Source organism: Mesorhizobium sp. WSM4904, assembly GCF_029674545.1.
Lineage (GTDB): Bacteria > Pseudomonadota > Alphaproteobacteria > Rhizobiales > Rhizobiaceae > Mesorhizobium.
In genome coordinates, this window is sequence record NZ_CP121354.1 from 5,913,441 (window position 1) to 5,968,461 (window position 55,021).

Genomic DNA, 55,021 nt, shown 5'->3' on the forward strand with positions numbered 1-55,021 from the left:
CTTGTCGTAGAGATTGGCGGCCGAGCGGTAGTCCTCCTTGGAGGAATAGACGCCGCCGAGCGCGAGATAGCCTCGCATGTCGGCCGCATGCGCATCGACATAACCCTTGAGGTGCGCAATCGCCTCGTCGTTGCGGTCGATGTCGGCGAGGTTCAGGCCAAGCTGCAGCTCCGAAAGCTCCTTCAGCGGCGAGGAGGCCGGAATGCGGCGGTAGAGCGCTATCGCGCCTTCGCCGTCCTTCAGCTGCTCGGCGACGGCAGCGAGCTGAACGAGGGCGGCATCGCTGTCCGGCTTCAGCGCCAGCGCGTATTGCAGATAGAGCCGCACGAAAGGCTCGCCGCCGCCGCGATTGAGCGCGGTGGCGAGGTCGAGCAGGATTTCGGAGGCGCCGTCGGCCGGGGTAGCGACCAAGGGCTCGATCTTGTCGCCCTTGTTGATCCTGTCGCGCAGCGTGGTGATTTCGAGCTTGCCCGGCGCGAAGGCCTCGGCCTGGTTGAGCACCGCAAGCGCCTTCGTCTTGTCGCCCTTGCGGGAGAGGAACGAGGCATAGGCCTGGGCGTTGCGCATCCACGTCTCGGGCGCGGAGCCACCGGCGGCGGTGTCGGCCAGGGTGGCGGCGTAGATTTCATCGGCCTTGTCGGAAAGGCCGGCGGCGTCGGCGATCAGCGCGCGATGATAGGACTTGAACAGGCCGAACCAGTCCGGTCCCTTGAGCTTGTCGATGGATTCCATCGCTTCCGACGCACTGCCCGCGCCTTCCTTGGCCCAGCCGTCCATGACGCCGGAGAGCAGCCGGTCGAGATCGGATTCGAGCGACAGCTTCAGCCAGTACTGGGCCTTGGCGTAGTCCTTCTTGTGGAAGGAATCGACGGCAAGCGCCAGCCGCGAGAAACGCTCGACATCGGGCACTTCCTTGAGCTTGTCGGCATAGACCAGCGATTCCTCGAAACGCCCTTGCGCGACCAGCGCCAGCATCAGGCTCTGCTGCAGCTCCGTGTCGTTGGGGGCAAAGGCCAGCGCCTGCTTGTAATAGGCGATGGCGTTGTTGAGATCGTTGTCGCTTTCGGCGATGTGGGCGGCAAGATAGGCGCCCGAGAAGGACGTGATCTGGATCGGTTGGGCGTTTTCCTTGGCATGGGCAGGCAGCACCGAAAGCGCCACACCCGTCAAAAATGCCAGCCTTGTCAGCCAGCGCGCACGTCTTTGCTGCATCTTATCCCTTTCAGCCAGACGGGTTCCCGCCCTTGGCGGACCGCCCACAGACTCGATCTTTTCCAGACAAAGCATGGCCTTTTTGGGGTCGGGCTTCAATCCGGCGCGAATCACAATGCGATCATCCAACTTAAAAAACGATGCCCGGCGACCGAAAAGTCCGGAGCGGGCGCCTGCGGCCCGGCGGTATCGGCCGTCTACAGGCGGGTATCGTGAAATCCGCCGGCGGCGACCGCACCGCAGAGGCCAGACCATTCGCAGCCGGAGCATGCCCGGCGCGTCTGGCCGGAGGAAAACGCCGTCCGCATCCGCGCCAGGCTGGCGGGGTCCAGAGCGAGCCGGTCGCCGGCCTGGACCGGCCGGCCGAGGAGAGCGCCGACATCGCGCGCGGCGAGCCCATCCCGTTCGGCGGCGCCTTCGCGCAGGCAGTGCGGCTCGGGCTCGTCCAGCATCGGGGCACAGATGTCGTCCGGCCCGGAGACGATCAAGACCGCCTCGCCCTCGCCCAGCCGCCCCACCACCTTGTCATAGTTGGCGGTGAAGGCGGGCGAATAACCCTTGCCGACATAGGTCAGCAGGCAGAGCAGATGATGGGCGCGCAGCCTGACGGTCATCGCATCTTAGGCGCGCGGATCGCGCTGTTCGGCCCGATAGGTCGAGAAGAGCTTCAGCGTCGCGGCGCCCAGCGCCGACTTCAGCAGGCCGCCGACGATGAACGGCAGGAAGCCGAAGGTGATCGCCTTCTCGGCGCCGATCATGACAGCAAGCCAGGCCGTGCCGAGAACCAGACACAGAAGATTGCCGATGAGCATGGCGGCGAAGGCAAGCATCACCCGATTGCCGTTCCAGCCGCGCTCGGCCAGCCAGCCGACGACCGCGCCGACGATCGGGAACGAGAAGAGATAGCCGCCGGTCGGACCGACTAAATACTGCACGCCGGCGGCGCCGCCCGCCAGAACCGGAAAGCCCGCGGCGCCCTCGACGAGCCACGCCGCGATGGTGAGCGCGCCGAACCGCCAGCCGTAGAGCGCGCCGACGAGCGTCACGGCGAAGGTCTGCATGGTGACCGGAACCGGCACCATCGGCACCTCGATATAGGACGACAGCGCCAGGAACAGCGAGCCGAGAACGACGGCGCCGGCCTTCCAGGCGACGGAGCGACTATCCAGTCTGAGCGGGCTGAAGGAGGGCTTGCGGGTCGAAACGGCGATGTTTGTCACGGTGATGTCCCTGGCTGGTGAAATTATAGATAATTTATGCGTTCGATCTATTATCGAATCCATATTTTTGCAGAGATGGCAAGCGCTCCCTTTCGGAGACATGGATCGACGCGCGACGATGCTGAGCCATTGAAGGGCCGTCAGGGTGCCCAAAACCGACATTTGGCTGCGATGGAGCGCAGAAGCGTAGCTGTGTCTGCGTTCCCTAGCCGACTATGGCGAAGGCGTCGCGGGTCTTGCCGGACGCGGTCTTGACCGGTTTCTGGCCGATCCATTGCACGTGCCGGCCAAGCGTGACGGCGGCCGATTCCGTGTTGCCCTGCCTGAGCGCGCTCAAAATCGCGCGATGATCCTGGTCGGTGCGGGTCTCCCATTCGGAGCGCCAGGCCGCAAACAGGAAGCGGGCGCTCGCGGCATGCAGATCGTCTATGGTGGAAAGCAGCCGCGGCATGTTGCAGGGCGCCAGGATCAGCCGGTGGAAGGTGCGATTGGCCTCTTCCCAGGAGCGGACATCGCGGGATTTGTCGCCCGCCTTGGTCGCCTCCTCGGCCTGGTCGAGGATCGCCGGCGTCAGATGCGGCGCGGCGTGGCGCAGCGCCAGCACTTCCAGCGCCGCGCGCATCTCGGCCACCTCCCGGACCTCACCGAGGTCGAACGCGGCGACGCGCACGCCACGGCGCGGCTCGCTGATCGCCAGACCCTGCGCCTCCAGGCGGCGGAAGGCCTCGCGCACCGGCACGTGGCTGGTGCCGAATTCCTCGGCGACATGGTCCTGGCGCAGCCGCGATCCGGGCTCGATAGCGCCCGAAATGATGCGGTCCGCCAGTTCCTTGCTGATGCGGACGGCGATCGTGTCGTCAGTGCTGGCCATATTTTATAGATAATTTGCGCGACGGCCGTTTGTCGAGACGATCGGAGCGGGATTCACAGATCACCTCACCCGGCGGATGCCAGGCAAGCTCCGGGAAGACCGACGCTCTCAGTTGACGCGGCTGATGCAGAAATCGATGACGTCGATCAGCGCCGACTTCTGCGGCGTCGCTTCCAGCGGCGCCAGCGCGTCGCGGGCAATCTCGCCGAAGTGACGCGCGCGGCCGATCGTATCGGCGATGGCGCCGTGGCGGGTCATCAGGCCGATCGCCTTTTCGAGCCCAGCATCGTCGGTGACATTGTCCTCGATGGCACGCTTCCAGAAGGTGCGCTCGGCCTTGGTGCCGCGCCGATAGGCGAGGATCACCGGCAGCGTTACCTTGCCCTCGCGGAAATCGTCGCCGACATTCTTGCCGAGCTCCTTGCTGGAGCCGCCATAGTCCAGCGCATCGTCTATGAGCTGGAAGGCAAGGCCGAGATTCATACCGTAGGAGCGCAGCGCGGCGCGGTCGTTGCGGGAGGCCTGGGCAATCACCGGACCGACTTCGGCGGCGGCCGAGAACAGGGCGGCGGTCTTGGCCTTGATGACGGCGAAATGCTCGTCCTCGGTGGTCTCCAAGTTCTTGGCGGCGGCAAGCTGCATCACCTCGCCCTCGGCAATGATGGAGGCGGCGCTCGACAGAATGTCGAGGGCTTCCAGCGAGCCGACCTCGACCATCATGCGAAAAGCCTGGCCGAGCAGGAAATCGCCGACCAGCACGCTTGCCTGGTTGCCCCAGATCATGCGCGCCGTCTTCTTGCCGCGGCGAAGCGCGCTCTCGTCGACCACGTCATCGTGGAGCAGCGTCGCGGTGTGCATGAATTCGACCGCGGTGGCGAGCTTGACGTGGCCTTCGCCCGCATAGCCGAACATCTGGGCGGCAGCGAGCGTCAGCATCGGCCTGAGCCGCTTGCCACCGGACGAGATCAGGTGGTTGGCGATCTCCGGGATCATCTCGACGTCGGAGCCGGCCTTGGACAGGATCAGCTCGTTGACGCGTCCCATGTCGGCTGCCGTCAGATCGATGAGATCCTTGATGGAAGCGGGTTCCCGCTTGCCTTCGATATTCAGAACGACGCCCACCACGATCTCTCCCGTATATTGACGCGCACGACAACACCCTGGTCCCGGTGCGACTCTAGGTCGGTACAACCGGGCACGGCAAGAGGCGAATTGGCGCGGCCGGCCTGGCGCGGGCCTGCCTGGACGTTTACATGAACGCCGCAACCTGCGATTTTCATTCCATGATAGAACTCGTCCGCACCAACGACGCCGTCGTCATCTCCTTCGTCGAATCGCTGATGCGCGACGCCGGCATCGCCTGCTTCGTCGCCGACCAGAACATGAGCGTGCTCGACGGATCGATCGGCATCCTGCCCAGGCGCGTCATGGTCGATGCCGACAAGGCCGATGCGGCGCGCCGCATCCTGAAGGACGCCGGCATCGAAAACGAGATCCGCCGGAAATAATGACAGCATCAACCGCCCTCAGCGCCGACACGCCGGCCCACACGGTCGACGCCTTCCATCGCGGGCGCTTCTGGCTGGTGCAGCCGAGACAAGGCCACCGCGCCGGCATGGACGCCATGATGCTGGCCGCTGCTGTTCCATCTGCCTTTTCCGGCGGGCTCGCCGATTTCGGCGCCGGCGCGGGTGCCGCCGCGCTGGCCGTGCTGTCGCGCTGTCCGCAATCGCGCGCGGTTCTGGTCGAGCGCTCCGCAGAGATGGCGGCGTTTGCCGCTGCCACGCTTGCGCATCCGGGCAATGCGCATCTCGTCGGCCGCGCCTCGGCGCTGACGGCCGACGTCACGCTTGCCGGCCGCGCTCGGGCCGAAGCCGGGCTTGCCGACAATTCCTTCGACTTCGTCGTCATGAACCCGCCCTTCAACGCGGCGCAAGATCGCGCCACGCCGGATGCGCTGCGGAAGCAAGCGCATGTCACGGAGGACGGGCTGTTCGAGAGCTGGATCAGAAGCGCCGCCGCCGTCGTCAAGCCGCGCGGCGGGCTGGCGGTGATCGCCAGGCCGGAGCAGCTCGTCGCCATCCTCGATGCGATCGAAGGCCGCTTCGGCGACGCCGAGATAATTTGCGTCCACCCTCGCCCGGACGCGACGGCGATCCGCATCGTCGTCAGGGCGGCGCTCGGGGCGCGCGGCAAGCTGTCGATCCGGCCGCCCCTCATCTTGCACGGACCCTCCGGGAGCGAGCCGACGGAGCGAACCGAGATGATCAATAATGGGCTGGCGTCGCTTTTCGGCGATTGAACAGAGGCCGGCAATGCGGCATTGCCGTTGGCCGGCGAATTCCTACATGCCGGGAGCAAGGATGAGGTCTCACCCCTGCTTTTGCACCTCTTCTGGAGACGAGCTTTCGTGAAACGCTTCCTCAACCGCCTGCTGCCGAAATCCTGGCGCTCGACAGTCGTCACCATCCCGGTCATCCGGCTGCACGGCACCATCCTGCCCGGCGGCGGCCAGTTCCGGCCGAGCCTGTCGCTCGCCTCGACGGCCGGCATGATCGAGAAGGCGTTCAGCTTCGACGCGCCGGCGATCGCGATTTCGATCAACTCGCCGGGCGGCTCGCCGGTGCAGTCGCGGCTGATCTTCAAGCGCATCCGCGACCTGGCGGCGGAAAAGAACAAGAAGGTGCTGGTCTTCGTCGAGGACGTGGCGGCTTCCGGCGGTTACATGATCGCGATCGCCGGCGACGAGATCTTCGCCGACCCATCCTCGATCGTCGGTTCGATCGGCGTCGTTTCCGCCTCGTTCGGGTTCCCGGAACTGCTGAAGAAGATCGGCATCGAGCGGCGCGTCCACACCGCCGGCCAGAACAAGGCCGTGCTCGACCCGTTCAAGCCGGAGAAGAAGGAAGACGTCGAGCGGCTGAAGGCGCTGCAGCTCGAAGTGCACGAGACCTTCATCGATCTGGTCAAGGAGCGGCGCGGCACCAAGCTCAAGGACGATCCGGATCTGTTTACCGGCCTGTTCTGGACCGCCAAGAAGGGTCTCGAGCTCGGTCTGGTCGATGCGCTGGGCGACATGCGCAGCGTGCTCAAGACCCGTTTCGGCGAAAAGACGCAGCTCAAGCTGATCACCACGCCGCGCGGGTTTTTCGGCCGTTTCGGCCTGTTCGGCTCGCGTTTTTCGGCGCCGGATATCGCCGCGGCCGCCGCGAACGGCGTCATCGATGCGGCGGAAGAGCGCGCGCTGTGGGCGCGCTTCGGGCTTTGAAAAAGCCATGAAAGTGGCTAGCATGATCACTTGATCGACCTGTACGGTCGGCCTTGCCGCGCGAACGCGGGAGGAGTTTTGAGATGCCGCAGATCATTTTCTTCGCTGTCGTCGGCGCCGCCGCCTATTTCGGCTATCGCGCTTTCGTGCGTGAGGCCGAGCGTGTGACGGCAAAAATCCGGCGCACCGAGAAACAGGCGGCCAACGGCACGATGGGCACGCTGGTCAAGGATCCGAAGACCGGCGAGTACCGTCTGGCCAAGGACTGAAGCCATCTCGCCAGCAGCCGACATTCTGGAGCCCGAGGCCAAGTCCCGGACATGGCTTGCGCCTGCCAAGATCAATCTGGCGCTGCATGTCATCGGACGGCGCGCCGATGGCTACCACCTGCTCGACAGTCTCGCCGTGTTCACCCGCTTCGGCGACCGGCTGCAGATCGAGCCGGCGGAGCATGACGCGTTCTCGGTATCCGGTCCCTTCGCCGCCGGCATGCCGCTCGGTGGCGACAATCTGGTCGTGCGAGCGCGCGAGGCCTTACGCCAAGAGGCCGGTCCGGAGCGGACGTCGCCCGTCGCCATCCGACTGGAAAAGAACCTGCCGATCGCCTCCGGCGTCGGCGGCGGCTCGAGCGACGCCGCGGCCGCGCTCAACGGTCTTGCGCGTCTCTGGAAGCTCGATATCGACGAAGCCGGACTGGCGCGGATCGGGCTGGCGCTCGGCGCCGATCTGCCGATGTGTCTCAAGGCGAAGCCGCTGATTGCGCGCGGCATCGGCGATGAATTGTGGCCGCTGGCGAAATTTCCGGCATTGGCGCTGGTCCTGGTCAATCCCCGCGCCGCCGTCTCGACGCCCGACGTGTTCAAAGCGCTTTCCAGGCGCGACAATGAGGCATTGCCGCCCCTGCCGAGCCGTCTGGATTTCCACACCATCCGCAACTGGCTCGAAACGACCCGCAACGATCTCGAACCCGCCGCCCAAACCATCCAGCCGGCCGTCGGCGAAGCGCTCAAGGCACTCAAAAAAGCAGGCGCCGCCTTCGCCCGTATGTCCGGCTCCGGCGCCACCTGCTTCGGCCTGTTCGAAACCGGCAATGTCGCCAAGCGCGCGGCGATCGACATCCGTGGCCGCCATCCCGGCTGGTTCGTCGCTGCGACGCGAAGCATGGAGGCCGTTTGATGGCCAACGAAGCCCGTCCCTTCATTCCGGTGCGCATCGCGGTGCTGACCGTTTCCGACACGCGCAGCCTCGCCGACGACAAATCTGGCCAGACGCTTGCCGACCGGATCGCGGAGGCCGGCCATGTCCTTGCCGCCCGCGACATCGTCACCGACGATCGGGAAAAGATCCGCGAGAAGGTGCTCGGTTGGTCGAGGGACGAAGCGGTGGACGTCGTCATCACCACCGGCGGCACCGGCTTCACCGGGCGCGACGTGACGCCGGAAGCGCTGGAGCCGATCTTCGAAAAACGCATGGACGGCTTTTCGGAAGTTTTCCACCGCATTTCCTACGACAAGATCGGCACCTCGACGATCCAGAGCCGGGTGACCGGCGGCGTCGTCAACGCCACCTTCGTCTTCGTCCTGCCGGGCTCGCCCGGCGCCTGCAAGGACGCCTGGGACGGCATCATCAAGGCGCAGCTCGACTACCGCCACATGCCCTGCAACTTCGTCGAGATCATGCCGCGCCTCGACGAGCATCTCAGGCGGGGCGGCAAGCCCACCTCGTAACCACAGGCAAAGCGCTCGATCGGCATCCGGTTTGCAGGCGGAATGGCACTCTCGCCTTCGAGGCGCCATTCCGAAGCCGATGCCGGCGAAGTACCTTGTGCGAGGAAACAAGGGACTGCGCCATGACCGTTCACAGCGGCGGATGTCATTGCGGCAACATCCGCCTGAGCTTCTCCAGCGCTCTCTATCCCGGCGGGATGGAAATCCGCGCCTGCCAGTGCTCGTTCTGCATCCGGCATGGATCGCGGGCGGCTGCCGATCCGAACGGAACGCTGGTCGTCTCGGTCGAAGACGGCGCGCGGCTGCAGATCTATCGCTTCGGACTGCGCACCGCCGACTATCTGCTGTGCCGCGAATGCGGCGTCTATGTCGTGGCGATCGCCGGCGATGGCGCTGACGCCAGGGCCATCGTCATCATCAATGCGCTGGATGATCGAGAGCAGTTCTCCCGCGAGCCGATCCCGGTCCGCTACGACGCCGAAAGCCGCGAGCAGCGACTGGCCAGGCGTCGCACCGCCTGGATGCCGGTTGAAGTGCGTGGGATCTGATCCCGTTTGTTTTGACGCAATTCCGGACGGAAACCGCTAGAGCAATTCCAGGAAAAGTGAGCGGTTTTCCGCCTGGAATTGCGTAAAAACAAAGAGTTAGAGCGGTTCGGCGTTTCCGTGAAACGGTGAACCGCTCTAGGCACTTTTCCTGGAATTGCTCAGCGAATTACCGGCTCGCCGTGGAAGCGGCGGCGCGAAGGCCGCGAGACACCGAAGCCGATTTCCATCATCAGGCGCGGCGTGATCGCCGGCACCGTGCCCATGTGGAAGCCGAACGGATCCTCGACGAAGCCGAGGCCCGCCTCGCCCGTCAGCGTGACCGGGCTTTGCTGGCCGTAGACATCCAGCACCTCTTCCGCCGGATGGCCTACCAGGAGCGTCAGTTGGTGCTTGAGCGCGCGGCGCTTGTGGCTGCCGCGGACATAGACATGCGGCCCGGTACCGGCGTCGACCGGCGCCAGATAGAAGAAGAACTTCAGCATGCGCCAGTCGTCGAGGTCGAAATGGTATTTGCCGAGCGAGGCGAGGTTCTTGTCGGCGTCGGAAGCCTTGCCGGTCGGGAAGCTCCACCAGACGCGCGTGGTGATCAGTTTCGCCTGGCCGCCGAGATAATGCCGGGCAACGTCGAGCAGCAGCGGATCCCGTTGAATGGCAAGCGCGGCCGGGCAGTCGAGGATGCGCTCGAAAAAATGGCCGCTGAGCAGCGAGCGACCGAAACGCTTCTCGGCCTCGGCATGGTCGCCCGGCATGAATTCGAGACGGCGGTCGAAATTGCCGAAACAGGGCGTGCGTTGCGCGAAAGCGGCGATCTCCTCATGGATCGCCGGCGGCAGCATGAAGCCCGAAAACAGCCCATCGGTGCGCAGCGCCTCGACGACCGCGTCGCGTTCGATGCCGGTGAACATCGTTGCACCCGCATCGTCGAGCGGACGGGCCGCCCTGGCGCCAAGCCAATGCATGCGACGCCCCGGCATGGTGCGCGCCAGCACGAACATCGGCAGCCAGGCCGGGTTTTCGCGAAGATCCTTCAAATAGGTCGGGATGCGCACGGCGATGCGCCTGAGCAGGCTGCCGTCGCGGGCGATGGCCTCCAGGCTGGCCGCACCGGAATTGTCTGGGGGAGCAAGATTCATCGGGGTCCTCATATGCATTGACGTTCGACGAAGCGACGCCCGCCTATCGCTTCGGCATTACCCAATCCCGATTGTCCCGCATGCCGGGATGCTAACCTCGCCCTTAATTTTGTGCAATGCACAATAAAGCAACGACTGAAATTTGCTGCCCGGCTTTCCTCGTGCGGGCGCCTGCATCACTTCGGCGGCGCGACCCAGATTTCGGCGCTGAGCCTTCTGGTAGCCAGGCCACGCGCCAGGGCTTCGGCGCTGCGCGCGCTTTTCGCCAGAGCCGCGGCCTGGCGCTTGCTGATGACGAGACCTTCGGCCAGCGCACGACTGCCCGAAAACACACGAGCCAGGAACGGTGTGCGATTGCCGCGGGCACGTGAGAAGCGCGCGGGCATGCTCTGCCTTGCCGTGTGGGCCGCGACCTCCTCGATCCAGCCTTCTGCCAGTCGCGCGCCGGGCTCGAGCAGCAGCAGCCAATCCCCCTTGGCATGGCCGATACCGGCGGCAACGCCGCCGGCCACATAATGGCAGCCGGCATGCTCTGCTACGCGATGCGTCTGGTCGGTCGAGCCGGTGTCGCAGACGACCACATCGCGCACGACGCCCTCGACCGCGCCGCCGATCAGCGAGGCGAGCGTGCGGGCAAGACCCTCTTCGTCGTTCTTGGTCTCGATGAGAACGCTGAGCATTCTTAGCCGAATAGCCGAAAGCCGGGCGCTGCGCCAGTTGCGCGTCCCAGCGGAAAAAGTTCTTGCTTTGTTCTCATCGGCAAAATAGGAATAGTTTCATGACTAGAGCGATTCGACATCCTGCCGACAGTCCTTGGGAGAGGGCGAAAATGGAACAGATCGTCCGCGCCGACATTGCCGCCTTCGGAGCAGGCAGGGCCGAGATGGCCAATGCCATGATCGAGCAGAGCGGCATGCGCATCCGCCCCGACCGCAACCGCGGGCGCTCCGCCGGCATCAATCCGTCCGGCCGGTTTGAGCCGGTCAGCCGGCATGTGTTCGACGACGGCTGGAACTCGCTGGAAGAGCTGCCACCGTTCAAGACGGAGGTGCAGGTCGAGAAGCCGCGCACCATCATCACCCACAACGAATCGCCGGACATTTCCTTCGACCGTTCGATCAATCCCTACCGCGGCTGCGAGCATGGCTGCGTCTACTGCTTCGCCAGGCCGACGCATGCCTTCATGGGCCTGTCGCCGGGACTCGATTTCGAATCGAAGCTGTTCGCCAAGCCGGATGCAGCACGCATGCTGGACAGGGAATTGTCGAAGCCCGGCTACCAGCCGCGCACCATTGCCATCGGCACCAACACCGATCCCTACCAGCCGATCGAGAAGCAGTACCGGATCATGCGCGAGATCCTGGAGGTGCTGGAGGCGCGCGGCCATCCGGTCGGCATCGTCACCAAGTCGGCGCTGGTGACGCGCGACATCGATATCCTGTCGCGCATGGCCGAACGCGGCCTCGCCAAGGTGGCGCTGTCGGTTACCACGCTCGACCGCATGCTGGCGCGGACCATGGAGCCGCGTGCGTCGACGCCGACGAAGCGGCTGGAGGCGATAAGGCAGCTTTCGGATGCCGGCGTCCCCGCTTCGGTGATGGTGGCGCCGATCATTCCGGGCCTCAACGATCCGGAACTGGAGCGCATCCTCGATTCGGCGCGCGCCGCCGGCGCCAGGGAAGCGGGCTATGTCGTTCTGCGCCTGCCGCTCGAAGTGGCGCCGATCTTCAAGGACTGGCTCTTGCGCCATTATCCGGACCGCTACCGGCACGTGATGTCGCTGATCCGCTCGATGCGCGACGGCAAGGATTACGATTCGGAATGGGGCAAGCGCATGAAGGGCGCCGGTCCGTATGCGTGGCAGATCGGCCGGCGCTTCGAGATCGCCGCCAAGCGGCTCGGTCTCAATGCCGAGCGGCGGCAGCTTCGGACCGATCAATTCGTCGCAGGCTCCGGCGCCGGCGAGCAGCTGATGCTGCTGTGATGACGGCGCCGGCCATGAAAGGCCTGCGATCCGCTAAGTATTTGTTTTTACGCAATTCCAGGATGAAGAACCACTGCGCACTTTCCCGGAATTGCTCAAGAATCCCGTCCGGCCCAGTCCCCCGGCCGTGAGACGGTGCCCTCCCGGTCCGAAGCCCCATCCGACCCGGAGGGACTTGCGGAGAATCGGAGCGGATGCGAACCTCGCCGCACCATGGCTCGCGCGCGTTCCGATTCTCCGCTTCTGTTTGAAATGGTCGAGAAGCCCGACTTCTCCATCGAGACGAAGGCGATGGCCGAGGGACTTTGGCCAGTCGCGGGCATGGACGAGGCCGGCCGCGGGCCACTAGCCGGTCCGGTTGTGGCAGCAGCCGTCGTGCTCGACCCCGCCAACATTCCCGAAGGCCTCGATGATTCCAAGCGCCTCACCCACCTGCAGCGCGAGGCGCTGTTCCTGAAAATCCTGGGCTCAGCGCTCAGCGTCTCGATGGCCTCGATCAGCGCCGAAGGCATCGACAACAGCAATATTTTGAAAGCCAGCCTGGAAGCGATGCGCCGTGCCGCCGCCGGCCTGTCGCTGCGGCCCAGGCTGGCTTTGGCCGACGGCCGCGACGTGCCGCCAGGACTCGCCTGCGAGGGCCGCGCTTTGATCAAGGGCGACCAGCGCTCACAATCGATCGCCGCCGCCTCGATCGTCGCCAAGGTGATGCGCGACCGCATGATGTGCGGCTGCGGCGGCCATCACGAGCATTACGGCTTCGAGGTGCATATGGGCTATGCGACGGTCCGGCATCGGACCGCGATCGAAGCGCATGGCCCGGTGGCAAGACTGCACCGCGCATCCTTCGCGCCGTTCCGGCTGGGTGGCGTCGAGGTGGTCGAAGAGGAAGAGAGCTTCGCCGGATTGGAGTGATAGCTATCTCCCCCAATGTAGTTACGGCATGCACACATCTTCAGTGACTGGCGTGACTGATCAAGCCAGGGCTTGATTGCCAGGTGGTTCCCCCAATCCGTCGCTGCTTCGCAGCGCCACCTTTCCCCCCTCCGGAGGGAAAGGAAGGGAGCGTCGCTGGACGAGCGTTGACGGCAAAAAGCCTGGCGCCTTTCCTCTACCCCGTCGATCGGGGGAGAGGTGGCTCGGCGAAGCCGAGACGGAGTGGGGGTCGACCAGCGCTACATTAGACAATGCATGCGCCAAGCTGCCATGCGCGTCGGCGCGGCGGACCAGAATGCAACGCCGGCGATCCTTCGCGCCCCCCTCTGCCCTGCCGGGCATCTCCCCCACAATGGGGGAGATTGGCAGCTTCCGCGCCGCAACAAAAAAGCCGCCGGGTTGCCCAGCGGCTTTTTTGTTGGCGACGGTAGAGCCGCTCAGTTCAGCTTGGCCTTCACGTCCTGCAGCGCGGATTTGAACAGATCGGCGCCGGCCTTGGCGTCGACCTTGGCGGCAAGCAGCGCGCGGGCGGCTTCGACGGCGATGTCGACGGCGCTGGCGCGCACCTCGCCGATCGCTTCGCGCTCGGCCTGGCTGATCTTCTGCTCGGCAAGAGCCGTGCGGCGGGCGACATAGTCCTCGGTCTTCTTATGCGCCTCGGAGGCAAGGAGTTCGGCCTCGCGCTTGGCGGCGGCGACGATGTCGGCGGCCTCCTTCTCGGCTTCCTTGCGCTTCTGCTGATACTGGCCGAGCAGTTGCTGGGCCTCTTCGCGCAGCCGGCGGGCTTCCTCGAGCTCGCTGCTGATCTTGGCCGCGCGGGCGTCGAGCGACTTGGCGAGCATGCCCGGCACCTTCAGATAGATGACGGCGCCGAGGAAGATGATCAGGGCAATGGTTGCCCAGAGCGTCGCGAGTGATGTGGCGTCCATGATGCCCTCCTCACCGGCTCGCGGATTTGACCGCGGCCGAGATCTCGGCCTTGTCGGTCTTGCCGCCGACGAGCGCCTCGACGATGGCCGACGTGGTGTCCTCGGCGATCGTGCCGACTTCCTTCATCGCCTTGGCCTTGATCGAGGCGATGCTCGCCTCGGCCTCGCCGAGCTTCTTTTCGAGTTCCGCCTCGAGCTTCTTGCGCGTGCTTTCGGCTTCGCTCTTGGCGGCGTCGCTCGCCTGCTGGCCGATCGTGTTGGCGCGAGCCTTGGCTTCCGCCAGTTCCTGCTCGTAGGCCGCAACGGCAGCATCGGCCTCGCCCTTCAGCCTCGCGGCGTGGTCGAGATCCTGGGTGATGCGATCGTTGCGGACATCGATGATACCGCCGACGCGCGGCATCACAACCCGCTTCAGGAACAGATAGAAGAGCCCGAAGGTGATGACCAGCCACAGAATCTGCGACGGGAAGGTCTCGGCATTGAACGGCGGGAACGTCTCATGCGCTTCGGCCGGTACGGCCGTGCCCGAATGCGTATCGCCTTCGGCCGCAGCCGGCACGGACTCTTGCGCAAAGGCAGATGTCACGAACATCTCATTCCCCTGTCCATACGGCGGGACCGCACCATGCGGCCCCTTTCGTCAGCGCGTGCTTCTTACTTGAAGACCAAGAGCAGCGCGATGAGGAGCGAGAAGATGCCCAGAGCTTCGGTCACGGCGAAGCCGAAGATCAGCCGGCCGAACTGGCCGTCAGCAGCCGACGGGTTGCGGAGCGCACCCGAGAGATAGCTGCCGAAGATGTTGCCGAGGCCGATGCCCGCGCCGCCCATGCCGATGCAGGCGATACCAGCGCCGATAGCAGCTGCTGCAGTTGCGTCCATTTCAAAACTCCTGTGGTTTTCGTAATCGTTGCAGTTGGTACGTTGGGTAAGCTGGCGCCGAAACGCCGAAGAAAATCGATCAGTGGCTCGGGTGCAGAGCGTCGTTCAGATACATGCAGGTCAGCACCGCGAAGACGTAGGCCTGCAGGAAGGCGACCAGCAGTTCCAGCGCCGTCAGCGCGACCGCCATGGCGAGCGGCAGAACGGAGCCGGCGACGCCGACGGCGCCCAGCGCGCTGAGGCTGACGACGAAGCCCGAAAACACCTTCAGCGTGATGTGGCCGGCCAGCATGTTGGCGAAAAGACGAACCGAGAGGCTGACGGGACGCGAGACGAAGGAAATGATTTCGATCGCCACCACCAGCGGCAAAAGATAGCCGGGCACGCCATGCGGCACGAACAGCTTGAGGAAGCCCAGCCCATGCTTGGCGAAGCCGTAGACGATGACGGTGCCGATCACCAGCGCGGCCAGCGTGAAGGTGACGATGATGTGGCTGGTGACGGTGAAGAAATAGGGGAACAGGCCGATGAGGTTGGCGACCAGCACGAACATGAACAGCGAGAACACCAGCGGGAAGAACTGCATCCCCTGCTTGCCCGCCGCGTCGCGCAACATGTTGCCGACGAATTCGTAGGCCATTTCCGACACCGACTGCAGGCGGCCCGGGATGAGGGCGCGGCTGGCGGTGCTCATGTAGAGGAAGGCGGACGCGACGATGACCGTCACGACCATGAACAGAGCGGAATTGGTGAAGGAGACGTCGTAACCGCCGATATGAATCGGAATGATCGGATGGATCTGGAACTGGTGGATCGGATCGACCTTGTCAGCAGCCACTTTTTATCCCCGTCAAAGCCGCAACCGGCTTCTTGAGTTCGCTTTAGCGCCTTGCGGCGCCTCATTTCATTCCTTCGGCTCGCGCGGCTTGCCGCCCTGACCGAATTCCGACGCAAGCCCCGCCGAACGCAGGACATTGAGTATACCGGCGCCGAAGCCCAGCAACAGGCCGACGATCAGACCCCATGGCGCGATACCCGCCAGGCGGTCGACAATCCAGCCCAAGCCGACACCAACCACCACCCCGGCGATGAACTCGCTGGACAGTTTCAATGCCTGACCGTAACCGGTCGCAGCCTTCGCTTCGTCTTTCCCCTCGAGCCGGTCCGTGCGTCTTGATGCAAGCGATGCTTCAAGCTCGCGCCGGCGGCGCTCAAGTTCGTGGTCGCGGATGGTGGCTTCTGGCTGCCTGCCGCGGCCGGTTTCTCCGGTTCCGTCTGGCCTGTTTTTGTCGGCCATCGCAACCCCCCTGCCCGGGCAGACTATCACCGTCCGTCCGCTTCTAAAGTCGCCGGCAACATAGTTAGAGGGTCCGCGCCCGTCAAGCCACGGGTCGAACTTCAAAGTGATGTATTTTCCTGTTTTAAATCAATGGCTTATTCGGGTGCGACATCGTGCCCGTCACGCCCGCGCGGGGACTCGGCGCGAATCCGCGCGGCAAGCCGCACCGATCGGTGCGAGCGGCAGGCCCGCGCAGAACGCTACCGGAGGCTCGCTCGAACGGCTCAGCTCCAGCCGCCGCCATAAGTGCGATAGAAGATGTGCAGGCCGATCCTGGTCATGCGATGCATGGCACGCGACCAGCCCGGATGGACATAGTTGGCGTAGTAATGCGTGGAGGAACCGACCTCGGGGATGAAGATCTTGCCTGCGGTCACCGCCATGGCGACATCCTGCGCGGTCTTGTAGGCGACCGGGTCGTTGATGCGCTTCTTCCTGCCGTCGCAGGCGAAGGAGAACTGACAGCGGTTGAACCAGTTGTCGTTCTGGTAGACGACGCCGCAGATCGTCTTCGGATAGGCCGGGTTGCGGACACGGTTGAGGATCACCTGCGCCACCGCGGCCTGGCCGCGCACCGGCTCGCTGCGCGCCTCGAAATAGATGCCCTTGGCGAGACATTCCTGTTCCGGCATGGAGAAGACGGCCGCCGGCAAAGGGTTCTGCATCCAGGCATGGTCGCCCTTGCCCATCGGCGGGATGAAGCGGCCGTCGTTCGGATCGTCCTGCAGCAGCGCTTCGAAGGGCGACGCCTTGGCGTAGTCCGGTGCCGACTGCGCATAGGCGGTGGCGAGGATATCCGGCTTGTCGTTGTTGACGAGAGCGACGAGAGCCGCCGGCAAATCCGGATCGGGCTTCTTGTCCTCGCGGATGTGGAAGGCCTGGGCGATCTGGACTTCCTTGCCCTTGATGCCGGGTTTGGCGAAGGTGAACTTCAGGTTGCTGTCCATGCTCGGACGGAGCAGCGAGGAGCTGCGCTCGAAGATCGAGCCGGCGCTGAAATTCTTCGGCGGCGCCACCGGTGACACCTGAACGAGGCGGCCCTTCTTGTCGGCGCGCACGACGCGATCCTCATCGGGGGTGGTGCCGGCGACATTGCCCTTGCCGCGGAACGCAACCGCGCCGACGCCCGGCAATGCCACGCCCGAACCGGAGATCGAGCCCGTGGCGGCCGAATCGACAAACGGCATCTCGGCGGCGTGCACCGAGCCGGCGACGGATTTCTCGACATAGGCGTTCCAGCGGGCGTGAGGCGACTCCAGCCCGGAGACGAGGCTCGCCATGTCCTGATAGGCGACGACCGATGGAAAGCCGACCCAGAAGCCGAGCCCCAGAACCAAAGGAGTAAGGAAGGAAGGTTTATTCGCAACGGCGGCGGCGACGAGCCGCATAAAAACGCGTCGATGCACGGAACTCTCCAGAAACGCTACTGACCCCGGAGAGCCAAAATGAAGCATTAACCTTGATGGGGGGTTAACGACATCGATCGTGTTTTTTTCATGTTGAAGGCAAGCCGGCTTCCCACTGCCGCGGAAAGCCGGCGAAAAATCAGGCTTGGTGAATCAGGCTGGGCGCAGGAAGATCGGCCACGCGATCGCCGCGCAGATCGCGGCCGCCAGCCAGACGCCCGGCCATGCGGAGAAAAGCAAGAGCCAGGGAATGGCGATCGGCACCAGGCAGAAGCCGACGAAGACAAGTGTGTTGGCGAGGCTGAGCGCGGTGCCGACATGACCGGGGCCGGCGAGTGTCGCAAGCTCGGTATAGGCAACGCCATGCCAGGCCGAGACGGAAATGCCGGCCACGACCACCATGACGGGCAGGAGCACCATCAGCGCGGGCTGCCCGGCCGCCGCGATCACCAGCAGCCAAAGAGCGAGGAAGGCCAGCGCGCTGAGCACGCTGCAGAACCTCAGGAACGGCCGGCGGTTGCCGTGGCGGTCAGTGAAGCGGCCGCTCCAGACGCGCATCACCATGGCGCCCGTCTGCACGGCGGCAAGACTGGCGCTGGTCACCCACGTGCCCATGCCGGCGAAGTCGTGTAGGAAGACGGAGGCGAAAGTAAGCACCGCCACCTGCGGGAAGCAGAGCAGGCCGATGGCCGTCGAGATACGCCAGACCTCGATGTTGCGCAGCGGCGCCGGACCGCTCGTCGCGGCGGCCGGGTGAGCGTCGCCTTGCGCCGGCGGCTCGTGCAGCCAGCGCCAGGCAAAGAAAGCCGAAAGGGCGGATAGGGCCGCAAGCAGGCCGAAGACCGCGGCATAGCCCAAGGTCACGGCAAGCGACGGCAGGACAAGCGCGCCGAGCCCGCCGCCGAGCGGCACCGCCGTCTGCCTGATGCTCATGGCAAAGCCACGCTCGCCTTGGCCGAACCAGCCCATGATGGCGCGGCCGCTGGAGCCGTTGACGCTGCCGCCGAGCAGGCCGGCAACGAGCAGGCTTTCCGAAAGCAGCGTGACGCCGGGAACGGCTGCTTTCGTCGGCACGACGAGCATGGCCATGATGAACAGCCATGCCGCCGTCGCGCCAAGCCCGGTCAGGAGCACGCGGCGGTCGCCCCAGCGGTCGGTGAGCACGCCCCAGGGCAACTCGCTGAGCGCCACGCCGAGGCCGAGCAGACCGAGCGCCAGGCCTAGCGAGGCATTGTCGAGATGGTAGCCCTGACGCATGACGACCGCGGTCGCTGGAACGCCGGAGAAAGTGGCGGAGAAGCCGGCATTGGCGGCGACTCCGATGCCCAGCACCTTCCAGCGATGGTTGGGTCCAAAGGCGCGGCCGGCGGCGGCTTTCGCAGGCGGCTGGCAATCGTTGCGGGTGACGATGGCTGACATGACTCACTTCCCGTGACGGCCGGGCGACCGACCTTGACGGGATGGATGTAGCGCCATAGTTTCGTTCATAAAATCAGGAAGTTTTTGATCTATAATCCTGAAAATGAGGACGATCTTATGCGACGCGTCACCTTCGACCTCGATGTGCTGCGGACCTTCGTCACCGGCATGGAACTGGGCAGCTTCGCCAAGGCGGCCGAACGGCTCGGCCGCTCAACTTCTGCCGTCAGCGCGCAACTGAAGAAGCTTGAGGAGCAGGCGGCGACGCCGATCTTCCGCAAGGCGGGCCGCGGCCTGGCGCTCACCGAAGCCGGCGAGACGATGCTCGGCTATGCGCGGCGCCTGATCGAGCTCAACGACGAGGCGGCCTCCGCCATCCGCGACGTCGAGTTGGAAGGCTGGGTGCGGCTTGGCCTGCAGGAGGATTTCGGCGAAGCCGTGCTGCCCGAAGTGCTAGGCCGCTTCGCCCGCGCCCATCCCAAAGTTCGGATCGAGGCGCGCATCGGACGCAGCCATGAGCTCGCCGAACGTGTCCTGTCCGGCAACCTCGACATCGCGCTCGCCTGGCACGACGGCACGACGCTGCCCTACAGCCGGCATGTCGCCGACGTGCAGGCGCGCTGGATCGGTCCGGCGAAACCGGTGGATGCAGGCTCCCGCGATGGCGAGGCGCTGCCGCTGGTGGTGTTCGAAGCGCCCTGCCTGCTGCGCACCGTGGCGACCGAGACGCTGGACCGTGCCGGCATTGCCTGGCGCATGGCCTTCTCCAGCCCTAGCCTCGGCGGCATCTGGGCGGCGGTCGCGGCCGGCCTTGGGCTGACGATCCGCACCGATATCGGCTTGCCCGTCAATGTCAGGGCGCTCGCGCCGGGAGTGCTTGGGCTGCCGCCGCTGCCGAAGATGGCGCTGCATATGCATCAGAAGGACGCCGAGCTCGATCCGGTCGCGGCACGGCTGGCGGACATTCTTTTGCATTCGGCGATGGAGGCGTTGCCTGAAGGGGCAGAGACGAAGGATATGCTGAAAGTGGCTTAGGTCCCGCGCGGTTCGTCATCCACGGGCGGAGCGACGCGAAGCGGAGCGTAGACCCGAGGATCCATTCCGTTACCTCGGACGCAGGGCGCAGCGGTGCAGAATTCTGGGTCGTCGCGGCGCTTCCAAGTCACGGAATGGATCCTCGGGTCTGCGCGCGTCGCTTCGCTCCTTGCTCCGCCCGTGGATGACGAGGAATCAGTATTGGCGCTTCTCCCCAGAAGTCACCGCTTCTTCGCGCGACCTGCAAATGGATTGTCCGAGGTGCGCAGAGCCATGCGGATCGGCACGCCCGGCATGTCGAAGGCCTCACGCAGGCTGTTCGACAGATAACGCACATAGGACTGCGGCATCACGTCCGGCCGTGAGCAGGAGACGACGAAACCCGGCGGGCGGGTCTTGGCCTGGGTGACATATTTGATCTTCAGCCGGCGGCCGGCGACGGCGGGCGGCGGATGATGCGCGAGGATGCCTTCCAGCCAGCGGTTGAGCTTGCCGGTGGAGACGCGGCTGTTCCAGACCTTGTGCGTCTTGATGACGGCGTCCATCAGCCGGTCGAGGCCGCGCCCGGTCTCGGCCGAGACGGTGACCGCCTGGATGCCGCGCACCTGCGGCAGAAGCCGCTCGGTCTTCTCGCGCAGCTCGGCCAAAAGCTCCTGCGGATTGTCGATCAGGTCCCATTTGTTGAAGGCGATCACCGGCGCTCTGCCCTCGCGGATGATCAGGTCGGCGATCTGAAGGTCCTGCTTCTCGAAGGGGATGGTGGCGTCGAGCACGATGATGACGATCTCGGCGAAGCGGATGGCACGCAGCCCGTCCTGCACCGAAAGCTTCTCGAGCTTCTCCTGGACCTTCGACTTGCGCCGCATGCCGGCCGTGTCGAAGAGTTTTATCCGGCGGCCGCGCCAATCCCAGTCGACCGAGATGGAATCGCGGGTGATGCCGGCCTCGGGACCGGTCAAAAGCCGCTCCTCGCCAATCAGCGCGTTGATCAGCGTCGACTTGCCGGCATTGGGGCGGCCGACGACGGCAATGCGCAGCGGCTTGCTGTCGTCATAGGCGGGCTCCGCGTCGGGGTCGGCGATGTCCTCGCCGATCAGCACCTCGCTGACGGCGATCTCGTCGCCTGTCTCTTCATCATCCTCGCCGAAGGCGCGCTCCTCGCCGAGCGCCGCGATCACCGCGTCGCGCAGGTCGGGCATGCCCTGGCCGTGCTCGGCCGAGACAGGGATCGGCTCGCCGAGACCAAGTTCCCAGGCCTCCAGCATGCCGCCTTGCGCACCGCGCGCCTCGGCCTTGTTGGCGACCAGCACGACCGGCTTGCCGGATTTGCGTACCACGTCGGCGAAGGTCCGGTCGTCGGGCATCAGGCCGGACTTGGCGTCGACGGTGAAGAAGATCAGGTCGGCCTCACGGATCGCGATCTCGGTCTGCTGGCGCATGCGGCCGGGCAGCGTGGACGCCGCTGCATCCTCGAAGCCGGCGGTGTCGATGACGTCGAAGTGAAGATCGTAGAGCTTGGCGGCGTGGACGCGACGGTCGCGCGTCACGCCCGGTGTGTCGTCGACAAGCGCCAGCTTTCTTCCCACCAGCCGATTGAAAAGAGTCGATTTGCCGACGTTAGGCCGGCCGATGATGGCGACTTTGAAGCCCATCCGACTCTACCATTTGTTGCGCATGTCGTTGATCCCAAAACCGCTGCGCACTTTTGGGCGACATGCGCTACGACGCATTGCCTGACCCGCGGATCAGCTCGGACATCAGCTGCGCCCGCTGGCGCGAATTGCGCGGGGCGCCGTCATCCGAAGCGATCTGGTCGAACAGTTTCAGCGCGTCCGCCGACTTGCCTTCCTTCCAGGCGGCAAGGCCGAGCGCCTCGCGCGCGGCGTGGCGCAGCGGATTGGTGTCGGCGGTCAGCGCCTCGACCCGGCTGGAGACATCGGCGAAGGAGCCGTGATCGACGAGCAGCAGCGCCGCCCTCAGGCGGGCCATGTCGCGGATGCCGGCAGGAATGGCGCTGTCGGCGGCGACCGCGTCGAAATCCTTGACCGCTCCCTCGACATCGCCCTTGTCGGCCTTGACGGTCGCTCCCCGCATGCGTGCGAGCAGCGGGTAGGCGCCGTAGCCATCCTTTTCCAGCTGATCGAGAGCGGCGATCGCTTCGTCGTTCTTGCCGTCATTGGCAAGCTTGAGCGCAGCTGAAAAGGCATCGCCCGAGCGGTTGGCGCGGGTCTCGTCCCAATAGCGGTAGCCAACGACGGCGGCCGTCGCCACCACGATCAGGATCGCGACACCAAGCACGATCGGACCAAAACGATCCCACAGCGCCTGCGCCTGCTCGCGACGAATCTCTTCGTTGACTTCGCGGATAAAACTGTCGTCCGACATCAATCAAAAACCATTGCGGCCCCGGAACGGGGCGCTTCTTTGAGCCCCGCGTTTTAGCGAAATTTTGTCGGCATGGAAGGGGGAGCACCGGAAAATCGGCGGGACAAGCCAGAGCGGCTTCCGAGTGGGCTGCAACGCACCGATGCCACAATTGGGCAATAGCCGGCTGCCAACAGTCTGAAAGATCGCTGCCGAAGGTTGCCAGTGCCACATCCGTTCCGCGCCCTTGCGCTCAGTCTCGTCTCGCTTGCCACCTCTGCTGCCGCGGCTATCGCCGATCCGCCCGGATCGCGGGAGCCGATACCGGCGAAGCCAAAGCAGATCGTCCTTATCTCCTTCGACAGCGCGCGCGAAATCTCGCAGTGGCAACGCAGCCGCGCGCTGGCGGAACACACCGGAGCGCACTTCACCTATTTTGTGTCCTGCGTCTTCCTGCTGTCGCCGGAAACGCGCGTCGAATACGTCGCGCCCGGCAAGGGCGCCGGCAAATCGAATATCGGCTTTGCCGCCTCGAAGCAGGACGTCGCTGAGAGACTGGAACAAATTCGGCTCGCAGCCAGCGAAGGCCATGACATCGGCAGCCATGCCTGCGGCCATTTCGACGGCAAGGACTGGAGCAAGGCCGACTGGCTGGCGGAGTTTGGCGCCTTCAGGCGCATCCTCGAAAATGCCTATGCGATCAACGGCATTTCACCCGAGCCGCCCGGCTGGCACGACTTCGCCCGCCATGCGGTGATTGGTTTTCGCGCGCCGTATCTGTCGACCGACAAGGCGCTTTACGAAGCGCTGCCGGAAGCCGGCTTCCAGTATGACGCGAGCGGTGTCTCGAACGGCCCCGCCGTGCCGCCGACGAAGAGCGGCATCACGCGCTTCGCATTGCCGCTGATCCCGGAAGGGCCGAAGTCGAAGTCGGTTGTCGCCATGGACTACAATCTCTATGTCCGCCACTCGGGCGGCTTCGAGCAGCCGGCCAGGGCCGACGAGTTCGCCGACCGCGCCTATCACGCATTCCGCGCCGCCTTCGATGCGCAATACAACGGCGAGCGCGTCCCGCTGGAGCTCGGCTTCCATTTCACGCAGATGAACGGCGGCACCTACTGGAACGCGCTCGAGCGCTTCGCGGACGAGGTCTGCGTGAAGGCCGACGTCGAGTGCATCAGCTTCCGCGACTATGTGGCGCGCCAGCGCGCCGATCAAAAGCAGGCGACTGTGGGCGGCTGAGCCGCCAACAGTCCGATCCCGTGAAAACTCTTCCTGGATATGCTCTCGTTCAGGCCGGGTCTTTCACACCCTGCCGGGCAAGATAACGCTGGTCGAGGTCAGGCAGCGGCGCTCCTTCCAGCGTCGCCTCGAAGGCGCGCAGACGTTTGTGCACCGACTGCAGCTCGACGATGGTCGACCAGGAGTTCAACAGGAACTGCAGCGAGTTCGTCACCTTGCCGAACGCGTTCGATATCTGATTCAGAGCGCCGAATGTGATCTTGTGCGCCACGATCGACGGCCCGAGGATCAAGAATGAGAAGATGTTGTCCGCCTGCAGGTAGGTGTAGCGGACGACGTTGAAATAGATGTAGTGGAAATAGAGCCGGAAGTAGTTGTGGCGCACATTGGCGAACAGCTCGGCGGTCGTCGCCGGCTGGGCGCGGTCAGCATGATCCTCGCCGTAGACGAGTTCCTTGCGATAGGCGGCCTCCACGCGCTGATTGCGGAACTGCAGGCCCGGCAGCTTGAGGCCGGCGATCATGACCGAGGCCGTTCCGAACAGGCACCAGCCCAGCGCGGCGATCACCAGCGGCTGGGGAACAGCGCCGATGATCGGCAGCTCGGTGATATGGGCCTGCAGCTGAATCATCACCGGCAGGAACGCTATCAGCGTCATGATCGACTGGATGAAACTGGAGCCCAGATCCTCCATGATCTGCGAGAAGCGCATCGTGTCTTCCTGGATGCGCTGAGAGGCGCCCTCGATGTGGCGCAGCCTTGTCCAGTTCGACATGAAATAGTCGTTCATCGCCGTGCGCCAGCGGAATATCCAGTGACTGACAATGAAATTGTTGACCACCTGAACGTTCATGCCAACCAACGCCAACCAAGCGAACGTGGCCAGCTTGGTGTAGAATTCGGTGTCGGTGGACTCCATCGTGTTCGCCATCAGTCCCTGAATGTAGTCAAAGAATGGTCCATACCAGTCGTTGATGGCGACGCTGATCTGCACGTTGAAGTAGATCAGGAACAGGATGAAGGCCGCGACCAGAATGGACCAATTCTGCCAGGGGTGCGGCGAATACCATCTCCAGAACGCGTAGAAGACCAGCACGCAAAAAGCGAAGTAGATGTAGAACCACAGAAACGGCGTGGACCAGAGCACGGCGATGCCGACGACGGGCGGCGCGCCAGCCGCTGCCGGCGGCAAGCCGAAGAAGGCCCCCAGATGCTCGCCGCCGAAGAACCAGAACAGGATCGCGGCAAGGCTCCAGACGGCGGCCGAGGTGAAGAAGAGCTTCGGCTGCGGGAAGAAGGATACGAACACTGTGGCGGGTTTCCTCGGTCTGACCGCAAATCAGCGGCGTTGCTGTTCGGCGGGCATAAGGTCACACATTAGTGGGAAAGAAAATGCCCTGCCCGATGCCCAGCACCGAGCAAGACCACAAATCATGGCGATTTTGGTGCAGCCGACCAAGCAATGACGCCGGACACCAGCAGAGCGGCAGCCGCCATGACCGAGGCAAGCACATAATTGCCCGAGGCCTGCGCAAGCAGGCCGGCGGCGATCGGACCGATGATCTGGCCGAGGCCGAAGGCCGCGGTCATCACCGCGAAGATGCGGCGCGGCGCCTGCGGCGCAAGCTGCCTTGCGGTCTGCAAGCCGAGCGCGGTGATGGCGATGAAGGTGCCGCCGAGCAGCACGCCGGCGAGCAGCGGCCCAGTGAAACCCTTGACGACGACGCTGGCGGTGACGCCGATTACTTCGACCAGGCAGCTCACGGCATAAGCCGCATAGATCCCGGTCCTGGCGGCGAGCTTCTGCCAGAACCAGGTCGATGGGAAACCGGCAAGGCCGGCGACCATCCAGACGGTGGCCTCGAAGACGCGCCCGCCGCCGCCCTGGCGAACGATGGCGACCAGGAAAGTGGCCGTCACCACATAGCCGAAGCCGAATAGCCCGTAGGCAAGGATCATCTTCGTCAGAGACCTGTCCTTCGGCAACGCCGGTTCAGGCCCGTCGACGCCGTTGGCCGGCGTGGCGGAGCCCGCGAGCAGCGCGACGAGGAGCAAGCCGACAGCGGAAACCGCTCCCGACCATAGCCACCCGGCGGCCCAGCCGGCATGGGAAGCGACGAGAATGGCCAACAGCGCCGAGGACGCCGCGATACCCAATCCGACGCCGCCGAAATGCAGCGCCTGCAGGTCGCCACGGCCGGACGCGGCAAGGTGGCTGAAGACGATCGACGACATGAATACCATGACGAAGGCGCTGGCGAGCCCGGCAAGGAAGCGGATGACGATGAATGCCGCCATCGTCTCGTTCAGACCCATCAGAGCTGCAAGCATGGCGCTTGCGGCGAGGCTGACGAACATCAGCAGGCGCTCGCGACCGTGCGCCCAGCCGCCGGCGGCGGCAAGCGCGCCGATGAGATAGCCGAGATAGTTGGCGGACGCGATCCAGCCGGCATCGGCCGGCGTCAAATGCAGCTCCTCCATCATGCCCGGCAGGATCGGCGTGTAGACGAAGCGGCCGATGCCCATGGCGACGGCAAGCGCAACCATGCCGGCGACGGCAAGACGCAAAGGGGATGGCGATGCGACGTTCATTGCAGCGCAACATAGGTGTGTGCGCTGGCGAAACAACGCGCTTGTGTTGGGCCAGAACGGCGGCAAGGCGCCTTCCGCTCCGGTATGGCTCTTGGAGGCTGAAACCTCCGACGTCTGCGCCGCCCCTCATCGCCCTGCCGGGCACTTCTCCCCGTATAGTGACGGGGAGAAGGACGCTCTCATCGCTGGTTTCGCCAATCACCAAGGTTGCAAGAAGGCGCCGAGGCTGCGAGCATCCCCTTCTCCCCGTCACTATACGGGGAGAAGGTGCCGGCAGGCGGATGAGGGGCGGCGCCGACTTTGATGAAGTTTGGCGCCTTGTAGGAGCAGAGAGCAGTTATCGGTCCTGTCGGCGATTCAGCGGCAGCTCGCTCCAGCCGTCTCGTATGCCGTGCGACCGGCCGTCAGCCGGAACGGCATGTCGCCGAGCTCGCGCTCGGACATGGCGTCGAGCACCGGATGCGACAGCGGGTCGACGACCCAGTGCGCGATCTCGCCGTCATCATGCCGGCCCTTTGTCGACGCGGCATTGGAAAGACCCTTCAGCAAAGATAAAATCTTCATCGGATTGCCTCCAAGGTCAGGGCTGCATTGGGTAAAATCCGCCTTTCCCATCCAGGTTTCAATTGAGATTTCGCTCCTGCCGGTTTAGAAAAACTGAATGGCTATGCTGAACAGCGTCCATCTCAACGGCCTGCGCGCCGTCGAAACCGTAGCGCGGCTTGGCTCGCTCGCCGCCGCGGCCGCAGAGCTCAATGTCTCGGCCAGCGCCGTCAGCCAGCAGATCAAGCGCACGGAAAAACAGCTGGGGCAGGCGCTGTTCGAGCGAACGCCCGGCGGACTGGTGCCGACGGAATTCGGCACCGTCTTCACGGCGCGGCTGAGCGCCGGCTTCCGTGAGCTGGCGCAAGCGGTGGCGCTGGCCGGCGAAGCGACGGAATGCACGCTGGTGGTCTCGGTGGCGCCGGCCTTCGCCTCGAAATGGCTTCTGCCCAGGCTGTCGCGGCATTTCACCCGGCATCCGAACGTGCTCTTGCGCATCGACGCTTCCGCCCGCCTCGCCGATCTCGACCATTCCGACATCGACATCGCCATCCGGCTCGGCGACGGCAAGTGGCCTGGCGGCCGGGCGGAACTGCTGCTCGCGCAAGAGGTGTTTCCGGTCTGCGCGCCATCGATCGCGGCGAAGCTGAAGTCGATCGAGGACCTGGCGCAGACCTGCGCCATCACCGACGAGCGGGCGATGATCAGCTGGGACAGCTGGTTCGATGCGGCTGGCGTCGAGCCGGTCACCTTCCTCAAGGGCGCGCGGTTCACCGATCCTATGCTTTGCCTGGAATCTGCGATCGCCGGCCACGGCGTGATGCTCGCCTGGCAGTTGCTGACCGCCGATGCGCTGGCCGACGGCCGGCTGGTCGCGCCCTTCGGCGTGCGGGCCGAGAGCGGGCTCGGCTACTGGCTGGTGACGTCGCAGACGAAAAGCGAAAGCCGCAAGGTGCGGGACTTCAAGGCCTGGATCCGCGAGGAGATCGAGGCGACCATGGCGCAGTTCCGGGCGTTGGACAGCGCCGCCTAAATCAGGCCCAGTCGATCTCGGTGGAAAGGCCAGCCGCAGCGGTCTATGTAAGGACCAGACCCCAACATAATGGCAGGCAGGATCATGACCACACATTCGCGCGGCGTCTCGGCAACAATCGACCTCGTGAAGCTCGACAGGCTGGCCGAAGTGGCGGTCAAGGTCGGGCTGCAGCTGCAGCCGGGACAGGACCTCGTGCTGACCTCGTCGATCGCGGCGCTGCCGCTGACCCGGCGCATCGTCGAGCATGCCTACAAGGCCGGCGCCGGGCTGGTGACGCCGATCTTCAACGACGACGAGATCACGCTGGCGCGCTTCCGCTACGGCGCCGACGCCGGCTTCGACCGCGCCGCCGGCTGGCTGTACGAAGGCATGGCGAAGGCCTTTGCCAACAATGCGGCGCGGCTTGCGGTGCGCGGCGAGGACCCGTCGCTGCTTTCGGCGCAGGACCCGGCCAAGGTGGCGCGCGCCAACAAGGCGAACTCGATGGCCTACCAGCCTGCGCTGGAGAAGATCACCGGCTTCGACATCAACTGGAACATCGTCGCCTATCCGGATCTCGCCTGGGCAAAGCAGGTGTTCCCCGGCGAGCCCGACGACGTCGCGGTGGCTAAGTTGGCGGATGCCATATTCTCGGCCTCGCGCGTCGACGTCGAGGATCCGATCGGCAACTGGAAGGCGCACAACGCGGCCCTGGCCGAGCGCACGAAATGGCTGAACGAACATAATTTCCATTCCCTCCATTTCACCGGGCCGGGCACCGACCTGACGGTCGGACTGGCGGAGGGCCATGAATGGATGGGCGGCGCCTCGACCGCGAAGAACGGCATCACCTGCAACCCGAACATCCCGACCGAGGAAGTCTTCACCACGCCGCATGCCTGGCGCGTCGAAGGTCACGTCTCCTCGACCAAGCCGCTCTCCTACCAGGGCACGCTGATCGACGAGATCTCGGTGCGCTTCGAGGGCGGACGGATCGTCGAGGCCAAGGCCTCGAAGGGCGAGGACGTCTTGAAGAAGGTGCTCGACACCGACGAGGGCGCGCGCCGGCTCGGCGAAGTGGCGCTGGTGCCGCATTCCTCGCCGATCTCGAAGAGCGGCTTGTTGTTCTTCAACACCCTGTTCGACGAGAACGCCGCCTGCCACATCGCGCTCGGACAGTGCTATTCGAAGTGCTTCGTCAACGGCGCTTCGCTCAGCCAGGACGAGATTGCGCAACGCGGCGGCAACAAGAGCTTCATCCACATCGACTGGATGATCGGCTCGGACAAGATCGACATCGACGGTGTCGGCAAGGATGGCGGCCGCGTGCCGGTGATGCGCAAGGGCGAGTGGGCCTGACAGGACTCGTTGTTTCGCGCAATTCCGGACGGACGGCTACGGCGAGGTCGCCGAGCCCAACCGTTGCACACTTTTCCTGGAATTGCTTGGCAAAGGAGGCGTAATGGCCTTCGACATTGCGGTGAAGCGCGTCTACGAGACGCCCGAGAAGACCGACGGCCAGCGGGTGCTGGTCGATCGCATCTGGCCGCGCGGTGTCGCCAAGAAGGATGCCGCGCTGACCTTATGGCTCAAGGACATCGCGCCGAGCGACGAGCTGCGCAAATGGTTCGGGCACGAGCCCGGGCGCTGGGCGGAGTTCCAGAAGCGGTACCGGGCGGAGCTCGACCGCAACGAGGAGGCTGTGGCGCAGTTGCGCGACCTGCTTGGCAACGGCAAGGTGACGCTGCTCTACGGCGCGCATGACGAGGCGCACAACAATGCGGTGGCGCTGGCGGGGTATTTGCGAGGCGCGTGACCTCTCGTTCGTCATCCTCGGGCTTGACCCCATAGGCGCTAACTTAGCAATCGATGTGCGATGGCGCGTCGTCGTCGGGGTGGTTCGCGCAAGCGGTGGAGCAGCATGTCGAGGGAGATCAACCTGGTAGGCCCCAGTAATACAGCCATCGAGATGTTGGAGATTGCCAAGGCCACGAGACGCCAGATCGGCAGGGCGGATCGGTTCAGGCGGCCAGGGGGAGAGAGTCCGGCGCCTCGGGATCGAGGGCCGGCAGGTCATCTTCGGCCAGCAGGGCGGCCAGCAGAGCGGTGTTGATCCACAGGCGAGCCAGGTCGGGATCCTTTGCGCGGAGATCTTCCAGACCCACCAGCGACTTCATGCGTTTGAACGCCAGCTCGATCTGCCATCGCAGACGATAGGTCGAGGCGAGCCGCTCAGGCGGCCAGTCATCCGGCGGCAGCGATGTCAACAGCACCAGATAGCCGGCCATCTCGATGCCGGCCTGGCTGGGTTTGTATCTCGCCTTGGCCGCCAAACGGCGCGCCGCTCGTCTGGCCTTCTCAGCCGCCTCGGGCGGCATGGGCAGGATCACCACCCGAGCGGGTATCGCGACCCTGGACTTGCCGTCCTGGACGCCCACCGAAAGATCGAGCACGCCCTTCTTGCTCGCTTCACGGCACAGCGCCAAGCGATCCAATAGCCGGCCTTGGCCATCCAGCAGGCGTGGATAGTTTGAAGGGGCACGAACCAGAAAATCAGCCCCTGCCTCGATTACCCGAGCCAGATCGTCGGCCTTGGCGTGGGCACGGTCGGCGATCCGAAGCTCTCCGGCCCTGGCGCCGCGCGACAGCCGCTCGGCTTCATGGCGATCCGTGACCTCCACCGAACAGAGCTTCAGCGTTGCAAGATCAAACACCGTGTGCACCATCCAATAGACCCGCTTGGGACCAGGCGGCGCAACTACCGTGGCGTCCACCGCCATCATCCGCAGGCCTCCGTACAAGCCGGCGAAGGCTTCGGGGCAGCGCTCGGCAAGCAATTCCGAAACCAGGCCGCCCACCCAATCAGCACTGGCCTTCAGACGCTTCAGCATCGCCACGTCCGACATCGACGCCACTCCCCGCTGCTCGGCCCAACCAGCCAGCATCCGAAGCGAGAAGCGACCCAGCACATAGGCAAAACACAGCCGCAGCAGGTCAGCAGCGCTAGCCACCTGCCGTTTGCGCAGCAGCGCCCCAGCCTCCCGCGCGCTGGTCTCCAACTCTTCTGCCGAGCCCAATCGTCCGACCAGCTCGTCCCAATCCAACGCTTGCAGCGAATCGCTCATAACCACGGTGAATCACTCACCACGATCACCGTCAAGCCTAAGTTAGCGCCTATGGGGCTTGACCCGAGGATCCATGCCGTGACCTCAGCCGAAGGATGCAGCGACAGCAGAACCTGCACCGTCGCAAGGCTCGAACGTCACGGCATGGATCCTATGGTCTTCGCCGCGTCGCTTCGCTCCTTGCTCCGCCATAGGATGACGACGGGATATGTGTCGTGCCTGCCGAACCTACCCCACCGCCTCCTCGTAAACCTCCGGCTTGAACCCAACCAGAATGCGCTCGCCGACCTCGAGCACCGGCCGCTTGATCATGGTCGGCTTGGCGAGCATCAGCTTCTTGGCCTTCTTCTCGTCGAGCGCTTCCTTGTCCTTCTCCGGCAACTCGCGAAAGGTCGTACTTCCCTTGTTGAGCAGCTTCTCCCAGCCGACCTTGCCGACCCAGCCATTCAGCGTCTGCGCCTCGATGCCTTCGGCCCGGTAGTCGTGAAAGCGATAAGGGACGTCATGGCTCTCCAGCCAGACGCGCGCCTTCTTGATCGTGTCGCAGGTGGTGATGCCGTACATGGTGATCGTCAAGACAGGCCCTCGGGCGGATGGATTGCGAATCTGGCCGAACCCTAGGCCTGCCCTGCCCGCTTTGCCAGCGCTTTGCCTCGACCGCCCGAAGGCAGAGGCACGCGCTACACCGCCACCGCCATCCACCGCGACGAGGCGACGCGCGACAACCATGAGGAGATGGGTTTCTTCGACGGCTGGGGCACGGTGGCCGACCAGCTTGCGGAGTATGCGAAGACGATTTGAGACGCAGGCATAGCGGCCAGCGCATTGCCCAGCCGCCATGCCTGGTCTTTCAATTCAAGTCGCGAAAGCAGCGAGCCGGCTGAGGCCGATCGGTCTCAATAGTAAAAGCGCTCTTCGCTGATTTTGCCGTTCTTGACCGTATAGAGGCCAACCTCATCCATTTTGACGCGTTCGCCGGTGGATTTGGGCGTCACGTCAAAGCTGAAGCGCAAGGCGAACTGGTCGCCGTTGACATAAGGGCCTTCGACCGAGCCGCCATGGACCTCGTGGTTCGCTTCCCACCACTCGCCCTTCTGCTTGACGGCTTCCTTGCCGTTGCAGACGGCCATCGGGCCTTCCATCGCTTCGTAGCTGACGATGTCGTCGGCATTGTACTTCGCGGCTGCGGTGTGGCTGTCGCCCTTCTTGAGGAGTTCCGTAAAATCCTTGGCAATATCATTGGTGGTCGCAGTGGTCATGACTTCCTCCCTGTTTGGACCAGACATCAAATAGGGACCGGTTGTCCGTCTGCCACTGGGGCGTGGCTCCGCAGGTGACAATTCGTGTCAGGATGGCGATGCCGCGCCATCAGAGCCCAACGATCCAGTTCTGGCCAGCGCAGTGCAGCCATCGGGCCATGGTGCTCTGCCGGCTGGCTGGCCACGTGGAAGCCCCAACAGAAGACCCTAGAGAGGTTCGAGATGCAGGCATGTTCAACCGACCAGTACAGGTCCGTTGGCCATTTTTTGTTTCTGGATTACGAGCGACCGCTGGGGCATCCTAGGGCATGTGCAACCTCTACAACATCACCACCAGCCAAGACGCCATCCGCGAGTGGACCCGCGCTATGCGCGACATCGTGGGCAACCTTGAGCCTTCCCTAGATGTCTACCCCAACATGCCCGGCGCGGTGGTCCGCAACGCCCCCGATGGCCAGCGTGAGCTTGCCAAGCTGCTTTGGGGAATGCCTACGCCGGCCGAGCGGGTGAAGGGCAAGGTGGACTACGGCACAACCAACATCCGCAATCCGCAGTATGGCCATTGGCAGCAATATGTTGGCGTGGAGAACCGCTGTGTGGTGCCCGTGACGAGCTTCGCGGAGCCGAGCCCAACGCCGAATGACAAGGACCCTGAGACAGGCATACAGCGGAACTATTGGTTTGCCCGAAATGAGGACCGGCCGCTGTTCTTCTTTGCCGGCATGTGGACGAGCTGGCGGGGTGTCCGCAGGGTCAAGGACGGGCCGGGCGACTTCGAGCTTTACGGCTTCCTCACGACCAAGCCGAACGCGCTGATCGCGCCGATCCACGAGAAGGCTATGCCGGTGATCCTGACCACCCAGGAGGAGGTGGAGACTTGGCTGACGGCACCATGGTCCGAAGTTCGGCACATGCAGCGGACAGCGCCGGACGATGCGTTGATGATTGTCGAGAAGCCGGCCACGCAGATCAAGTTCCCCGTGCAGCAACCCTCGCCAACGCAAGGCTCGTTGTTTTAACTGGGAGGAGGTAGGGGCAGTGGCGGCAGCAGGTCAGGCAAGTTCTAAGCTGAGCAATATGGAAGCGGAGGCAGTCGTTGGGTCGCAGATTGACCACATGCTGCAATGGTATTGGGACGAAACGGATAAGTGGGAACGGTGGGCTTGGCGTTTGCAGACATCGATCCTCGTCTTGTCTTTCCTGGTGACTGTCATCGCAGCCCTGCCACCTCCTTCCCACCCCGACTATGTTCCTTGGATGAAGTGGCTCGTTGTTGTGATATCTGCCGCAACCACATTAGTGTCCGGGTTCCTGATCAAGAGCGGTATCGAGCGAACGGCGCAACTGCGAGAGCAGGGGAGAATTAGACTATCCGCATTGAAGCAGAAGACCATTCTGGAGCTAACTCAGAAGGCCATGAATGAAGAGGAGCGGCTAACTTGCTTACGGCGTCTTGTTGACGTTATGGAGGACGTTGAGCAACGATTTGGCGTCCATCCCGTGGTCGCCGGTGGGTCGGGCAAAAGACGTTCTGGCGGGATTTAGACTAACCGCCTACTCCCCATCCCTCCAGATCACGCGGCGCACCATACGGACCCCCACAAGCCGCCTCACGCGTATCTTCACACCCTGCACCGCGCTGGGCAGCAGAATGTCCACATCGAACTCCCGCCGCTTGCAGCGCTCACAACGCATGTGCCGCTCTACATCCCAAAACGGAATGTCTCCTACGAGCTTGAGGAGGTCACCCGGCAGATAGTGGCGCGTGATGTTGCAGTTGATGCAGCGGACGCGGATTAGCTGCCCGATCTCATGGGCACGGCTGAGCGTCTGGACGACGCGGCGTGTTCGGCTGCTGGGCTCCGGCATGACTCATGAAATAGGAAAGTTTTCCTTTGCGGAGTCAACTCAGGCCAAGCCCTTTTGTTCTATTTTTGTTCATTGTGGCAATCAGAGCTATCGGAGTGAAGCGGCGGATTTTCAGGACCGGCGTTCCCCTAATAACACCCGCGCTCGATCGCCAAGCGACGCACCAGTGCCAGCACGCTATCGATGGTCGGCGTCGGCCGAGAGGTCAGGTGGCCGAGTTCCTGCACGGCGCCCACCAGCGCGTCGATCTCCATCGGACGGCCACGCTCCAGATCCTGCAGCATCGAGGTCTTGTGCTCGCCGACGTCGCCGGCGCCCTTGATGCGCCGGTCGATGGAAATGGGAAAACGCACGCCGAGGCTCTCGCCGATCGACTGCGCCTCCAGCATCATGGCGCGGGCAAGCGCGCGCGTGCCTTCGTCGGCGACGATCGCGGCGAGCGTGCTGCCGGTCAGCGCCGAGATCGGGTTGAAGGAAAGATTGCCCCAGAGCTTCACCCAGATCTCAGAGCGGATGTCCTCGCGGACCGGCGCCTGCAGTCCAGCCTTGACCATCTCGCGCGCCAGAGCAGTCACACGTTCGCTCTTCTCGCCCGAAGGCTCGCCGAGCGAAAAGCGCGTGCCCTCCACATGGCGGATCAGACCGGGCGCATCGACCTCGACAGCCGGATAGACGACGGAGCCGATGACGCGCTCAGGGCCGATGTGCTGCCAGATCGCTCCGCCGGGATCGACCGCTTGGAGCCGCGTGCCTTCGAGCGCGTCGCCGGCCTTGTAGAAATACCACCAGGGCACGCCGTTCTGCATGGTGACGACCGCGGTCCCATTGCCCAAGAGCGGCACGATCTCGTCCAGCGCCGGCGCCAGCGAATGCGCCTTCAGCGCCAGCACGACATAGTCCTGAACGCCGAGCTCTTCGGTTCGCGCCGCCGCCCTTATGCGCGTGACCGTTTCCTTGCCATCCTGGATCAGACGGAGGCCGCTGGCCTTGATCGCCTCGAGATGCGCGCCGCGCGCCACGATCGACAGATCGACCTGGCCGGCGATCGCCAGCTTGGCAGCGAGGTAGCCGCCGATCGCGCCGGCGCCGAAGACTGCAATGCGCATCAGCCGAGACCGAGTTTTGCCGCGAGACCGATGCGCTGCAACTTGCCGGTCGCGCCCTTCGGGATCTCGTCCAGGATCAACACCTTGCGTGGCACCTTGAAATCGGCGAGCCGCGTCGCCGCGAAGCCGCGGATGTCGGCCTCGCTGGCGCTCTGGCCTTCGCGCAGCACTATCGCCGCCGCGACCTCTTCGCCGAGCTTGTCATGCGGCATGGCGAAGGTGACGACCTGCGCCACCGCCGGGTGGTCCATCAGAACGCCGTCGACCTCGAGCGGCGAGATTTTCTCGCCGCCGCGATTGATGATCTCCTTCAGCCGGCCGGTGACGCGCAGATAGTTGTCCTCGTCGAGCACGCCCTGGTCGCCGGTGTGGAACCAGCCATGGGCGAAGGCGCTGGCATTGGCGTCCGGATTCTTCTCGTAGCCGGCGGTGACGTTCGGACCGCGGATGACGATCTCGCCAATTTCGCCGGCCTGGAGCAGCCGCCCATCCGGCGCCATGACGGCGACTTCCGGTCCCGCCGCAGCGCCCACACTGCCCGGCTTGCGCCGGCCGGGCGGCAGGCGGTTGGACGCCATCTGGTGCGCGGCCTCGGTCATGCCGTAGGACTCGATCACCGGGCAGCCGAATGTCACTTCCAACTCGGCCATGACCTGCGCCGGCAGGGACGCCGATGAGGAGCGGATGAAGCGCAGCTTCGCTTCGGCCAGTTGCTCGGGATTGCGCGCGGCGCGTGGCAGGATCGCCTGATGCATGGTCGGCACCGCCGTGTACCAGCTCGGCTTCGCTTCGGAGAGCCATTGGAAAAATCGCAGCGCGTTGAAGCCCGGCGTGCAGAAGACGCTGCCGCCGGCGGCGAGCGAGGACAGCACCGCCGCGATCAGCCCGTGGATGTGGAACAGCGGCATGATGTTGAGGCAGCGATCGGCCGCGGTCAGGCCGAGCGTGACGCCGATATGCGCCGCCGAGGCGGCAAGGTTTGCGTGGCTGAGCGGCACCAGTTTCGGCCGCGAGGTGGTGCCCGAGGTGTGCAGGAGAAGCGCGGTGTCGCCACCCTCGGCCAGTCCGGACGCGACCGGTGGGCCGACCGGATCGCCCTCGATCGTGAAGATGCCGGCCGGCGCGCCGTCCGGCACGACCAGGCGCAGCACGGGGATGCCGAGACGCTCGGCGACCTCGACAGAGGGACCAGCCTCGTCCTTGCCGACAAGGATCGCCTTAACGCCGATATCGCTCAGATAAAAATCGAGCTCGTCGGCCCGATAGGCCGGGTTGAGCGGCGCGGTGGAAGCAGCAGCTGCCACCGCGATGAAAGCGGTCGCCATCTCCGGGCCGTTGGGCAGCACGATGGCGACGCGGTCCCCACGGCCGATGCCGAGTGCGTTGAGCCGCGCCACCGCATCGCCAATCAGCCGGCGCAGCTTGCCATGCGAGAGTGCGGTCCGTTCAGGCGCCGCGATGGCCGGTGCGTCTTCGGCGCCTGGAGCGAGGCGATGGGCGAGATCGATGGAATTTGCGCTGTTTGTCATGGCTCCAGACTATGTTTCGAACGATCGGCCGATGTCCAGCAAGGGCTGCTCAATATCCGAGCGCCAGCCCGTCCTTGCGCGGATCGGAGGCGCCGGTCAGCGTGCCTCTTTCCCAATCGATCAGCACAGCCTGACCGCCGCCAAGCGGATGATCCGGCTCGACAACGCGATGGCCCCGGCGACGCAAGCCCTCGATGGCATCGGCACGCACGCTGCGCTCGGCCTCCACGACGTCGTGGTTGTAGAATACGCGCGGCGCATCCAGGGCCTGCTGCGGGTCCATGCCGAAATCGATCATGTTGGTCAAAAGATGCACGTGGCCGAAGGGCTGGTAGCCACCGCCCATGACGCCGAACGGCATCACCGCGCGGCCGTTCCTCGCCATCATGCCCGGCATGATCGTGTGCATCGGCCGCTTGCCGGGCGCGATCGCGTTCGGGTGCTTCGGATCGAGCCGGAAGCTGGTGCCGCGATTCTGCAGCACCACGCCGGTCTTCGGACCGACGACGCCGCTGCCGAAGGAATAGTAGGTCGAGTTGATGAAACTCACCGCATTCAAGTCGCTGTCGACGACGCTGATGTAGACCGTGTCGCTGCCCGGTAGATCGACGCGCGGCAAATGCGTCATGGCGCGCTGACGATCGATCTCGGCACGCAGCCTGTCGGCATAAGTGCCGGACAGAAGTTCGTTCACGGGAACGGCGACATGGTCCTGATCGGCGAGCAGGTTGTCGCGGTCGCGGTAGGCGAGCCGCCCGGCTTCGATCTCCAGGTGCAGGCGCTCGGCGCCGTTCGGGTCGAGCGCGCCAAGATCGAAGCCGGAGAGCACGTTGAGCATCAGGAGCGCGGTCAGGCCCTGGTTGTTGGGGGGCATCTGGTGGATATCGTAGCCGCGATAGGAGGTGCTGACCGGCGTCTTGTAGTCGCCCTTCGTCGCGGCGAAGTCGTCGAGCGTATGCAGGCCGCCCAGCGCGCGAAGCCGTCCGACGAGATCCGCCGCGACTTCGCCTTCATAGAAACCGGCGCGGCCCTTTTTGGCGATGATGCGCAGCGTCTGCGCCAGTTCCGGCTGGCGGTGCACCTCACCTGCCGTTGGCGGCTTGCCGCCCGGCAGGAAGATGCGCGCCGCCGCCTCATCCGCCGAGAGATCGGTTTCCGGATCAGCCCAGTCGAAGGCGACGCGGTCGTGCACGACATAGCCGTGTTCGGCGTAGCGGATGGCCGGTGCGAGGGCATCGGCTATCCCCTTGCGGCCGTGGTCCCCCAGCAGCCGGCACCAGGCGTCGACGGCGCCGGGAATCGTCACCGCGTGGGCGCCCTGCTTCGGCAACTCGCTGAAGCCGTGCTCCAGATACCAGTCGACCGTCGCGGCCTGGGGCGCGCGGCCCGAGCCGTTGAAGGCGATCACCTTGCCGTCGCCCTTCGGGCAGTAGAGCACGAAGCAGTCGCCGCCGATGCCGGTCGATTGCGGCTCGACCACCGCCTGCACGGCAGCCGCGCAGACGGCGGCGTCCATGGCGTTGCCGCCGGAGCGCAGCATCTCGATCGCGGCCAGTGTGGAAAGCGGGTGCGAGGTCGCGGCCATGGCCTCGGTGGCGCGGACCGGCGAGCGGCCTGGGAACTGGAAATCACGCATGCTGGTGTTGGTATCCCTCAACTTCAACGTCCGCGGCCGAAAAGCTGGGCCGCGGACAACAAGACGATCGATAGCACGATCAGGCAAGTCGAAATGGCGGCAATCGTCGGATCGATCTGGTCGCGCAGCGCATTGAACATGCGGCGCGTCAGCGTCGTGGTCTCACCGCCCGAGATGAAAAGCGAGACCACCACCTCGTCGAAGGAGGTGATGAAGGCAAATAGCGCGCCCGAGACGATCGAGAAGCGCAGCTGGGGCATGGTCACCTGGAAGAAGGCGGCGAAGCGCCCTGCGCCGAGGCTGCGCGCCACCATCTCCTGGTTCATGTCGTAGGAGCGCAGCCCCGACAGGACAGTGAGCACGACCAGCGGCAACGCCTGCACGGTATGCGCGATGACGAGGCCGGTCAGCGTATTGTTGAGGCCGATGCGGGCATAGAGGAAGAAGGTGCCGATACCGATCAGGATGACCGGAATGATCAGCGATGCCGTGAGCAGCGCGTTGATGGCGCCGGTCAGCCGCAGCGTGCCGGCATTGATGGCGTAGGCCGCGGCAGTGCCGAGCGGCGTCGCCACGATCGCCGTCATCACCGCAACCTTGACCGAGACGATGGTGGCGTCGCGCCATTCGACGGAACCGAAATAACTCTCATACCAGCGCAGCGACCATTGCTCGGGCGGGAACTGCAGCAGCGTCGATCCGGAGAAGGACATGATGACGATGATCACCGACGGCGCGATCAGGAACAGCATGACGAGACCGCCCAGCAGATACAGCCACAGGCGTTGCCAATGCGAGATGGGCAGACCGTTTTCCGCGCTCATCGCCGGCTCCAGACTCCGGTGGCGCGCGCGCCGAGCAGCCGTTGGAACAGACCGAGCAGCGCCAGCGTGACGGCAAGCAGCACGACGCCGAGTGCCGCGCCCGCGCCCCAGTTGGAATAGAGGCTGGTGGCCTGCTCCATGCGCATCGCCCACATGACGACCTTGCCGCCGCCCATCAGCGCCGGCGTGACGAAGAAGCCGAGGCAAAGCACGAAAACGATGACCACGCCGGAGGCAAGGCCTGGCAGCGACAGCGGGAAGAAGATCTGCCGGAAGGTGGCGGCGGGGCTGGCGCCGAGATTCATGCCGGCGCGGAGGCAGTCGACGTCGATCGTCTTCATCGAGGCGTAGAGCGGCAGCACCAGGAACGGCAGCATGATGTGGCTCATGCCGATGACGACACCGGCGAAATTGTTGGCGAGCGGCAACGGCTGGCCGATCAGGCCGAGGTCGATCAGCCAATTGTTGATCAGGCCCTTGCGCTGCAGGATGACCAGCCAGGCATAGGTGCGCACCAGCACCGAGGTCCAGAACGGCAGGATGACGAATATCAGGCAGACCGAGGCAGCGCGGCGTGGCAGCTGCGACAGCATGTATGCCAGCGGATAGCCGAACAGCACGCAGGCCCCGGTGACGACGAAGGCAACCTTGAAGGTGGTGGCGAAGGTCTTGGTGTAGGACGCCTGCTCGAAGAAGCGTGCATAGTTGGCGAGGCTGAGCTCACCGGTCTCGTCGAAGAGCGAGAGCCAGAACAGCCAACCGATCGGCACGACGATGATGGCGAAGACCAGGAACAGCCCGGGCGACAGCAGCGCCAGAAGTCCCAATACCTGGCGCCGGGCATCGGCGCGCAACGCATCGGCGTTCAGCACGCCGTCCGGCTTGTCCGCGTGGTCGAGGCTGGCGGATCCGACGCTCATCGGTCCGTCACCAGCACGACATCCTGCGCATCGATGCCGAGCGTGATCGGCTCGCCGGGCGCCGGCAGCTTCGCCAGCACGTCGGAGCGGCAATAGTCGCGCAGCGTCACCTGGCGCCCGTCACGGAGCGTCGCGTAGCAGATGAAGCTGTCGCCCTGATAGATGACATCGCCGACTGTCGCCGGCAGCGCATTGATGCCTGCCTGATCCGCATCGGTGAGCAGCCGCAGCTTTTCCGGCCGCACCACCATCAGATGCCGACCGGCGGACGGCGCCGGATCGTTCATGCGCAGCTTCCTGTCCTCATACCAGACGCTGCCGTTGCGGCACTCGACCGGGATGAAGTTGGATTCGCCGATGAAGCCGGCGACGAACCTCGTCTTCGGCCGAGCATATAGCGCCTCGGGCTGGTCGATCTGCTCGATGCGTCCGGCATTCATGACCGCGATGCGGTCCGACATGGTGATCGCCTCGCGCTGGTCATGGGTGACGTAGACCGTCGTCATGCCGAGCCGCCGATGCAGGTTGCGCAATTCGATCTGCATGTGCTCGCGCAGGCCTTTGTCGAGCGCAGACAGCGGCTCGTCCATCAAGACGATGCGCGGCTCGAAGACGATGGCGCGAGCCAGCGCCACGCGCTGGCGTTGGCCGCCGGAAAGCTGGTCGACGCGGCGCTCGCCCAGACCTTTCAACTGCACGAGATCGAGCGCCCTCTCCACACGCTCGGCCGTTTCCGCCGCCGACACGCGTCGTTGCTTCAGCGGAAAGGCGATGTTGTGGAAGACATTCATGTGCGGGAACAGCGCATAGTTCTGGAATACCATGCCGATGTTGCGCTTGTGCGGCGGCATGGTGATGATCTCCTCGCCACCGACCTTGATTGAGCCGGCATTGGCGCGGACAAAACCCGCCAGGATCATCAGCAGCGTCGTCTTTCCCGATCCCGAGGGACCGAGCAGCGTCAGGAACTCGCCCGCCGCGACATCGAGGCTGAGATCGCTGAGGATCGAGACAACGCCGAAGCGCTTCTCGATGCCGTGAATGCCGATGGGAAGCGCGGACTGCGCAAGAGACAAGAGCATCTCCTTCAACTCCGGATCGTTGTCGGCGAAACGAGGTGGAGCGACGCTTCGGCGCGTCGCTCCACCACAGTCGCTATTGCTGGATCAGGTTGTTGAACTTCTCGGTCGCCTCGACGAGGTTGTCGCGCCAGAACTCGGGATCCTGAAGCACCTGCTTCTTGACGTTCTCGGGCGAGGAATTGATGTCCTTGATCCGTTCCTGCGGGATCTTGCCGGTCTCGAAGGCCTTCTCGTTGGCCGGGCCGTTGTCGACATAGAGCGGCAAATTGGCCTGGAGCTCGGGGCTGACGAACTTGGCCAGCGCCTTCATGGCGAGGTCCTTGTTCTTCGATCCCTTCGGGATGACCAGGCAGTCGGCGGTGAGCACACCCTGGTCGAAGGAGAAGCTCACCGGCGCACCTTCCTTCTTCAAAGTGCCGGCGCGGCCGTTCCAGATGCTCGCCATATCGACCTCGCCATCCTTGACGAGCTGCATGGCCTGCGCGCCGGAAGTCCACCAGGCGTCGATGTGGCCCTTGACCTTGTCGACGGATTGCAGCGCGCTGTCGATGTCGACCGGATAGACCTTGTCGATCGGAGTGCCCTTGGCGAGCGCGGCAACGCTCAGCGTTTCGGTCGCCTGGCTGCCGGAGAGCGCGCGGCGGCCGGGGAATTTCTCGACGTCCCAGAAATCGGCCCAGGTCTTCGGTCCCTTGTCGCCGAAAACGTCGGTCCGATAGATCAGCACGACGGAGGTATAGGAGACGCCGACCCAGTCGTCATGGACGAGTTTCGGGTTGATGCCGCTCTTGTCGATGAGGCTGTAGTCGAGCTTCTCGAACAGGCCTTCCTTGGAACCGCGCGCGCATTCATCTGCGCCAAGCTCGGTGATGTCCCATTTGACTGCGTTGCCGGTGACCTGCAGGCGCACGTCGTCGAGGCCGTTGGTGGTGTCCTGCTTGATGGTGATGCCGAGCTCCTTGGCCGTCGGATCGAAGAAGGCCTTGGTCTGCGCTTCCTGGTAGGTGCCGCCCCATGAGGCGACGGTAATGGTGTCGGCGGCCGATGCCGGAACGGCAACCGAGGCCAGCAGCCCAGCGATCGCCAGGCCGCGAATGCAAAGTCTCTTCGTCATTTTCGCTTCTCCAACCGGTGTTCCCGTTATCGTTGATTTGGTATGCGAATTTGTATACAATTTTGAGTGTAATTCGGCAGGAGCCGATGTCAACTCGGATGATCGCTTTTTTGACTACGGGAGAAATGGAGCGCGTTTCGGGTGACTGCTTCTCGAAACTGTCCTGTTTCAAGCAGGCGCTAAAAGGCACTAGACTGCGAATCCGTCACAGACCGTTGGAGCGGGAAGTTTGGGCAAGGAACGGAAAAACACGCTGCGCGACTCTGTGTTCGAGAAGCTGAAGGCGATGATCATCACCGGGCAGATCCCGCCGGGCGGCCGCGTGACGGAGGCCGACATGGCCGAACGCCTCAAGGTGAGCCGCACCCCGGTGCGCGAGGCCTTCAACCGGCTCGAGCGCGACGGGCTGGTGATCGGGCGTCCGCGCCAGGGCTATATCGTCGCCGAGTTCAACCTGACCATGTTCCGCGAGGCCTTCGATATCCGCGAACTGCTCGACGGGCGTGCGACCGAGCTGGCGGCGGCCAACGCCACCGCCGCCGACAAGGCGAGGCTGCGTGAGATGCTTGCCGAATGCGAGCGGCTGGCGGCGATCCCCGACCGCAGCACCCGGGAGAAATTCGAGGAATTGCAGGTCGGCATCGACCTGCACCGGGTGATCGCCGAAATCAGCGGGAACGAGATGCTCTGCGGCATGCTCTGCGGCATCCTCGACAAATGCCAGCAATATGTGTGGACGGAGCTTCTGTGGCTCGACGAATGGAAGCTCACCCGCGAGGAGCACACCGGCATCGTCGACGCGATCTGTGCCGGCGACGTCGCTTTAGCCGGCGAGCGCGCCCGCGCCCATGTGCGCGGCTCGCGCGAGAACATCCTGCGCCTGCTGCAAGCCAAGTCCGACTACCAGGGGTTTTTCGCCAAGGCGTCGTGAGCGAAGCTCTCTATCGCATCAGCTCGCAAGCATCGGGCAGTTGGCGCCGCGGCGCAGGCTGACATGCGCCACGTCGCCGATGCGGAATTGAAAACCGTCGGCGCGGCGCGGGGCATCGATGACGATCGCAGTCCCCTGCTTCAGCTCGGCGTGCAGGCGCAGCGTGCGGCCGTGGAAGACGATGCCGCTGACCCTGGCCGGCGCAGTGCCTTCGGCGGCTTCGGCGGCCGCTAGCAGATCCTCCGGCCGAACGCCGATGGTGCGCGTATCGCCCGCGGCCGGCGTCTCGCCGGTGTCCGAGACCGCCTCCAGCGGCAGCTCGCCGGCGGCGAAGCGCAGGCGCTCGCCGTCGCGACCGACAAAGCGCGACTGAAGAAGATTCATCGTGCCGATGAAGGAGGCGACGAACTTCGTCGCGGGCCGGTCGTAAAGCGTTGCGGGCGGCGCGATCTGCTCGATACGGCCCTTGTTCATGACGACGATGCGGTCGGAGATCGACAGCGCCTCGGTCTGGTCGTGAGTGACCATGACGAAGGTGGTGCCGAGCGTGGACTGCAGCCGCTTCAGCTCCACCTGCATCTGCTCGCGCAGATGCGCGTCGAGCGCCGACAGCGGCTCGTCGAGCAGGAGCACGCGCGGCTCGCAGACGATGGCGCGGGCGAGCGCGACGCGCTGGCGCTGGCCGCCGGAGAGTTCGGAGATGCGGGCGCGCAGCTTGTCGGCGAGCCCGACCATGTCGAGCGCCTGACCGACACGCTTGGCCTGCTCGGTGCCGGACAGTTTGCGCAGCGACAGGCCGAAGCCGACATTGGCGGCGACGTCCATGTGCGGAAACAGCGCGTAGTCCTGGAAGACGGTGTTGACCGGGCGGTCGAAGGGCCTCAGCCCGGTGATGTCGCGACCTTCGAGCAGGACGTTGCCGCTGGTCGGGCTCTCGAAGCCGGCGATGACGCGCAGGCTCGTCGTCTTGCCGCAGCCGGAGGGGCCGAGCAGGGTCAGAAACTCGCCCGCCGCAATGTCGAGATCGACGGCGTCGAGGCCCACGATACCGCCCGGAAAGAACTTCGAAACTTTCTGCAGTCGAACGAGCACGTCAGGCGCCATCGCGCACCTCGGACGGCTTGGTGGTGTTGACCCAAAGGATCTGGCAGCGCTCGGCGCCGGGATTGCGGAAGGCATGCAGGAGCGTGCTCTTGAAGGCAAAACTGTCGCCGGCCTTGAGCAGGTAGGTCGTCGCGTCCACCACCAGCTCGACCTCGCCTGACAATACGAAACCGAATTCATGGCCGGCATGGGCGTAGGCTTCCGCCGTGCCGCCGCCGGCCTCGACCGTCACCAGCATGCCGGTGAGCGTCGCGGCGGGCGGCGACAGCAGCGCCTTGGCAATGCCTTCGGACTTCACCGGGATCGAGCGCCGCTTGTCGGCGCGCACGCAATAGAGATCGTTGACCGCTTCGTTACCGTCGGCGATCAGCGCCGAAGGCTCGATGTCGAGCGCTGCGGCGAGCGGCCAGATCACCTTGACGCGCAGCGAGGACATGCCGCGCTCGATCTGGCTGAGCGCGCCGATGGAGATGCCGGCCTTGGCGGCAAGCTCGGCCAGCGACAGCTTGCGCTCGAGCCTCAGCGCCCGCACGCGCCGGCCGACGCGGACGTCGGCATCGTCTTTCGGCCTTTCGGCGGCTGCGTCAAAAACATCCATGCAATGGTCCTCGTTGTCTTTCCTCGGCGCGGCGTAGCGCCGCCAGACTCCCCTTCTCCCCTTGTGGGAGAAGGTGTCGCCGAAGGCGACGGATGAGGGGTGTTCCAGGGAATGCTAACGTCTCATTCCTTCCAACACCCCTCATCCGTCTCGGCGCTGCGCGCCGATCCACCTTCTCCCACAAGGGGAGAAGGGGAGGCCGCGCCGCTCAGCCGCCAGCCTTCACCTTCTCGAACATCTTCGCCACATCGTCATTCTGCTTCATCGGTCCGGTGAAGATAGTGCTCTTCAGCATCACGTCCGGATCCGCCGGCAGTTGCAGCTTGTCCAGCTCGTCCTTCGACACGCCGGCGAAAGCGGTCGAGAGCGAGCTGCCATAGCCATAGGACTGGATCAGATATTTGCCGGAGTCGGCGTCGAGCCGGCTGTTGATGAAGTCATAGGCGAGATCGACGTTCTTGGCGTCCTTCAGCATGACGAAGCCGCAGGCCCAGGTGAGCATGCCTTCCTTCGGCTTCATGAACTCGACCGGGACGCCCTGCTTCTTCAGTGAAGTCGCGGATGCGTTCCAGGTCATGGCAGCGACCAGCTGGCCGCTGGCCAGCGCCTGCTCGACCGAGGTCATGTCGGTGGTGTAGCTGGACAGCAGCGGCCGCTGCTCGCGCAGTTTTGCCGCAACCTTGTCCATCTGGTCCGGGGTCATGTCGAAAGGATTCACACCCGCCAGCAATGCGGCGACGATGGGCGTGTCGTGCACGGCGTCTATGGTCGCCATGCGGCCGGCATATTGCTTGTCCCACAGCAGGTTCCAGCTTGCCTCGGGGTTCTTCACCAGATCGGTGCGGTAGAGGATCGAGGTGTTGCCCCAGTCCCACGGCACCATCCAGACCTTGCCGTCGCCGGCCTGCAGGTCCGGCAGGTTCTTGAACACCGGGAAGACCGAATCCCAATTCGTGATGCGCTTGGTGTCGATCGGCTGTAGCAGGCCTTCCTTGTTCCAGCGCGCCACCTTGTCGTAACAGGGATGCGCGATATCGGGACGGAAGCCGGCCTTGACCTTGGTGAAGGCGTCGTCGTCGTCGCCGAAGATCGTCGCCTCGACGCCGTCCGGATGCGCGGCGAGGAAGCTCTTGTTGAAGTCGGGCAGCTCGTAGCCCGACCAGGTGAAATATTGCAGCTTGTCGGCGGCCAGAGCGACCGTCGACGACAAGGCCAAGGCCAATGCGGCAAGGCCTGCCCGGGCCTTGTGTCCGATGATCGATTTCAGCTGGACTGTCATTTTCGTTCTCCTCTTCTTTGTTGTGGTTCAGGCTGGATTGCGACGCGCGGCGCCGAGGCCGCGATGGCGCAGGATTTCGGCGAGCGCAGCGATGATGAAGGACACGGCGAGGATCACGGTGCCGAGCGCCATCACGGTCGGCAGCGAGCGCGGGAAGCGCAGCTGGCTCCAGATGTAGAGCGGCAGCGTCGGTTCGGTGCCGGCGAGGAAGAAGACGACGATGAACTCGTCGAATGACGTCAGGAAGGCGAGCATGAAGGCCGACAGCACCGCCGGCGCACTCAGCGGCAGCATGACGCGCCGGAACGTCGCCCAGTCCGAGGCGCCGAGGTCGAGCGCCGCCTCGCGGATGGTCTTCGGGATGGCGGCGAAGCGGCTGCGCATCACCACCACCGTCGTCGGCAGCGCGACCAGGATATGACCGAGCACGATGGCGACGCGCGACGGGCCGAGGCCGATGAGGTTGACCAGGATCAAGAGCGAAATGCCTACGATGACGCCGGGGATCAGGATCGGCAGCCGCGCGACGGCGCTGATCGTGGCCGCCAGCGGCGAACGGCCATAGAGGTCCATGTAGGAAACGGTGATGCCGCAGAGCGTCGCGCCGGAGGCGGCGATGACGCCGATGCCGAGGCTGTTGGCCAAAGCGCCGGAGAGCGCCGGATTGCCGTAGAGCGTCTCATACCAGCCGAGCGTGAAACCCTGCAGCGGAAATGCCGCCTGGATGGAATCGTTGAAGGAAAACAGCGGGATCAAAAGGATCGGCAGGTAAAGGAAGACGAGATAGGCAAGCACATAGAGGCCGAGCCAGCGGCCGCCTGCATTTGCCTCTGTGCGCGGCGCGTTCATGCGCGGCTGCCAAATCTGCGGTCGGCGCCGCGCGCGAGAAGAACCACGCACAGGATGACCAGCATGACGCAGACCGAGAGCGCGGCGCCGAACGGCCAGTCATTGGCCTTGCCGAACTGCGACTGGATCAGCGAGCCGATCATGGTGCTGGCCGGACCGCCGACCATGGCCGGCGTGACATAGTCGCCGACTGTAGGCACGAAGACGACGAGCGCTGCAGCCAGCACGCCCGGCATCGAATTGGGCAGCACGACACGGCGGAACGACGTGAAGGGTCGCGCACCGAGATCGGAGGCTGCTTCGAGCAGCGACTTCGGGATTGTGTCCAGCGCCACATAGACCGGCAGGATGGCGAAAGGCGCGTAGGCGTGGGCGAGTGTGACGACCACCGCGGCCGGAGTGTTCAAGAAAGCGAGCGTCGGCTCCGACCAGAGGCCGCTTTCGATGAAAGCCGAATTCAGCACGCCGTTATAGGCAAGCACGATCTTCCAGGCGAAAACGCGCAAGAGGTAGCTGGTCCAGAACGGCAGCGTGACCAGGAAGAGCAGCAGGTTGCGCCGCCGCCCGGCATGGAAGGCGAGATAGTAGGCGACCGGATAGGCGGCGACGACCGTTGCCAGCGTCACCAGGCCGGCAATGACCAGCGAGCGCAGCGTCACCGTCCAGTAGAGCGGATCGGTGGCGACGGTAACGAAGTTTTCTGCCGTCAAGCCGGCGCCTAGCAGCGAACCGTCATTGCCCCTGAAGGCGAGGAAGAGCACCAGGCCGAGCGCGAACAGGATGAGGAAGAAGGTGACAAGCCCGCCCGGCAGCAGCATGGCGAAGCGGAAGACCGACGAGATGCGGGTTTCCGGCGATGGCCGCGCTGCAACGGTGGTCGACATCTGACTGCCTATTGGCTGCCCATCGGATTTTTGAAATCAACTAATGCTTTTTCATATTCATGAAACTGTCAAGCTGATTCGCTTGTGCACTGCACGCGGCAGGCGTCAGCGTTCGAACGCGTCGAGCATCCGGTACCAGGCGATCGCGGCGGCGACGCCGACCTGGCGAAAGGCGTGGAACGGGATTGGCCGGATCGGCGAAAGCGGGAACGGCAATTGCCTGGCGTCGCCGCTCGCCAGATAACCCGCCATGCGTTTTCCCAGCGCGCTCATCAGGCCGACGCCCCTGCCCTGGCAGCCGACCACGGCGAGCAGGCCCTTTTCCGGTTCATGCAGATGCGGCAGGTGATCCGGCGTCATCGCCACGCGGCCGAACCAGCGTTTTTCGATCGTGATGCCGCCAAGCGCGGGATAGAGGCGAATGAGCGCGCGTTCGAGATGCACCCAATCCGAGGCGCTGGAAGGCAGCGCCATGCGGCCGCGTCCGCCGAGCACCAGGCGGCCATCCGCGCTCTTGCGGTAGTAGACGAGGATGCGGCGGGAATCGGAAACGGCTTGCCCGCCCTGCAGGACGCTAGCCGCAAGCTCGGGCGGCAGCGGCGCGGTGGCGATCTGGAAGGAATGCAGCGGCACGATCGTCCGGGCGAGGCCGGGCAGCAGGCCATCCGTATAGGCGTTGGTGGCAAGCACGACCGACTTGGCGCGCAGCTCGGCTCCGCCTTGCGTTGAAGCCCGCCATAGGCCGGCCTCCTTGCTGAGCTTCACCACTTTTTGCTGTTCAGCAATCTTCGCCCCGGCAGTCGCGGCAACGCGCGCCAGTTCCAGCGTGTAGGAAAGCGGATCGATGATGCCGGCGCGGCGGTCGAGCCAGCCGCCGAGATAGCCCTTGGCGCCGGTCATCGCCGCGATCTCCGCTTGGTCAAGCAGTTTCACGTCGGCGCCGCGCGCTCGCCATTGCCGGTCGCGGTTAGCGGCCGCCTTCAACGCGGTCTCGGTATGCGCGGCCTGGATCCAGCCATTGCGGGTGAACGGCACCGCGAGCTTCTCGTCGCGGATCAGATCGAACACGGCATCGGCCGTCGAGGCGGCGAAGTCGACCAGGGCCTCGCCGCGCTCCTTGCCGAAATGCTCGATCAGCCATTCGGGATCGTATTTGAGGCCGGGGATGACCTGGCCACCATTAAGGCCCGAAGCGCCCTCACCGATCGCGCCGGCTTCCAGCACCTGGACCGAGAGACCGGCGCGGGCCGCGTGGAAGGCGCTCGACAGGCCCATGATGCCGCCGCCGACGATGATCGCGTCGAGCGTGCCGCCGTCCGACAGCTCGGACTGAAATGCCGGGGCCGTCCTGGGCTTCTGCCAGATCGGATCGGAAAAGGCTGCGGGCACGTGGTTCACCTGAAGCGCTGAAGCGTCGTGAAAATCCTATTGCCGATTTCACAAACTTGAAAGAGCGGTCGATGGGCCAGTTCGGGCTTGGCTATGTGACAGCATGCCGATGGCCCATAAGCTGGCCATCGACGGGATAGACCTTTGCGTTAAATCCGGGGAAAGTGCCGCGCGCCAATCGAGAGGATAAAACCATGACCCACCCGACCCGCCTTCCCGCCGACGGCCTTTTCGTCGGCCGAGCCAGGACCAGCCAAGCCTCCCATCCGCTTGTGGTCACGGTCCGCGACGGCGAGGTCATCGACATCACCTCGAGCGCGGCGCCCACCGTGCGCGATCTGTGCGAGCTGAAGGATCCCGCCGGCTACGTGCGCTCGGCCAAGGGCAATTCGATCGGCGCGCTGGAAGACATTGCCGCAAACAGCTTCGAAGCCAAGCGCGATGCGAAGAAGCCGATCCTGCTTTCTCCTATCGACCTGCAGGCGGTGAAGGCCTCGGGTGTCACTTTCGTCGTCAGCCTGCTCGAGCGCGTCATCGAGGAGCAGGCGCGCGGCTCGGCGGAAAAGGCCGACGCCATCCGCGCCGACATCGCCGGACTGATCGGCCATGACCTGTCGAAGCTGAAGCCCGGCTCGCCGGAAGCGATGGAGATCAAGGCCAAGCTGATTTCGCGCAGCGCCTGGTCGCAATATCTGGAAGTGGGCATCGGCCCTGATGCAGAAATCTTCACCAAATGCCAGCCGATGGCCTCCGTCGGCTTCGGCGCCGATGTCGGGCTGCACCCCGTCTCGACCTGGAACAATCCGGAGCCGGAGATCGCCATGATCGCCGACAGTTCGGGCGGCATCGTCGGCGCCACGCTCGGCAACGACGTCAACCTGCGCGACGTCGAGGGCCGCTCGGCGCTGCTGCTCGGCAAGGCCAAGGACAACAACGCCTCCGCCTCGCTCGGACCCTTCATCCGGCTGTTCGACGAGACGTTCGCAATCGCCGACGTGAAGCGCGCCACGGTGCGTCTCAGCGTCGAGGGCGAGGACGGGTTCTCGCTGGAGGGCGCAAGCTCGATGGCGGAAATCAGCCGCTCGCCGGAAGAGCTGGTCAAGGCCGCCATGGGCCCGCATCACCAGTATCCGGACGGGCTGGCGCTCTATCTCGGCACCATGTTCGTGCCGTCGAAGGATCGCGGCGAAAAGGGCAAGGGTTTCACGCACAAGATCGGCGACATCGTCACCATCTCGTCCGAGAAGCTCGGCGCGCTGGTCAACCGGGTGCGGCTGTCGCCCGATTGCCCGCACTGGACCTACGGCGCCAGCCATCTGATGCGCGATCTCGCCAAGGCCAACCTGATCTAGCGCCCGCGCCAAGCGTGACATTGCCCAAAGCCCATCCGCGCAAGCCGATGGGCTGATGGCGTTGCTTGCCCAAAGAAAAATCACCGCAACTGATGCAATCTGATGGGTTCGCTGATGGCGCGAGCGCCTGCCCCAACATCCATTGGCGATGGAGGCTTGTCAGCAGCCGAAAAAGGGAATGCTCTAGACGTTCCGGTCGGCGCGGGCAGGAGATGCGATCCTCGAAGATCGTATCGCGCCTGATGTGGAGGTGAATTTCAACATGGGAGGAAATCGAATGCTTTCGAGGCTGAGACTGCTCGTGCTTGGCTTGATCGCGGCAATCGCCATTCCGGCGATGGCCGAGGCCAAGACCTTCTACTGGATTTCGCATGGCGGTCCGGCCGATCCGGTCTGGACCTACTTCCTGGCCGGCGCCAAGCAATGGGCGACCGACACCGGCAACAAGGTGAACACCTCGTTCCACAATGGCGACGTCGCCTCGCAACAGGAGGCTGTGCGCGCCGCGATCTCGGCCAAAGCCGACGGCATCGTCACCACCAGCCCCGATCCGGGCAGCCTCGTCGAGATCGTCAAGGAGGCGCGCGCGGCCAACATGCCGATCATCAACTTCAACACGCCCGACCCGAAGGCGAACTTCAACGCCTATGTCGGCGGCGACAACGTCACCTTCGGCAAGCATTGGGCGCAGTATCTGGTCGACAAAGGCTTGGTGAAGAAGGGCGACTTCGTGTGGATGCCGGTCGAGGTGCCCGGCGCCACCTATGGCGTGCAGGAAGAGGAAGGCATCAAGAGCGTGTTCGAACCGCTCGGCATCACCTATGAGGTGACCGAAGCGACGCTCGACCAGGCCGAAGTGATCAACCGCATGGTCGACTATCTCACCGCCCACAAAGGCAAGGTGAAGGCGATGATCGGCCTCGGCGACCTCGTCACCGGCTCGGTCAAACGCGTGTTCGACCAGGTCGGCGTCAAGCCGGGCGAGATCCCGGTCGTCGGCTGGGGCAACTCGCTCGACACCACGCAGGAAGTGCTGAACGGCTATGTCAACGCCGCGCAGTGGCAGGATCCGCAGGCGACCAGCTACATCGCGCTGTCGATGGCGGCGATGGCGTCTGCCGGCATTCCTCCGGGCTTCAACGTCATCACCGGCGCGCTCTATGAGAAGGACACCGCCGGCGTCTACGACAAGATCCTGTCCGGCAAATAATCCGCGACAATGGCCGTGGCCGCTTCTGTCGGCCACTGCCATTCCGTTCGCCGAGCCTGCCGCCGCGCGGGCTTCAGCCAAGTTCATTCACGTCGCGGGCGCAATGGAAAACCGTTCCTTCATCCAAAGTTTCATCGCGCGGCCGGAATTCGGTCCGCTGGTGCTGCTCATCGTCGAACTCGTCGTCTTCTGGGTCATCAACCCGGATTTCCTGTCGCCGCAGAACATCTCCAACATCCTCGCCTTCACCGTCGAGCTCGGCCTGATCGCGCTGGCGATGACGCTCTTGATGACATCGGGCGAGTTCGACCTCTCGGTCGGCTCGCTGTTCGGCTTCTCGCCGGTGCTGATGTGGACGCTTTTCAACGGCGGCGTCACCTCGCTGGAGATGGGTTTCGTCATCGCGCTGGCGGTCGCGGCTTTGATCGGGCTGGTCAATGGCTGGTTCGTCACCCAGCTCAAGATCCCGTCCTTCCTGGTCACGCTCGGCATGCTTCTGGTGGTGCGCGGCACGGCGCTCTTCGTCACCGACGGCTTTCCGCAGCGCACCTGGAGCGCCGAGGGCAGCTGGCTGGCGGATATCCTGGTCGGCGATTTCTATATCGGGCCGTTCCGCATCTATGCATCGTTGTTCTGGTTCATCGGCGCTGCGATCGTGCTGGGCTACGTATTGACGCAAAGTCGTACCGGCAACTGGATCCAGGCTGCGGGCGGCAATCCCAATGCTGCGCGGGCGCGCGGCGTCAACGTCAGCCGCGTCAAGGTCGGCCTGTTCGTCCTGTCGGCGGTGATGGCTTCGCTCGCCGGCGTCATCTCCTCGCTGCGCACCTCGGCCGCCAACCCCAACAGCGGCACCGGCTACGAGCTCGAGGTCATCGCCATGGTGGTGATCGGCGGCACGGCACTGACCGGCGGACGCGGCACCATCGTCGGCACGGTGCTCGGCATCCTGATCCTGCGGGTCATGCGCAACGGCATCGTGCTGATCGGCGTGCCGGGGCTCGCCTACAACATCTTCATCGGCGCGATCATCCTCGGCATGATGGCGCTGCATTCATGGCTCGAACGCCGGCACCAGGCAGGGACGTGAACCATGGCCGAACCGCTCATCCGCATGACAAACATCCGCAAGTCCTACGGGCGCGTGCAGGCGCTGGTGGACGCCAACTTCCACGTCAACGAAAGGGAGATCGTCGGCCTGCTCGGCGACAACGGCGCCGGCAAGTCGACGCTGATCAAGGTGCTGTCGGGTGCGGTGCCGCTGACCAGCGGCGACATCTTCGTGCGCGGCGAGAAGGTGAATTTCCGCAGCACCAGCGACGCCATCGCCGAGGGCATCGAGACGATCTACCAGGACTCGGCACTCGTCACGCAGCTGTCGATCGCCCGCAACCTGTTCCTCGGTCGCGAGCCGATCAAGCCGCCGCGCTTTTTGAACCGCATGGACCAGGAGGCAATGAATTCGGTGGCGCGCGACCTGCTGAAACAGGTCGGCATCTCGAAGAACATCCCGCCGACGACGCCGATAGGCTCGCTCTCCGGCGGCGAGCGGCAGGCGGTAGCGATCGCGCGCGCCATGCATTTCGACAGCGACCTCATCATCCTCGACGAGCCGACGAACAATCTCGGCGTCGCCGAGACGCAAGGCGTGTTGAGCTTCGTGCGCAGCGCGCGCGATTCCGGTCACTCCTGCATCTTCATCGCCCACAACATCCATCACGTCTTCCAGGTGGTCGACCGCATCGTGGTGATGCGCCGCGGCAAGGTGGTGGCCGACGACATCGATCCGAAAAACACCACCGTGGCCGAGGTCGAACGGATCATCACCGGCATGTCCGACAAGGAGATCCGCGACGCGATTTCCGATGGCCCACGGCCGCATGGCTGAATTGCCCTGGCGTTGATTTGGCCTGACGTTGATCAGGTCTAGCAGGGGGCTCGCATCCCATCCTATGACTGGACCCATGAAAGCCACCGTAGCCGACATCGCCAGGAGTTGCGGCCTGTCGACCGCAACGGTCGACAGGGTGCTCAACAACCGGCCGGGTGCAAGCGCCGCCAACCGCCAGCGTGTCATGGAGGCGGCAAAGCAGCTCGGCTATCTGCCGACGCTCGACCAGGTGGTGCTGCCGTCGAAGCCGGCGCATCTCGAATTCTTCCTGCCGATCGGCAGCAACGCCTTCATGGCCGATCTTGCCCATCACATCGAGGACTATGCCGCGCGGCTGCCGCTGGTCGCCTCCTGCCGCATCCACAACCTCGCCGGCATCTCGCCGGGCGCGCTGCAGGGCGCGGTCGAGAACCTCTCGCTCAAGGCCAATGGTGTCGGCGTCATTGCCGTCGACCATCCGCGCACGCGCAACATTTTGCGCGAACTGGTCGAGGCCGGCATCCGGCTGGTGACGCTGGTCTCGGACGTGCCGGCAGCACCTCGCTCGGCCTATGTCGGCATCGACAACCGGGTCGCCGGGCGCACGGCGGCGCTGTTGATGGGCCGCTTCCTCGGCGGCAGGACCGGACATCTGGCGATGGTGGTCGGCTCGCGCTCCTATCGCGGCCATGAGGAGCGCGAGATGGGTTTCCGTTCGGTGCTCGCCGAAGAGTTTCCCGATCTTACCGTCTCCAGCGCCGTCGAGATCAATGACGAGCCGGATGCCAGCTACCGCGCGACCATGAAGGCGCTGCACAACGAACCGGAGCTGCTCGGCATCTATTGCGTCGGCGCTGGGCGCTCGGGCGTGGCAAAGGCATTGCTCGAAACCAAGCCGCGCAAGAAGCCGGTGTTCATCTGCCATGACCTGACGAAGGAAACGCGACGCTATCTCGTCGACGACCTAGCCGACGTCGTTATCGACCAGAATGCGCGATTGATCGCTGAGCAAGCGGTAATCCGGCTGCTCGGCTCGATCGCCTCGTCGGCGCCTTACCTGACGAAGAAATTCATCGAGCCGCGGCTGATCTTCAAGGAAAACGTGCCGGTTCAATGAGTTAGCGCGCCGAAGCAAGCCGGCTTTTTCCCGATTTGTCAGAGGATTGGTGGGTGGTGCGGCAATTCTGCACACCAGCTATGCACGTTTTGCGGTTGCCGAATCGTTAGGCAACTTGTAATTAACAGCATGTCGGATGTCTTCCTCCTCCCAGACACCGACGATGAATGCGGTACACCTCCTCCCGTGCCGTATTCGAAATCGAAGCCCGCTGCCTCCTCCTCCCGGCAGCGGGCTTTTTCTTTTGCCGCAGGGAAGAGAGCGAAGGCGAAACCGGCCCGGTGGAGCGGGCTCCATCTGATGCTGACCAATTGC

General features: G+C 64.5%; 57 protein-coding genes and 1 pseudogene (1 of these 58 running past the window's edge). 23 read left to right on the top strand and 35 right to left on the bottom strand.

Going from position 1 to position 55,021, the window contains the following annotated elements:
* The 5 genes from QAZ47_RS28735 to QAZ47_RS28755 form a co-directional block, all read right to left on the bottom strand.
* A protein-coding gene (locus QAZ47_RS28735; RefSeq protein WP_278231623.1) for a tetratricopeptide repeat protein crosses the window boundary here: on the bottom strand, positions 1-1,212 show its 5' portion. The gene continues 564 nt to the left of window position 1, outside the view; 1,212 of the gene's 1,776 nt are visible here — the first part of the coding sequence; the start codon lies at positions 1,210-1,212; its stop codon lies beyond the left edge, outside the window.
* A 197-nt stretch (positions 1,213-1,409) separates the two neighbouring features.
* Complete coding sequence (locus QAZ47_RS28740) at positions 1,410-1,826, bottom strand: DUF1284 domain-containing protein (RefSeq protein ID WP_278231624.1); 417 nt, start codon at positions 1,824-1,826, stop codon at positions 1,410-1,412.
* A gap of 6 nt (positions 1,827-1,832) precedes the next feature.
* Positions 1,833-2,432 carry a biotin transporter BioY gene (locus QAZ47_RS28745; RefSeq protein ID WP_278231625.1) on the bottom strand — a complete coding sequence of 200 codons (600 nt, stop codon included), beginning with the start codon at positions 2,430-2,432 and terminating at the stop codon, positions 1,833-1,835.
* A 205-nt stretch (positions 2,433-2,637) separates the two neighbouring features.
* Positions 2,638-3,303 (bottom strand): GntR family transcriptional regulator, encoded by a 666-nt coding sequence (locus QAZ47_RS28750; protein ID WP_278231626.1) that lies wholly within the window; start codon positions 3,301-3,303, stop codon positions 2,638-2,640.
* A 108-nt stretch (positions 3,304-3,411) separates the two neighbouring features.
* The gene (locus QAZ47_RS28755) at positions 3,412-4,425 is read right to left on the bottom strand and encodes a polyprenyl synthetase family protein (protein WP_278073354.1); all 1,014 of its coding nucleotides are present in this window, start codon (positions 4,423-4,425) and stop codon (positions 3,412-3,414) included.
* 161 nt (positions 4,426-4,586) lie between these two features.
* On the opposite strand from QAZ47_RS28755, the gene QAZ47_RS28760 reads away from it, so the two are divergent.
* The 7 genes from QAZ47_RS28760 (at position 4,587) to QAZ47_RS28790 (ending at position 8,846) form a co-directional block, all read left to right on the top strand.
* Complete coding sequence (locus QAZ47_RS28760) at positions 4,587-4,811, top strand: DUF2007 domain-containing protein (RefSeq protein ID WP_278073355.1); 225 nt, start codon at positions 4,587-4,589, stop codon at positions 4,809-4,811.
* Positions 4,811-5,605 carry a methyltransferase gene (locus QAZ47_RS28765; RefSeq protein WP_278231627.1) on the top strand — a complete coding sequence of 265 codons (795 nt, stop codon included), beginning with the start codon at positions 4,811-4,813 and terminating at the stop codon, positions 5,603-5,605. The genes QAZ47_RS28760 and QAZ47_RS28765 overlap by 1 nt, the downstream gene beginning before the upstream one ends.
* 108 nt (positions 5,606-5,713) lie before the next feature.
* The gene (locus tag QAZ47_RS28770; RefSeq protein ID WP_278231628.1) at positions 5,714-6,571 is read left to right on the top strand and encodes a S49 family peptidase; all 858 of its coding nucleotides are present in this window, start codon (positions 5,714-5,716) and stop codon (positions 6,569-6,571) included.
* An 83-nt stretch (positions 6,572-6,654) separates the two neighbouring features.
* Positions 6,655-6,840: a membrane protein gene (locus QAZ47_RS28775; protein ID WP_027164591.1), complete on the top strand. Its 186-nt coding sequence runs from the start codon at positions 6,655-6,657 to the stop codon at positions 6,838-6,840.
* Between the two features lie 25 nt (positions 6,841-6,865).
* Entirely contained in the window at positions 6,866-7,747 is an 882-nt protein-coding gene (locus QAZ47_RS28780; RefSeq protein ID WP_278233905.1) for a 4-(cytidine 5'-diphospho)-2-C-methyl-D-erythritol kinase, read from the top strand.
* Positions 7,747-8,298: a molybdenum cofactor biosynthesis protein B gene (gene moaB, locus QAZ47_RS28785; protein WP_278231629.1), complete on the top strand. Its 552-nt coding sequence runs from the start codon at positions 7,747-7,749 to the stop codon at positions 8,296-8,298. Before QAZ47_RS28780 ends, moaB begins: the two co-directional genes overlap by 1 nt.
* A gap of 122 nt (positions 8,299-8,420) precedes the next feature.
* Complete coding sequence (locus QAZ47_RS28790) at positions 8,421-8,846, top strand: hypothetical protein (protein WP_278231630.1); 426 nt, start codon at positions 8,421-8,423, stop codon at positions 8,844-8,846.
* 158 nt (positions 8,847-9,004) lie between these two features.
* Here the strand turns inward: QAZ47_RS28790 and QAZ47_RS28795 are convergent, their stop codons facing one another.
* Positions 9,005-9,979, bottom strand: a complete 975-nt coding sequence (locus QAZ47_RS28795; protein ID WP_278231631.1) for a hypothetical protein — start codon at positions 9,977-9,979, stop codon at positions 9,005-9,007.
* Positions 9,980-10,155: 176 nt separating this feature from the next.
* Positions 10,156-10,659, bottom strand: a complete 504-nt coding sequence (locus tag QAZ47_RS28800; protein ID WP_278231632.1) for a glycosyltransferase — start codon at positions 10,657-10,659, stop codon at positions 10,156-10,158.
* Positions 10,660-10,808: 149 nt separating this feature from the next.
* Here QAZ47_RS28800 and QAZ47_RS28805 point away from each other — a divergent pair, with 149 nt between their 5' ends.
* Both QAZ47_RS28805 and QAZ47_RS28810 read left to right on the top strand, forming a co-directional pair.
* A complete protein-coding gene (locus QAZ47_RS28805; protein ID WP_278231633.1) occupies positions 10,809-11,963 on the top strand; it encodes a PA0069 family radical SAM protein in 1,155 nt (384 codons plus the stop codon).
* Positions 11,964-12,176: 213 nt separating this feature from the next.
* On the top strand, positions 12,177-12,875 hold the full coding sequence (locus tag QAZ47_RS28810) for a ribonuclease HII (protein ID WP_278204328.1): 699 nt from the start codon (positions 12,177-12,179) through the stop codon (positions 12,873-12,875).
* Between the two features lie 458 nt (positions 12,876-13,333).
* Here the strand turns inward: QAZ47_RS28810 and QAZ47_RS28815 are convergent, their stop codons facing one another.
* The 7 genes from QAZ47_RS28815 to QAZ47_RS28845 form a co-directional block, all read right to left on the bottom strand.
* A complete protein-coding gene (locus QAZ47_RS28815) occupies positions 13,334-13,825 on the bottom strand; it encodes a F0F1 ATP synthase subunit B (RefSeq protein WP_126095303.1) in 492 nt (163 codons plus the stop codon).
* 10 nt (positions 13,826-13,835) lie between these two features.
* The gene (locus QAZ47_RS28820; protein ID WP_278231634.1) at positions 13,836-14,417 is read right to left on the bottom strand and encodes a F0F1 ATP synthase subunit B; all 582 of its coding nucleotides are present in this window, start codon (positions 14,415-14,417) and stop codon (positions 13,836-13,838) included.
* A gap of 62 nt (positions 14,418-14,479) precedes the next feature.
* Positions 14,480-14,704, bottom strand: coding sequence for a F0F1 ATP synthase subunit C (locus tag QAZ47_RS28825; protein WP_027164582.1), 225 nt, complete (start codon positions 14,702-14,704; stop codon positions 14,480-14,482).
* A gap of 79 nt (positions 14,705-14,783) precedes the next feature.
* The gene (locus QAZ47_RS28830) at positions 14,784-15,542 is read right to left on the bottom strand and encodes a F0F1 ATP synthase subunit A (protein ID WP_278073366.1); all 759 of its coding nucleotides are present in this window, start codon (positions 15,540-15,542) and stop codon (positions 14,784-14,786) included.
* A gap of 66 nt (positions 15,543-15,608) precedes the next feature.
* On the bottom strand, positions 15,609-16,001 hold the full coding sequence (locus QAZ47_RS28835) for an AtpZ/AtpI family protein (RefSeq protein ID WP_278231635.1): 393 nt from the start codon (positions 15,999-16,001) through the stop codon (positions 15,609-15,611).
* Positions 16,002-16,267: 266 nt separating this feature from the next.
* Complete coding sequence (locus QAZ47_RS28840; RefSeq protein WP_278204331.1) at positions 16,268-17,449, bottom strand: cell wall hydrolase; 1,182 nt, start codon at positions 17,447-17,449, stop codon at positions 16,268-16,270.
* Between the two features lie 153 nt (positions 17,450-17,602).
* The gene (locus tag QAZ47_RS28845; RefSeq protein WP_278231636.1) at positions 17,603-18,868 is read right to left on the bottom strand and encodes an MFS transporter; all 1,266 of its coding nucleotides are present in this window, start codon (positions 18,866-18,868) and stop codon (positions 17,603-17,605) included.
* A gap of 117 nt (positions 18,869-18,985) precedes the next feature.
* Between QAZ47_RS28845 and QAZ47_RS28850 the strand changes: the two genes are divergently transcribed.
* Positions 18,986-19,903: a LysR substrate-binding domain-containing protein gene (locus tag QAZ47_RS28850; RefSeq protein WP_278231637.1), complete on the top strand. Its 918-nt coding sequence runs from the start codon at positions 18,986-18,988 to the stop codon at positions 19,901-19,903.
* 221 nt (positions 19,904-20,124) lie between these two features.
* On the opposite strand, the gene der is transcribed toward QAZ47_RS28850, so the two are convergent.
* Positions 20,125-21,555 carry a ribosome biogenesis GTPase Der gene (gene der, locus QAZ47_RS28855; protein WP_278204334.1) on the bottom strand — a complete coding sequence of 477 codons (1,431 nt, stop codon included), beginning with the start codon at positions 21,553-21,555 and terminating at the stop codon, positions 20,125-20,127.
* A 67-nt stretch (positions 21,556-21,622) separates the two neighbouring features.
* Entirely contained in the window at positions 21,623-22,288 is a 666-nt protein-coding gene (locus tag QAZ47_RS28860; RefSeq protein ID WP_278204335.1) for a tetratricopeptide repeat protein, read from the bottom strand.
* 204 nt (positions 22,289-22,492) lie between these two features.
* Between QAZ47_RS28860 and QAZ47_RS28865 the strand changes: the two genes are divergently transcribed.
* Positions 22,493-23,509: a polysaccharide deacetylase gene (locus tag QAZ47_RS28865; protein WP_278204336.1), complete on the top strand. Its 1,017-nt coding sequence runs from the start codon at positions 22,493-22,495 to the stop codon at positions 23,507-23,509.
* A gap of 49 nt (positions 23,510-23,558) precedes the next feature.
* On the opposite strand, the gene sbmA is transcribed toward QAZ47_RS28865, so the two are convergent.
* From sbmA to QAZ47_RS28880, 3 genes are all read right to left on the bottom strand, one after another.
* Positions 23,559-24,818 (bottom strand): peptide antibiotic transporter SbmA, encoded by a 1,260-nt coding sequence (sbmA, locus tag QAZ47_RS28870; protein ID WP_278204337.1) that lies wholly within the window; start codon positions 24,816-24,818, stop codon positions 23,559-23,561.
* 122 nt (positions 24,819-24,940) lie between these two features.
* The gene (locus QAZ47_RS28875) at positions 24,941-26,101 is read right to left on the bottom strand and encodes a YbfB/YjiJ family MFS transporter (protein ID WP_278204338.1); all 1,161 of its coding nucleotides are present in this window, start codon (positions 26,099-26,101) and stop codon (positions 24,941-24,943) included.
* A gap of 357 nt (positions 26,102-26,458) precedes the next feature.
* A complete protein-coding gene (locus tag QAZ47_RS28880; RefSeq protein ID WP_278204339.1) occupies positions 26,459-26,665 on the bottom strand; it encodes a hypothetical protein in 207 nt (68 codons plus the stop codon).
* Between the two features lie 97 nt (positions 26,666-26,762).
* On the opposite strand from QAZ47_RS28880, the gene QAZ47_RS28885 reads away from it, so the two are divergent.
* The 3 genes from QAZ47_RS28885 to QAZ47_RS28895 all read left to right on the top strand — a co-directional run bounded on the left by QAZ47_RS28885 (position 26,763) and on the right by QAZ47_RS28895 (position 29,475).
* The gene (locus QAZ47_RS28885; protein WP_278204340.1) at positions 26,763-27,677 is read left to right on the top strand and encodes a LysR substrate-binding domain-containing protein; all 915 of its coding nucleotides are present in this window, start codon (positions 26,763-26,765) and stop codon (positions 27,675-27,677) included.
* Positions 27,678-27,761: 84 nt separating this feature from the next.
* Entirely contained in the window at positions 27,762-29,018 is a 1,257-nt protein-coding gene (locus QAZ47_RS28890; protein ID WP_278204341.1) for an aminopeptidase, read from the top strand.
* A 103-nt stretch (positions 29,019-29,121) separates the two neighbouring features.
* Positions 29,122-29,475, top strand: coding sequence for a DUF488 domain-containing protein (locus QAZ47_RS28895; protein WP_278204342.1), 354 nt, complete (start codon positions 29,122-29,124; stop codon positions 29,473-29,475).
* A gap of 205 nt (positions 29,476-29,680) precedes the next feature.
* Here the strand turns inward: QAZ47_RS28895 and QAZ47_RS28900 are convergent, their stop codons facing one another.
* Together QAZ47_RS28900 and QAZ47_RS28905 are read right to left on the bottom strand one after the other, a co-directional pair.
* Entirely contained in the window at positions 29,681-30,784 is a 1,104-nt protein-coding gene (locus QAZ47_RS28900; protein WP_278204343.1) for an IS4 family transposase, read from the bottom strand.
* A gap of 228 nt (positions 30,785-31,012) precedes the next feature.
* Positions 31,013-31,360, bottom strand: a complete 348-nt coding sequence (locus tag QAZ47_RS28905; protein ID WP_278231638.1) for an ArsC family reductase — start codon at positions 31,358-31,360, stop codon at positions 31,013-31,015.
* A gap of 84 nt (positions 31,361-31,444) precedes the next feature.
* Between QAZ47_RS28905 and QAZ47_RS28910 the strand changes: the two are divergent.
* Positions 31,445-31,585 (top strand): annotated as a pseudogene (locus tag QAZ47_RS28910) (SRPBCC domain-containing protein); the annotation flags it as partial.
* A gap of 95 nt (positions 31,586-31,680) precedes the next feature.
* On the opposite strand, the gene QAZ47_RS28915 reads toward QAZ47_RS28910, so the two are convergent.
* Positions 31,681-32,043 (bottom strand): nuclear transport factor 2 family protein, encoded by a 363-nt coding sequence (locus QAZ47_RS28915; protein WP_278231639.1) that lies wholly within the window; start codon positions 32,041-32,043, stop codon positions 31,681-31,683.
* Between the two features lie 308 nt (positions 32,044-32,351).
* Here QAZ47_RS28915 and QAZ47_RS28920 point away from each other — a divergent pair, with 308 nt between their 5' ends.
* On the top strand, positions 32,352-33,062 hold the full coding sequence (locus tag QAZ47_RS28920) for an SOS response-associated peptidase (protein WP_278231640.1): 711 nt from the start codon (positions 32,352-32,354) through the stop codon (positions 33,060-33,062).
* Between the two features lie 19 nt (positions 33,063-33,081).
* A complete protein-coding gene (locus tag QAZ47_RS28925; protein ID WP_278231641.1) occupies positions 33,082-33,588 on the top strand; it encodes a hypothetical protein in 507 nt (168 codons plus the stop codon).
* Between the two features lie 452 nt (positions 33,589-34,040).
* Here the strand turns inward: QAZ47_RS28925 and QAZ47_RS28930 are convergent, their stop codons facing one another.
* From QAZ47_RS28930 to QAZ47_RS28960, 7 genes are all read right to left on the bottom strand, one after another.
* Positions 34,041-35,018 carry a 2-dehydropantoate 2-reductase gene (locus QAZ47_RS28930; protein WP_278231642.1) on the bottom strand — a complete coding sequence of 326 codons (978 nt, stop codon included), beginning with the start codon at positions 35,016-35,018 and terminating at the stop codon, positions 34,041-34,043.
* Positions 35,018-36,547 (bottom strand): acyl--CoA ligase, encoded by a 1,530-nt coding sequence (locus QAZ47_RS28935; RefSeq protein WP_278231643.1) that lies wholly within the window; start codon positions 36,545-36,547, stop codon positions 35,018-35,020. The genes QAZ47_RS28930 and QAZ47_RS28935 overlap by 1 nt, the downstream gene beginning before the upstream one ends.
* A gap of 49 nt (positions 36,548-36,596) precedes the next feature.
* Positions 36,597-38,183 carry a gamma-glutamyltransferase gene (gene ggt, locus QAZ47_RS28940; protein ID WP_278231644.1) on the bottom strand — a complete coding sequence of 529 codons (1,587 nt, stop codon included), beginning with the start codon at positions 38,181-38,183 and terminating at the stop codon, positions 36,597-36,599.
* 23 nt (positions 38,184-38,206) lie between these two features.
* Positions 38,207-39,007, bottom strand: coding sequence for an ABC transporter permease (locus tag QAZ47_RS28945; protein WP_278231645.1), 801 nt, complete (start codon positions 39,005-39,007; stop codon positions 38,207-38,209).
* Positions 39,004-39,927, bottom strand: coding sequence for an ABC transporter permease (locus QAZ47_RS28950; RefSeq protein ID WP_278231646.1), 924 nt, complete (start codon positions 39,925-39,927; stop codon positions 39,004-39,006). The genes QAZ47_RS28945 and QAZ47_RS28950 overlap by 4 nt, the downstream gene beginning before the upstream one ends.
* Entirely contained in the window at positions 39,924-41,003 is a 1,080-nt protein-coding gene (locus QAZ47_RS28955; protein ID WP_278231647.1) for an ABC transporter ATP-binding protein, read from the bottom strand. Before QAZ47_RS28955 ends, QAZ47_RS28950 begins: the two co-directional genes overlap by 4 nt.
* Positions 41,004-41,082: 79 nt before the next feature.
* Positions 41,083-42,123, bottom strand: a complete 1,041-nt coding sequence (locus QAZ47_RS28960) for an ABC transporter substrate-binding protein (RefSeq protein WP_278231648.1) — start codon at positions 42,121-42,123, stop codon at positions 41,083-41,085.
* A gap of 229 nt (positions 42,124-42,352) precedes the next feature.
* Here QAZ47_RS28960 and QAZ47_RS28965 point away from each other — a divergent pair, with 229 nt between their 5' ends.
* Entirely contained in the window at positions 42,353-43,054 is a 702-nt protein-coding gene (locus QAZ47_RS28965) for a GntR family transcriptional regulator (RefSeq protein WP_278073389.1), read from the top strand.
* Positions 43,055-43,072: 18 nt separating this feature from the next.
* On the opposite strand, the gene QAZ47_RS28970 is transcribed toward QAZ47_RS28965, so the two are convergent.
* The 6 genes from QAZ47_RS28970 to QAZ47_RS28995 all read right to left on the bottom strand — a co-directional run bounded on the left by QAZ47_RS28970 (position 43,073) and on the right by QAZ47_RS28995 (position 49,157).
* Complete coding sequence (locus QAZ47_RS28970) at positions 43,073-44,158, bottom strand: ABC transporter ATP-binding protein (protein WP_278231649.1); 1,086 nt, start codon at positions 44,156-44,158, stop codon at positions 43,073-43,075.
* The gene (locus QAZ47_RS28975) at positions 44,148-44,756 is read right to left on the bottom strand and encodes a cupin domain-containing protein (protein ID WP_278231650.1); all 609 of its coding nucleotides are present in this window, start codon (positions 44,754-44,756) and stop codon (positions 44,148-44,150) included. The genes QAZ47_RS28970 and QAZ47_RS28975 overlap by 11 nt, the downstream gene beginning before the upstream one ends.
* A 208-nt stretch (positions 44,757-44,964) precedes the next feature.
* Positions 44,965-46,035, bottom strand: a complete 1,071-nt coding sequence (locus tag QAZ47_RS28980) for an ABC transporter substrate-binding protein (RefSeq protein WP_278231651.1) — start codon at positions 46,033-46,035, stop codon at positions 44,965-44,967.
* Between the two features lie 27 nt (positions 46,036-46,062).
* The gene (locus QAZ47_RS28985) at positions 46,063-46,884 is read right to left on the bottom strand and encodes an ABC transporter permease (RefSeq protein WP_278231652.1); all 822 of its coding nucleotides are present in this window, start codon (positions 46,882-46,884) and stop codon (positions 46,063-46,065) included.
* On the bottom strand, positions 46,881-47,768 hold the full coding sequence (locus tag QAZ47_RS28990) for an ABC transporter permease (RefSeq protein ID WP_278231653.1): 888 nt from the start codon (positions 47,766-47,768) through the stop codon (positions 46,881-46,883). Before QAZ47_RS28990 ends, QAZ47_RS28985 begins: the two co-directional genes overlap by 4 nt.
* Positions 47,769-47,873: 105 nt before the next feature.
* On the bottom strand, positions 47,874-49,157 hold the full coding sequence (locus QAZ47_RS28995) for an FAD-dependent oxidoreductase (protein WP_278231654.1): 1,284 nt from the start codon (positions 49,155-49,157) through the stop codon (positions 47,874-47,876).
* Positions 49,158-49,351: 194 nt separating this feature from the next.
* Here QAZ47_RS28995 and QAZ47_RS29000 point away from each other — a divergent pair, with 194 nt between their 5' ends.
* The 5 genes from QAZ47_RS29000 to QAZ47_RS29020 all read left to right on the top strand — a co-directional run bounded on the left by QAZ47_RS29000 (position 49,352) and on the right by QAZ47_RS29020 (position 54,706).
* A complete protein-coding gene (locus tag QAZ47_RS29000) occupies positions 49,352-50,509 on the top strand; it encodes a fumarylacetoacetate hydrolase family protein (RefSeq protein WP_278231655.1) in 1,158 nt (385 codons plus the stop codon).
* A 277-nt stretch (positions 50,510-50,786) separates the two neighbouring features.
* Positions 50,787-51,719, top strand: a complete 933-nt coding sequence (locus tag QAZ47_RS29005) for a substrate-binding domain-containing protein (RefSeq protein ID WP_278231656.1) — start codon at positions 50,787-50,789, stop codon at positions 51,717-51,719.
* A 103-nt stretch (positions 51,720-51,822) separates the two neighbouring features.
* Positions 51,823-52,809, top strand: a complete 987-nt coding sequence (locus tag QAZ47_RS29010; protein ID WP_278231657.1) for an ABC transporter permease — start codon at positions 51,823-51,825, stop codon at positions 52,807-52,809.
* A gap of 3 nt (positions 52,810-52,812) precedes the next feature.
* A complete protein-coding gene (locus QAZ47_RS29015) occupies positions 52,813-53,607 on the top strand; it encodes an ATP-binding cassette domain-containing protein (protein ID WP_278231658.1) in 795 nt (264 codons plus the stop codon).
* 76 nt (positions 53,608-53,683) lie between these two features.
* Entirely contained in the window at positions 53,684-54,706 is a 1,023-nt protein-coding gene (locus QAZ47_RS29020; RefSeq protein WP_278231659.1) for a LacI family DNA-binding transcriptional regulator, read from the top strand.
* Positions 54,707-55,021: the final 315 nt, after the last annotated feature.

Bases quoted from the DNA above. Each gene is read 5' to 3' on its own strand.
- QAZ47_RS28980 (WP_278231651.1), bottom strand. From the start codon at position 46,035: ATGACAGTCCAGCTGAAATCGATCATCGGACACAAGGCCCGGGCAGGC.
- QAZ47_RS28740 (WP_278231624.1), bottom strand. From the start codon at position 1,826: ATGACCGTCAGGCTGCGCGCCCATCATCTGCTCTGCCTGCTGACCTAT.
- QAZ47_RS28815 (WP_126095303.1), bottom strand. From the start codon at position 13,825: ATGGACGCCACATCACTCGCGACGCTCTGGGCAACCATTGCCCTGATC.
- QAZ47_RS28960 (WP_278231648.1), bottom strand. From the start codon at position 42,123: ATGACGAAGAGACTTTGCATTCGCGGCCTGGCGATCGCTGGGCTGCTG.
- QAZ47_RS28860 (WP_278204335.1), bottom strand. From the start codon at position 22,288: ATGTCGGACGACAGTTTTATCCGCGAAGTCAACGAAGAGATTCGTCGC.
- QAZ47_RS28930 (WP_278231642.1), bottom strand. From the start codon at position 35,018: ATGCGCATTGCAGTCTTCGGCGCCGGCGCGATCGGCGGCTACCTCGCT.
- QAZ47_RS28800 (WP_278231632.1), bottom strand. From the start codon at position 10,659: ATGCTCAGCGTTCTCATCGAGACCAAGAACGACGAAGAGGGTCTTGCC.
- QAZ47_RS29000 (WP_278231655.1), top strand. From the start codon at position 49,352: ATGACCCACCCGACCCGCCTTCCCGCCGACGGCCTTTTCGTCGGCCGA.
- QAZ47_RS28845 (WP_278231636.1), bottom strand. From the start codon at position 18,868: ATGTCAGCCATCGTCACCCGCAACGATTGCCAGCCGCCTGCGAAAGCC.
- QAZ47_RS28795 (WP_278231631.1), bottom strand. From the start codon at position 9,979: ATGAATCTTGCTCCCCCAGACAATTCCGGTGCGGCCAGCCTGGAGGCC.
- QAZ47_RS29015 (WP_278231658.1), top strand. From the start codon at position 52,813: ATGGCCGAACCGCTCATCCGCATGACAAACATCCGCAAGTCCTACGGG.
- QAZ47_RS28890 (WP_278204341.1), top strand. From the start codon at position 27,762: ATGACCACACATTCGCGCGGCGTCTCGGCAACAATCGACCTCGTGAAG.
- QAZ47_RS28920 (WP_278231640.1), top strand. From the start codon at position 32,352: ATGTGCAACCTCTACAACATCACCACCAGCCAAGACGCCATCCGCGAG.
- QAZ47_RS28875 (WP_278204338.1), bottom strand. From the start codon at position 26,101: ATGAACGTCGCATCGCCATCCCCTTTGCGTCTTGCCGTCGCCGGCATG.
- QAZ47_RS28825 (WP_027164582.1), bottom strand. From the start codon at position 14,704: ATGGACGCAACTGCAGCAGCTGCTATCGGCGCTGGTATCGCCTGCATC.
- QAZ47_RS29010 (WP_278231657.1), top strand. From the start codon at position 51,823: ATGGAAAACCGTTCCTTCATCCAAAGTTTCATCGCGCGGCCGGAATTC.
- QAZ47_RS28835 (WP_278231635.1), bottom strand. From the start codon at position 16,001: ATGGCCGACAAAAACAGGCCAGACGGAACCGGAGAAACCGGCCGCGGC.
- ggt (WP_278231644.1), bottom strand. From the start codon at position 38,183: ATGCGTGATTTCCAGTTCCCAGGCCGCTCGCCGGTCCGCGCCACCGAG.
- QAZ47_RS28885 (WP_278204340.1), top strand. From the start codon at position 26,763: ATGGCTATGCTGAACAGCGTCCATCTCAACGGCCTGCGCGCCGTCGAA.
- QAZ47_RS28975 (WP_278231650.1), bottom strand. From the start codon at position 44,756: ATGGATGTTTTTGACGCAGCCGCCGAAAGGCCGAAAGACGATGCCGAC.
- QAZ47_RS28935 (WP_278231643.1), bottom strand. From the start codon at position 36,547: ATGACAAACAGCGCAAATTCCATCGATCTCGCCCATCGCCTCGCTCCA.
- QAZ47_RS28750 (WP_278231626.1), bottom strand. From the start codon at position 3,303: ATGGCCAGCACTGACGACACGATCGCCGTCCGCATCAGCAAGGAACTG.
- QAZ47_RS28850 (WP_278231637.1), top strand. From the start codon at position 18,986: ATGCGACGCGTCACCTTCGACCTCGATGTGCTGCGGACCTTCGTCACC.
- QAZ47_RS28765 (WP_278231627.1), top strand. From the start codon at position 4,811: ATGACAGCATCAACCGCCCTCAGCGCCGACACGCCGGCCCACACGGTC.
- QAZ47_RS28775 (WP_027164591.1), top strand. From the start codon at position 6,655: ATGCCGCAGATCATTTTCTTCGCTGTCGTCGGCGCCGCCGCCTATTTC.
- QAZ47_RS28790 (WP_278231630.1), top strand. From the start codon at position 8,421: ATGACCGTTCACAGCGGCGGATGTCATTGCGGCAACATCCGCCTGAGC.
- moaB (WP_278231629.1), top strand. From the start codon at position 7,747: ATGGCCAACGAAGCCCGTCCCTTCATTCCGGTGCGCATCGCGGTGCTG.
- QAZ47_RS28760 (WP_278073355.1), top strand. From the start codon at position 4,587: ATGATAGAACTCGTCCGCACCAACGACGCCGTCGTCATCTCCTTCGTC.
- QAZ47_RS29005 (WP_278231656.1), top strand. From the start codon at position 50,787: ATGCTTTCGAGGCTGAGACTGCTCGTGCTTGGCTTGATCGCGGCAATC.
- QAZ47_RS28820 (WP_278231634.1), bottom strand. From the start codon at position 14,417: ATGTTCGTGACATCTGCCTTTGCGCAAGAGTCCGTGCCGGCTGCGGCC.
- QAZ47_RS28895 (WP_278204342.1), top strand. From the start codon at position 29,122: ATGGCCTTCGACATTGCGGTGAAGCGCGTCTACGAGACGCCCGAGAAG.
- QAZ47_RS28945 (WP_278231645.1), bottom strand. From the start codon at position 39,007: ATGAGCGCGGAAAACGGTCTGCCCATCTCGCATTGGCAACGCCTGTGG.
- QAZ47_RS28810 (WP_278204328.1), top strand. From the start codon at position 12,177: ATGGCTCGCGCGCGTTCCGATTCTCCGCTTCTGTTTGAAATGGTCGAG.
- QAZ47_RS28900 (WP_278204343.1), bottom strand. From the start codon at position 30,784: ATGAGCGATTCGCTGCAAGCGTTGGATTGGGACGAGCTGGTCGGACGA.
- QAZ47_RS28970 (WP_278231649.1), bottom strand. From the start codon at position 44,158: ATGGCGCCTGACGTGCTCGTTCGACTGCAGAAAGTTTCGAAGTTCTTT.
- QAZ47_RS28805 (WP_278231633.1), top strand. From the start codon at position 10,809: ATGGAACAGATCGTCCGCGCCGACATTGCCGCCTTCGGAGCAGGCAGG.
- QAZ47_RS28915 (WP_278231639.1), bottom strand. From the start codon at position 32,043: ATGACCACTGCGACCACCAATGATATTGCCAAGGATTTTACGGAACTC.
- der (WP_278204334.1), bottom strand. From the start codon at position 21,555: ATGGGCTTCAAAGTCGCCATCATCGGCCGGCCTAACGTCGGCAAATCG.
- QAZ47_RS28950 (WP_278231646.1), bottom strand. From the start codon at position 39,927: ATGAGCGTCGGATCCGCCAGCCTCGACCACGCGGACAAGCCGGACGGC.
- QAZ47_RS28880 (WP_278204339.1), bottom strand. From the start codon at position 26,665: ATGAAGATTTTATCTTTGCTGAAGGGTCTTTCCAATGCCGCGTCGACA.
- QAZ47_RS28990 (WP_278231653.1), bottom strand. From the start codon at position 47,768: ATGTCGACCACCGTTGCAGCGCGGCCATCGCCGGAAACCCGCATCTCG.
- QAZ47_RS29020 (WP_278231659.1), top strand. From the start codon at position 53,684: ATGAAAGCCACCGTAGCCGACATCGCCAGGAGTTGCGGCCTGTCGACC.
- QAZ47_RS28985 (WP_278231652.1), bottom strand. From the start codon at position 46,884: ATGAACGCGCCGCGCACAGAGGCAAATGCAGGCGGCCGCTGGCTCGGC.